The following is a 57,671-nucleotide window of genomic DNA, read 5'->3' on the forward strand; positions in this document are numbered from 1 at the left end:
TCTGCGCTGTTAACAGACGCGGGATATTGCTTTGAATGCTGATTACTGCTTTAAATACTTATTGATGCGCCCTTCTGCTTCTTTATCAACCCACCAGTAGTCGATACCAACGGCATTGGTTGGCAAGGTTGCTGTATGGCGATATTGATCCCAATACGCCACATTGGTCCCAGACTTGCCATAGAGTGGCACGACATAATGACCCGCTCGCAGCAACCGATCTAGCACTTGCGTATATAGTACAATCTCATCGCGGTCTTTAGCACTACCAAGTGCAGCAACGACCTTATCGACGGCAGCATTTTTGATACCAGCGCTATTGTGATTGCCTGGCTCATCAGCGGCAGCGCTACCCCAAAACGCAGCCTGCTCAGCACCAGGAGATAGGCTTTGAGCGAACACGTCAACGACCATATCATAGTCAAATCGGCGCATACGCTCATAGTACTGCGGCCCGTCTACTTGACGCAAACTTGCATCAAACCCCAAACGCTTTAGATTACGAATATAGGGCAATAATACACGGCCCATGGTCTCACCCGTCATCAGCATCTCGATCTGGGCGCGCTGACCATCAGGCTGATATAACTTCATATCGTCATAATAAAACCCAGCCGCCAGTAGTAACTGCCGCGCTTCTAACAATCCTGCACGATTAAAACCATTGCCGTCACTGGTAGGCAGCTGCCATTCGGCTACTGTTGCTTTGCGCTGAATAGGTTCAAGCTCAGACAATAGAGGCGTTAGTACCTGCATCTCTGCGTCAGACGGTGTGCCTGTTGCGGCAAGCTCCGAGCCATGAAAAAAGCTCTGCAATCGCTCATACTGACCATGAAACAAAGTTTTATTCATCCATTCAAAGTCATAAGCCGCTGTTAAAGCCTGACGAACCCTAATATCTTGAAAGATCGGTCGACGCATATTCATGACCAGCGCTTGCATCGGCACTGGGTTTTGACTGGTTATCGTTTCTTTTTTGATCAGTCCTGCTTTTACCGCTGGGAAGTTATAGCCGCTTACCCAGTTCGAGGCTTTGTTTTCGGGGCGGAAGCGGTATTGACCAGACTTAAAACCCTCAAAAGCAATCTCATCGCTTTGATAATAAACAAACTTAATCATGTCAAAATTATAGCGACCGCGATTGACCATCAAATCACGGCCCCAGTAATTAGGGTCACGTATATAACTGACTGAACGGCCTGCATCAACGCGCCCTAATTTGTAAGGGCCACTGCCCATTAAGGGCGTCAGGCTAATGGTCTCAAAATTTGCATCGATTGAGGATTTGGCAAAGATAGGAAACTGTCCGACTGTTAGTAATATTTCTTTGTTTTCAGTAGAGGCAAAGACGAACTTTACTTGCTGATTATCGACAATCTCAACGTTCTTAATATCTCCCAAGTAACTCCGGATGTACATGGGACCCTTATTCAATAGCGCATCAAAAGTTGCTTTGACATCGTAACTGGTCACAGGTGATCCATCCCAAAAACGGGCTGCAGGATTAAGATGATAAATAATCCAGCTCGTATCATCTGGGTCGTAGGTCACTTTGCTTGCTAGCTGCGGATACATGGTAAAAGCTTCGTTCAGTGAACCCGTCATCAATGTATCGTACAGATAATCGGTACCGATCATTGCCACACCCGTGGTCATCCATTTGTTAGCACTGTTGAACGTGCCGCGGGCATCGAGAGAGAGCGTACCCCCTGATGGTGCTCTTGGATTGGCATAGGGCATGTATGGTGCATTGATGTACTCGGTAGGGCTATTATGTCCAAGCGCTGTTTTTGTGATGGGCGCAGCGATACTGCTTGGTATCCAGCTGACAGTGGCGGTTAGCAACGCAGCTTTTAGCAGAGTATTTTTTATTATCATGATCTTCTAATCGACCTCTGTGCTAACCAATTTGGGTACAAAAAATGAAGTACTGACGGCAAAATATCATCATCGCAAAATTTTATCATAACAAACTTAGGTTTTTTAACCTAATGGTTTGCTATGTTGCCCAGCATAGATGTCGCATTATCAATCATAATATTTAAACTTATGCTAGCAAATAGACTCACAAAAAAGGCGCAACCGTTATCAGTTGCGCCTACTTACTTATAATTTTATGTACTTGCGTCCTTCGACGTTGAGACATTGAGGTACATATTAAGCTCTATAGCCACCTCTTGATTGGCTCGCTTAAGCGTGTTTTTGTTCAAACGCGATCATAAAGTCAACCAACTGCTGTACCCACTCAAGCGGTACGGCATTGTAGATACTGGCTCGCATACCACCTACATCACGATGGCCTTTTAGATTGAGTAGGCCGGCTTTTTCTGACTCTTCTAAAAACACCTTATCCAAACTACTATCCGCTAACGTAAATGGTACGTTCATGATAGAACGGTATTGAGGGTCTACTGGGTTGTTATAAAAACTGCTGTCATCGATTGTTTTGTAGAGTAGATCTGCTTTTTGCTGATTGATCTTACCGATAGCAGCGACGCCGCCCTGCTCTTCTAACCAATCAAATACCAATCCAGCCAAGTACCAAGAATACGTTGCTGGCGTGTTAGACATTGATTCTTTATCTGCTTGGTGCTCATAATTCAGTAGCATAGGACACCACTCGCTAGCTTGCCCAAGTAAATCATCACGAATGATAACGATAACCAAACCTGCAGGACCAATGTTCTTTTGAGCGCCCGCGTAGATCATACCGAATTTGGACACATCGATAGGCTGTGACAAGATAGAGGATGACATATCAGCAATGATTGGCGCCTCTACTTGTGGCGGCTCAAATATCTGCAAACCATGAATGGTCTCATTGGCACAGTAGTGAAAATAAGCAGCATTTTCACTTACGCTCCAGTCACTTTGAGGCGGCACGCTAGTAAAGTTGCCTTCTTTGCCAGTTGCAACCAAGTTGATCTCACCCAAACCGAGCGCTTCATAACGCTTAGCTTCTTTGATAGCCTTACCTGACCACGCGCCTGTCGTCAAATAATCACCACGCCCGCCGTTCAATAGGTTTAATGGAATAGCAGAGAACTGCAAGCTGGCACCGCCTTGCAAAAACAGCACTTTATAGTTGTCTGGTATCTCCATAAGCGCGCGTAGCTTGGCTTCTGCTTTATCAGTGATTGCCATGTATTCTTTACTACGATGACTCACTTCCATGACCGATAGGCCACGTCCTTGCCAGTCAAGCAGTTCACTCTGGGCGCGCTCTAATACCGCTGTTGGCATCGTCGCAGGTCCAGCACAGAAATTTGGTAAACGATGTGGTGAGGTACTGCCAGTTGGGCTAATAGAAGCAGTTGGATTGGTGGGCTCTGGGTTGGTAGGCGTTGAGTTGATGGACATAATTACGATCCTAGGTGTAGGGAAATAAATAAGCTTATTTTATTTCGGTTTGTTGATAAAAAAAGGTATAGCAGTATTAGTGTAGACGTATCTTACGAAGATATCTGTTCCCACAACTTTCGCTTAGCATCGCTGTCTGCAAGCATATCGTCTAATGTCGGTACGATAGTAAGATTGGGATGATAAAGACCGTCAGGTAGCGCCGTCAACGCAGCAACTTGTATCTCTTCGCGCAGGCCTATTCGAAAGATATAACCAGCAAGACTAGCATTAGCAAGCTCAGCTGTGTCCATACCAGCGCAAATGGGAAATGATGTCTCCTCATGAGTGAGTGATAGCGCTTGGGTAATATTTTGCCACAGCTTTTGGCTGTCACTACTGAGTGCTTGAATATCTACCAATATCACCCAGTCACCGTAACGACCACCTTGCAAGTTGAATGGCGCTACCTTTTTTGAGCCAGCATCATTATTACTGCCTTGAGCAAATGAGTGCCGCGCTACAGGTTCGGTCGTCGACTGCTCTATTTCGTTGATGGCTAATCGGTCTGTCTCTATACTTGAGGTATCATCGTAACTCGAGGTATTATCATATTCCGACAGCGTATCAAAGCTATACGTGACAGGGTTTTGAACGCTGGCTTGTGGTACACCGTCATCTCGTCCATTAAAATCACTACTAATGTCGTTATCACTGCTGATATCGTCATAGCTTGTAATATCAGAACTTACGATATCAGAGCTATCAGTACCATAGTCCATCAGTGATGGATCTACTACGTCTATAGAACCAGCACTCGCTAACTCAGTATTTTTTGACTCAGTATTTCTCGACTGGTCACTTGTTAACTCAATAGTAGGATGGTCAGTATTTGATTGATACTTTGGCGATGCCGCAATATCCTCTATAGTGATGGTCTTTGACTCAGGCTGCACCCACTGATCGATACCCATCATCGCTAATATTTGGCGTTGCTGCATACGGCGCTGCAATACACTCAGCGGGTCTTGGATATCACTCATACGACTCTACTGTCCTGATTATGTTATCTATATCATCTATAGATGGGTTTGTAATTTCGATGGCACTGATCGCACAAGCATAATGCTATCTATTAAGCGCGGATTATCAGGTAAGAAGTAATCCGGCATGGGTCAAAAAAGCTCTCGAACACCCAGCCAGTATTCTGCCATCGCAAGCAAACAATCATACTCATCTTGGCTGATTATCGTATCGTGTAGCATCACAGTATGCAATGTACTTAGCCACTGTCGATAGTCATTATGAGTAGGCCTGAGTGCATCAGTATCATTATAATCTATTTGACTGTCATACTGTTGTCTCTCTTGATCACTATCAGCATTCTGAGCACTTTTGGAGCTATTAATAGACTGTTTGGTGATAACAGGAACGACAGCAATAACTGCCAATAACTGTATACTATTTAAGTGTTGAACAGTCAATAATAGCCATTGTAAATTTGCATCGGTAACTGTCGACAAATCAATATCAATCAAGCGCGCATGACGTCTCAAGTCAACAATATAATGCACCACACTCTCATCACCTTCACTCAATCGCGACCTAGCGTGCGTTGAGATCATCTGACCTTTGGCGTCTTTTGATAATCGATAAGCCAGTAACACTATAATCGATACCTCAGCCGTATTGAGACCCTCAAATACCTGTCCTGACGGATCTAGCTGGGCATATATGTCTTTTATACCAGAACTCAGTGTCTCTAGCTCCAAAGATGGCGCGTCTGTATCGTGTAAAACCTCAGACAGCATCGGTAGTAATTGCAGCAAATGTAGCGCTTGCCATAATGACAATGTTGGTGACTGCTGCTGCGCCAAAGCTGCCAAATCATTCGAAGAAGTCGAGCCTGAAGAAATACTATCCTTAGCTGACTTTTTGTCAGATGAATGATGAATGAAGTATTGGGTAACATCATACGCTTGTTGTTGGTTCAATAAACCTAACATCCCTTGCTGATAACGCAACAACATCGTACGGCAGTTTTCTTGTTGTTTATAGTACTGATGGCTGTTATGACTATGATTATCATGACTCTTGTGCTTTAATTTTTTGATAGATCTCTCAGATAAATCGTGCTGTCTTAGTTGCTTTAACGCAAGCTCAATCAAAGCGCTATCTAGACGTCGATCTACACTGGCCACTAGCGTCAGTAGCTTAGTATCTACCCTATGTGGTAAAAGCTGCTCATCGCTAGAGTTGTTAGTTTCCACCGCGCCAGCCGCGCCCCAAATATCTATCAAACTATAAAACGCATTCGTTGATAGTGGTCGCCTTTGGTGGCAAAGCATAACCGCTTCAATCAATGCCAGCGCGCCTAGAGGATGATGGCTGTGATCGATGATGTATTGCGGTAGTAATACCTTTTGCTTATCACTGATTTCTATCAATGTATTTTTTGGCAAATCAACATTAGGTCTTGCCTGCCATGGCTTTAGCGTACTATCGTCATCTACAGATACAGCGTCTACTTGTAATCTACCATCGATAATCTTGTCTGTCTCTTGAGTGAATTCAAGACCTTCGTCTGCTTGATAACTGTTTTTATTTTTATGACTATCAGAAATAGAGCGCTGTTCGCAAAAACTATCATTACAGTACCCCTTTATGGGCTCATCTACGCTCTTATGTTTAGCCTTACTTTTTTGATTAAAATTTGAAGATGAGTAACGTAGTGATTTATCCATTACTTTTGAATTACTGCTTAGGCTATTTTGAGTAGTTGCTGTATCTACCTCGCCCCAGTTACCTAGCTGGCGCTGCCGATATATCTCTTTGATTTTTTGTTGATTGAGACGCTTTTCTGTCGCCACTTGTATGGCAAAGTCATGGTAGGCATCCGCATTAATAGCGCTCATACGCTCAGTTAAGCTTGGATGAGTAGCAAACCATGATACGTCTCCCAAATCAGCACCACTACTGGCAAAGAAAAAATGACTGAGTCCATTGATATCGGCAATACCAGTCAAACGTGACCCAAGCGAGTCTTGGTGAATGGCTTTTAATGTCTCTAAAATGGCAGGTGTGCGCGTCAATTGTACGCTGGTTGCATCAGCGAGTAGCTCACGCTGACGGTTAAAGCTATGCTTAATCAGCTGAGCACTTGCCATGCTCGAGAAGCTCAAACCATGCAGCAGCAATGTCCACATACTGCGCGGTGCATGTCGATCAATCACTGGTCTATTTTGCACCCACCTAGACTGGCGCTTGGCAGACGACTGCTGTTGCTGCGACTGTGTCTGCCAGTATGTCACCCACTCACTATGTGTGGTAAAACTGGCCGTTTGCGCTTCTGTACTGCGCGCAAGTACATCAACCTGCCTTTGTGATAGTGACTTCTGGGAGCTGGTATCGCTATCAAAGTAACGATAATTAGAGATATGATTGGAGATCGGATCACTCCAGTCGTACAGTATCTGCAGACCCGCCAGCACTACCATTAGCTGTAGGTTAAAATTGGCATCACCATGCAAAATATGACCATACTCATGACCAATGAGCCCATATAGCGCTTCATCAGATAGTTTATCTAGCGCTCCTTGGGTAACGACAAGTACCATATCTTGACTGTGGCGACCAGCGACAAAACCATTAATACCTTGCTCATCAGGCAATACATATAGTATTGGTGTGCTCAGTCCCGACGCGATCGCTAGCTGCTGTGCTATTTCATAATAACGCCGATAAACTGGTGGAAAGTCACGCTCGTCACTTACTGCGATATGGCGCGCGCTATAACGAACCTTGTCTTCACTTTTATGTTGATGCGTCACCCCTTGACTATGCTGCCAGGGTACCTGACTGTTATCAATGAACAATCTAACGCCTCCTACCCGCTGAGCAATAGCACGTCCACCCGCTCTCAAGCGCTGATACTCTAAAAAACTACCAACAAAAAAACTGCCTAGCGTCAGGATAATAACCAGTATCAATACCCAGCGGTATACACCACCTGTAAATATCGTCAGTAGTAAGCCCATGACAGCGAGCGCTACTGCTATATGAGCAAGCACAATTAAAAAAAACAGCCCATATAGCAATAGACTGCGCCGCGTACGTATGCGCTGCTCACCAAAAAAATCCATGATCGTAGACTACCTAGTATTTGCTAAATTTGTCGAAGCCTTAGGCCATATTGACGTTCGGTGCTTGAGCAATGGCTTCTCTGTCCTCGAACACTAAAGGACTGAGCGGACGAAAGCCAAAGGTCGTACTGACAAGATTATTAGGAAATACTTCTCGGTCATTGTTATAGAACATGACGCTGTCATTGTAATGCTGGCGAGCAAAACCGATTCGGTTTTCAGTATTGGTCAGCTCATCCATGAGCTCCTTGATCATCCTATCGGCTTTGAGCTCAGGATAGGCTTCCACAACTGCTGAAAACTGACTTAGCGCTTTAGACAGCATTCCTTCTGCTTTGGCAAATAGCGCCATATGCTCTAGTGAGTCTGGCTGATGTTTATTTGAATTTTGTAGGTCTTGAGCATGATTACGCGCGCTAATCACTCGTGTTAGCGTCTCTTCTTCGTGGCTCAAATAACGCTTGGCGGTTTCGACTAGGTTTGGAATCAGATCATGACGACGCTTTAATTGTACATCTATTTGAGCAAAGCCGTTCTTTGCTTGGTTGCGTGCGCGTACCAATCTATTAAATACTGACACGCCAAATACGACCACGAGAACCACAAACGCAATGAATAGCCAAACAAACATTTTCATAACCAAACCTTAAAGTGTCTAGAATGTTAATAAAAGTTAATACATTGTATTTTAACTCATATTAACCAATGAAGCTTTTGAATTGAACAAGAAATTAAATAGCACATCAAACCAAAGCTTGGATGAAATTTTAGACAAAAAAAAGCCCTTTGCAATGAAGGGCTGGACGCATCGTAAAAGCATTTTAAATAAAAAGTATCTTTAATATAAAACGTTTTATCGATGTCAGTATCAAATTTTAGGCAAAAAAAAGCGACTCCAAAAGCACATCCTCGGCACACATTATAACTATTACCGTTGCTACCTTCCGGTCCTGGCGGGATTCATAGAACAATGTTGCGAGGCTACCAATGGAGCCACCGGATGTAGATTATACAAGGATTTTTTTATTTTGCAACCCCTGCGGCCAAACTGCTTTTAATAAGTCGGTTATAGCTCCCACTCAAACGATGTTTTTTCTTCTGACACTGACCAAAGCTTGGTGTCTAACCCATTATCCGTAGCTCGTAAAAAACGCTCAAGCGTACAAAACACATAACATTATTAGCGCTATGAAGAATAACAAAAACTAAAACCGCCACGATTATATTAATGGTTTAATTTAATAACTGAGTAACGTAGCTCACAAAATTCTCACAGCAAATCAGACAGATTTTGCTATTTTAGGGAATGAAGTTGCACACATGTCAACATTTAGAGCACAAAAGAGACAGCTTCTCATATAAAAATGGATGGTAAGACATTCATATAAAAATTAACAAAATCAATTAAGGAGATAATGATGAAAAACACGTTACTTAATAAAGCAGCGCTAGCGTCTGGTACGGTTTGTCTAATGACGGCAATGATGGGAAGCGCCCATGCAGAACCAACAGGCTACGATCAACTGACCTTTCAGACAGAAATAAAAGAAGAAATCCAGAACGACGAAGTACGAGCCAGCTTGTACAAAAAGGCGCAGGCAACGGACGCCAAAATGCTAGCCACGACGCTTAATACCTCAATTAATAATGCCATGAAAATTGCCAAACGCTATCCTAGCGTTACTGTGACCACAGGACAACAACGTACCTATCCACGCTACGATAAAAACGACAAAATCATCGGTTGGACAGGTCAAGCAAATATAGATTTGAAAAGTACCGATTTTGCCGCTACTAGCCAACTTATTGCTGATCTACAAGCAACCTTGGTCATGGACAATTTGAACTTTGGTGTCTCAGATACCAAAAAAGATGCGCTAGAGCAAAAGCTAATGACTGAAGCCTCCCGCTCGTTTCAACAGCAAGCCAAGAGCCTTACCCGTGCTTGGGACGCCCGTGGCTATCGTGTCATAAATGTTAATTTGAACACCGGTAGTAACTACCCACGTCCTATGTACAGCGCCATGAGCATGAAATCAGGCATGGCAGACGAGTCAGTACCAAGCCAAAGCTTTGAATCTGGTAACAGTACCATCTCAGTCACTGCTAACGGTACCATCGAGCTAACCAAGTAAGTTAACTTACCTCTCAAATAATCAACTGACATTAAAAAAGGCAAGCATCATCGGTGGTGCTTGCCTTTTTATTTGGCGAATGATATCTATCTCAATTAGTCGTTACTGAGACTGAGCCACTTCCTGTTGACGCAGTTTCAACAGTACCTTTTGATACCAAGGCAAGTTCTGATAAGCCAAGAGCTGCTGCGCAATTTTCTTATTGTTTTGTAGTGTCGTATTGTTTTGGATGACGTATACCGTGCGTGTGACTTGCTTGATTGCCTGACCGGTTTCGCTTTGTATGACAACTTTGATCGTATGAGCACCTGGCAGCACATCTATAGTACCAATCGACGCATTCAACCCTTGTGCTACTTCCTTATCATCTAGATAAATACGCACGCTGTCATCTGCTTGTAGCGCAGGATTAACCTGTACAGTGACATCGATACTTTGCGCTGGGCGACGGTAGGCTCTTTCTTTGCTAGGTTCAGCAATCGCCAATTGATAGTTTACTGGTGCCTTGGTCTTAGTAATGGCAGCAGAGGCCGTAGGAGTGACTCCCATTTGTGATACATTCGATGGCAGGCTATTGGCATCAGAGCTACCTGCCATGCTAGAGCTGGCTGACCTGCTTGTTTCATTGCCTGTCGTAATAGACATTTGACTGACTTGTTTGCCAGCTTGCTGCTCATAATCCTGCGGTCGATCGGTAAAGGTGACTTGACCGGTTTGCTCATCAACCACTTTATAGATGGGTGCCGCATTGCTTAGCGGTGCATAAAGACTTGCTATCGCAGCAATCGTCAATAGCCCTACTTTTATGTTGCCTCGTATAGAGTGTTGCGTTGATAACAAAGTCATAGTCAATTAGCCTAATTAGTGTCTGCTATTAATATAATGATATACCAACCATTATGCGATATTTTCGATGCAAAATCAGCAATGTTTGAAGCGTCTTTACTATTCATCTCAAATAGCAATATCTGATGCTAGTACTTTCTTGTCTTAACGGCACAAAAAAACCAGCCAAGATTAACTTGACTGGTTCTTTTTTGTTGAATTAACTCAACAGACTAATCCATGATTAGCAGCTGTAGTACATATCAAACTCAACAGGATGCACAGTAACATTCAGGCGTTGTACTTCTTCTTCTTTCAATGCAATAAAGGCTTCTAGCATATCTTTGGTGAACACGTCACCTTTTAATAAGAAGTCGTGATCATCTTTCAGTGCTTGTAGTGCAACATCTAAACTCTCTGCAACCGTTGGGATTTGTGCTTCTTCTTCTGGTGGCAAGTCATACAAGTTCTTGTCAGCAGCTTCGCCTGGATGCATCTTGTTCTGAATACCGTCAAGACCTGCCATCAATAACGCAGCAAATGCTAGGTATGGGTTAGCTGTTGGATCTGGGAAGCGAGCTTCGATACGTACCGCTTTTGGGCTACTTACATGTGGCACACGAATAGACGCTGAACGGTTAGACGCTGAGTAAGCAAGCTTAATAGGTGCTTCGTAATGCGGTACCAGACGCTTGTAGCTGTTCGTTGATGGGTTGGTAATTGCATTCAATGCACGAGCGTGCTTGATGATACCGCCAACAAAGTACAATGCTGTCTCAGACAGACCGGCATATTCATCACCAGAGAACGTGTTTACGCCATCTTTTGAGATTGACATATGAACGTGCATACCTGAGCCATTATCACCAACGATTGGTTTTGGCATAAAGGTCGCTGTTTTACCAAACTGGTGAGCAACGTTATGAACAACATATTTCAATTGCTGAACTTCATCCGCTTTACGTACCATCGTGTTGAATGCAACACCGATTTCAGACTGGCAAGAAGCAACTTCGTGGTGATGAACTTCGACGCGGCCTTCACCAACGATTTCTTCGATACGTTCACACATAACAGAGCGCATGTCATGCGAGCTGTCGATTGGTGGTACTGGGAAGTAACCGCCTTTGACACGTGGACGATGCGCCATGTTGCCCCATTCATACGACTCATTAGTCGACCATGCTGCTTCTTCAGCAGTGATCTTATGACTAACGCCAGACATGTCAACTGACCACTTAACGTCATCAAATACGAAGAATTCAGGCTCAGGACCGAAATACGCCGTGTCACCGATACCAGTAGACTTCAAATACTCTTCTGCGCGGCGAGCAATAGAACGTGGGTCACGATCATAGCCTTGTAGCGTTGATGGCTCGATGATATCGCAAGTTACGACGACAGTAACTGCATCAAAGAACGGATCGATAAATGCTGTTTCTGGATCAGGACGCAAGATCATATCAGACGCTTCGATACCTTTCCAACCAGCGATAGATGAACCGTCAAACATTTTGCCATCTTCCATGACATCTTCATCAACAGTAGATGCTGGAAAGCTGATGTGCTGCTCTTTGCCGCGTGTATCAGTAAAGCGAAAGTCAACCCATTTAGCATTAGAGGATTGAATAAGATCTAATAATTTGTTCGACATACATAATCTCCGTTGTGTTGGTCACGTTATTGCAATTTAAAATTATTGGTACCATTTTCTTGTTCAAGTATTCCAAGTGTACTCTTTTCAATACCAAACAGCGCATTCGATATTATGCTTATTATCAGCACTATTTATCGTATTAGTCAAGACGCTGATCTAAGACGTTTACTTAATTAGACCCGCTCCATCTTAATGGTCTAAAATACGCTAAGTCAATTCTAACGTCATTCTCGCAATATATAACTGATAATACTGAACGCTGCAGGCATTTATTGACGATCACTGATTAACGATCATTTGAGACCACTTTTTGTAATCATAGATAATCATAGCAGCGTCAATGCAAAGGGTGTGCCAATATATTAAATTGATTATCGAAAATCGGCTCATACAAATGCTTATTTTCAATAATTACAGCGTCTTATAATAAAACCCAGTAGTTGTCAGCAGTAATATTTATTCAATCGCCTTTTATTTTGCTTTTACTTAACGCACCAACAGTAAACATAAAGCACCAAGTTAGTGCTAATGACAGTCGTAATGATGCCATTGTTCTGTTGTGGTGCGCTATCAAAATATTAAGTTACGATTTTATTTGTAATAATTAACCCAGGTCGATCAGTATGATAAAAAATCTATTTCGAGCCTCGGTTGCCTAGCTTGTATGTGTCCTACATTTGATAGCGGAGAAAATAGTGGTAAGATAACGGCGGCGTCCAGAAGCCGAGAACATCATGGCTTGTTGATGTTTGCTATTTGATGCTCTCTATCAATATCTACCCCATATGTATGCCCCATTCTGAGAAGTATAAAAAACCAATAATTTGGAACGCTCATGATTCTGATGATCGATAATTACGATAGTTTTACGTACAATATCGTACAGTACTTCGGTGAATTGCAACAAGACATCATGGTTTGGCGTAATGATCAGGTCACTATTGAGCAGATTCAGACCCTTGCCCCTACTGTGATTGTTATTGGCCCAGGTCCTTGCGACCCTGATCGCGCTGGTATTTCGCTAGAGGTGATTGAAGTGTTCAAAGGGATGATTCCTATACTTGGTATTTGCTTGGGACATCAGGCTATTGGGCAAGCATTTGGTGGACAAGTTGTTAAAGCTGGTGAAGTCATGCATGGGCGGTTATCTGCTGTGTATCATAATGACCAAGGTATATTTTCTGGACTACCCAACCCATCAAAAGTGACACGTTATCATTCACTCGTCATTGACAAGAGTAGCCTACCCAACTGTCTTGAGCTCACTGCATGGACACAGAGCAGTGACGGTAGTATCGGAGAAGTCATGGGTATTCGTCACAAAGAGTTGGCTGTAGAGGGCGTCCAGTTCCATCCTGAGTCAATATTGAGCGAAGCAGGTTACCAGTTGCTCAATAACTTTTTGCAGACTCATGGTTTGGCTACCCTGACATCCGATGAGCTACCACAAGTTGGTTAGATCTAACTAAAAGCATGTCGATAAAAAATACTGTTTGCATAAACTCATTCCAAATTTCACACAGATTTACATAAAGAATAATCATAAGCGAGATCATAATGAATACAACAAAAACAGAAGAAACGCACACCCCAGAGAGTATCGAAAAACTGTCTGACGACCAAACGCATCAACTGCTAACGTCAGCGCTCGGTAGAATTTTTCAGCATATTGACCTAACCTTTGATGAGATGTATCAAGTGATGCTTATCATCATGCAAGGCAGATGTAGTGATGCCATGATGGGCGCTATCTTGACAGGTCTACGCATGAAGGGTGAATCGATCGATGAGATTACCGCATCAGCCAGTGCCATGCGTGCACTAGCCGCCAATATTGAACCAAAGAACTGCGATTATTTAGTTGATATCGTTGGTACTGGCGGTGATGGTGCTAATTTATTTAATGTTTCGACTGCATCAGCATTAGTGGTCGCGGCGGCTGGCGCTCAGGTTGCCAAACACGGTAATCGCGGCGTCTCGACCAAGTCTGGTAGCTCAGACTTGCTTGAGCAGGCAAGTATCAGTCTAGCGCTTAGTCCAGCACAAGCAAAAGACTGTATTGAGAACGAAGGTATTGGCTTTTTGTTCGCTCCCAATCATCACAGCGCCATGCGCTATGCCAATCCTGTGCGCCGTGAACTAAAAGCGCGCACGATCTTTAATATTTTGGGACCATTGACCAATCCAGCAGGTACGCCTAACCTAGTCATCGGTGTGTTTACCGCGCAGTTGTGTGAGCCGATCGCAAAAGTAATGAAAAACCTAGGTGCACGTCATGTCATGGTTGTCGGTGCAAAAGATGGTCTAGATGAGATCAGTCTGGCAACGTCGACCACAGTCGCTGAACTGAAAGATGGAGAAATCTCTGTTTATGAGATGATGCCAGAAGACGCAGGTATCGAATCCCAAACCCTGATCGGTCTCGATGTTGATTCTCCAGCGCAAAGCCTTGAGCTTATTCGCGCCGCTCTGTCTGGTAATGATACTCATGATCGCGCCGTCCTCAAAGCACGTGACATGATTGCGTTGAATGCAGGTGCGGCGATATATACTGCAGGCCTTGCCAGTAACTACCCTAATGGTGTCAGCCGAGCACAAAAAGTCATACAAAATGGTGATGCTTTACTTAAACTTGAATCTTTGGCTGCTTATACACAACAGCTCGTGGCTCAGGATTAGTTTACTGCCATTCATAAAACATAAACTTGTTCATTAGTTTCTACTCAATTTAACGATATTCGGACACTCGTATGACCACAACTCACTCAGACATACCTTCGGTACTACAACGCATCGTCGCCACCAAAGTAGAAGAAGTAAAAGCAGCTCGTGCAGCACTACCCCTTGAGGATTTGCAAGCACAGGTCGCAGCGGATCATAAATCCCGTCGTGGATTTGCAGCTGCCTTACGTGCCGTCAGCTCTACGAGCAATGGCGTTGGTATCATCGCTGAGATCAAAAAAGCTTCACCATCTAAAGGGGTCATCAATCATAACTTTACCCCTACTCTGTTTGCTCAGCAGTACGAGCAAGCAGGCGCCACCTGTCTGTCCGTGCTGACAGATCGTGACTACTTTCAGGGCGATGACATCTACCTGATTCAAGCAGCCAACACCTCAAGCCTGCCAATACTGCGCAAAGACTTTATGATTGATGCGTATCAAATATATCAATCTTACTTGATGGGTGCTGACTGTATTCTGCTCATCATGGCCTGCTTAGACGATGCACAAGTACAAGAGCTGCACGCGCTAAGTATCGAGCTTGGTATGGATGTATTGATAGAAGTACATACCCAGTCCGAACTTGAGCGAGCCCTACAATTGCCACGTTCAGAGCATAATATCTATGGTATCAATAACCGTGATTTGAATACGTTCGATGTGGATCTACAAACCACGCTTGATCTAAAAAGCAGGTTGATCGAAGCACTCGCTACTGATAGTGATGCAGATAACGCTGATAAAAAACCGCTGATCGTGACCGAAAGTGGTATTCATAGTAGCGATGATATTCGTCTGATGCTCAACAATGAAATTCAGCACTTTTTGATCGGTGAACAGTTTATGAAAACCGACCATCCTGGACAAGCGTTACAATCCTTACTTGCGGGCGTTACAGTAGACGAGTAAAGTAACTCACATATTCAAGCGGCGATAGCACCAAATAGTTTCTACAAAGCAGGCGTGCTATCAGCTAACCCAACATTCATTAATCAACGATACGTTAACTTTTATGTCAAACTCTCTGTTTTCAAAAGAAATGCAAGACCAGCTCAAAGAACTAAAAGGCCAATTGAGTAAAGGTCGTGATACCAATTCACCTGAAGGTGAGAACCAAAAACCAACTGAGCCTGTATCACTATTGACTCAAAAACAAGTCAAAAAAACCGTCAAACAGCTCGATAGCGAACATATCGATGATGATAAGGTGCTGTTCATGCAAGCCATGCACGGGGTGAATCAGTTAGAAGACAAGAACGTCCGCTCACCTGCTAGCACAACTAAAGCAGGCAAACCTGATGCAGCGACACTTTCAAAACGTGCAGCAGCTCAGGGTAGCGAAGCCAGTGATTTAGGTGCAGGATTGTCAGATATGCAAGCCCTACTGAATCCTGTTGCAGCTGAAGCTTATTTGTCCTATAAGCAGCCAACGCTCCAAAACAAAATTTTCGATCAGCTTAAAAAAGGTAAGTTGCGCTGGTACGATGCAGTAGATATTCATGGCTGTACGATAGAAGAAGCGCGCGATGCCATGACTAAGCTGCTGAGCCAAGCAAAACAAAGTAACGAGACCATGGTAAAAATCGTACATGGCAAAGGTAGTGAAGCAATTCTAAAAACCTGTATCAACGGGTGGTTGCGTCAATTACCAGAAGTACTGGCCTTTTGCTCTGCACCGCCAAAAGACGGCGGTAATGGCGCTGTACTCGTATTGCTCAAGAAGCCAAAGGCAGACGGCGAATAGATTACTCGCTAACAATTGAGCGGTATTAAAAAAAGGACTACAACCAAGTAGTCCTTTTTTTGTCTGTAGCTTATACATTTTTCTAATTGTTTAACGTTTAGCCCTCTGCCTACTAACGTTTAGCCACTTGCCTACTGATATAAACCCACCACTCTTTGCTATGATATCCATCAAAATATCTACTCATTAGAAAAGCGATCTTATTATGAGCATACAAACTATTGAAAACAGTCAAGAGCTACAGGAGAACATCACTGCGTTGATTGCTATTGAGCCAAAATTTGCCTCCGTCTATGAACAGGTAGGCACACCTAGTCTAAGACACAATGCAGGTGGGTTTGAGCAGTTGATGAGAGCGATGGTCGGTCAGCAATTATCTGTAGCGGCGGCGGCTAGTATATGGCAACGTTTGGTTAATGCAGAGTTAATAACGCCGCAGGCAATACATCAAGCGACGGACGAAGACCTGAAAGCTCAAGGACTATCTAAACAAAAAACCCGCTACGTCCGCTCATTAGTCGATCATGATATCGACTTTGCAGCATTGGAAACCTTACCAAATGAAGAGGTTATAACAACCTTGACAGCTGTGATAGGCATTGGCCGCTGGACTGCTGAGATGTACTTATTATTTTCTTTAAAGCGTGCAGATGTGTTTGCTGTTGATGATCTAGCCATCAAAGTTGGCGCCATGCATTTACTAGGATTAGCAGAACGACCAACACCTAAGCAACTCAAAAACCTTACTCAGCATTGGTCACCCTATCGCAGCGCTGCCAGCCTACTGCTTTGGTCATACTACGGCTCACTACGTAATAAAACCGCTGTGCCGTTGTAACAACTACTGTCATGAAACATGATGCTATTGAACACAACTCTGTTGAACTTCACACCTGTCGGCATAGCGCTTATGGTTGATTCCATATAGAGAGATTGAATTTGTTTTTTGTGTGCTTAAATTTACTTTTTCTAAGCATATGGCTTTTATGTTTTAATGCTTTAAGCGCCCCTTTTCTGGTAACGGTTGCCATAGATGAATTGGGTTTACTGGTATCGTTTTTGATATTGTCGTTAAGGCCAGTACTAGCATGATTGTCACTGCTGTCTGTGCTTACCGTTGTCTCATCACCATTACCGCTGCTATCATTTGACGTATCTTCTTCTATTGTTTCATCTGCCGTACTGTCTATATGATGTTCAAGCTCAGCCTGATTGACGATCAGCTGCTGGGTGGGCAATGCATGTTCGACCTTGTATTTTGCCACTTGGTTCAATACCTCAACGAACAATACATTTTGCTTGTCATAGAAATCAACGACGTTATTGGCGTTAAGATACGCCTGTAGCTGAATCACGTAACAGTCTTGACGCAGCTCTGAAATATTGACTTGGTTCCACTCTTGGTTGGTCATGTCATGTTCTTTTAGGAAATTATCCAAATCTGTGACCATTTTGAATACCACATCGATATCAGCGGTACGTTTGAGATATAGCTTATGGTAAAACTGAAACATATCACGAGAGGTAAAGTTTTCAATTTGCATCGACGAAAAATCACCATTCGGTACGGTGACAATCGTTCGTGATAAGGTGCGTACGCGCGAGGAGCGAATACCAATATCGATAACGGTGCCTTCGTAAGTACCAAACTTACAATAATCACCGATACGTACGGGCGAATCTGCCACCACCACGACACTACCAACGAGGTTTTCAATAGTCTTTTGCGCACCAAGTGCTAAGGCTAAACCACCCACACCCAATGCAGCAATACCAGTCGTCAAGTCAAAACCCAAATTGCCAAAAATCACGATGACCGCAAATATCAATAGCAACGCTTTGACCACTTTTCGCATCAGTCCCAGTATCGAGACACGCTCAGTGTAGTTTTTCTTATAGCTTAGATTGACCGCGCGCGTAAATATAGCATCGATAACCCGCAGCAACAGCCAAGTGGTTGCTACCCATGAAGCAATATCAGTAAAGCGATTGACAGGCTCACGCAGCGTGACTGACACGCCAGCATAGACCATAACCTCTGACAATATCAGCGCCATAATAACGACAGCAAGTGGTAATATTACTTTGTTCGGTAATGGTAATGGCGTACCACGCACACGAGGATAAGTGATTCTTAGTAAATGATACAGTAGCCACACAGCAATATACGTGAGCACAAAACTACTCACAATCATCGTTAGCGCAGCGACCAAGTCAGCCAACTGATAGCCAAAGAGTTTTTTGCCGTCAAGTGAGTCAAAGGTATAACGCGATACCAACGTCGGCTCAGTATTTTCTATGACTTCTGGTACGGAAGCGAGCGTTTCACTTGAGAACTGCCAGTACTGCTCGTTATCTTCGGATACTACTCTTTCTAGTAACAATGACACGTTTTTTTCACCAATACTGATCACACCCACATTTTCTTGGTTAGGTGGTAACTGGTCGGTGAGATTACCACCAGGCAGATTACTAATCTGCAAATCAGGTTGGAACCGCCCTCCTGCATCCAATGCTTGTTTGAACTGACGCACAACGGTCGTTGGATTATCAGACTTAGATAGGTTTAGGTAGTTACTCGCCAGCAAATAATCGTTTTCGCCCAGCGCACTGATAAATCCTTGCACGGTATCACGCGGCGTATCGCGCCCAAATGAATCAGGTAATGGTCCACTTACCATCTCTTCACTACTGTCGCCACCTACCCCAAGCGCGCCTGCCTCAAGAGCAAAAGCCTTATTGGGCACCGCAATACCCACTATCGTGACCAACAAAAGCAAAATAACTGCTAACGGTATTTTAGTAATGGCGTTTAGTGAAAAAAACGCAGTAGTAGACGGCAGATTATGCTTAGTAGACAAGGCAAACCTCTTAACTTTATAGGTGGCACGATGAAGAACATATAATATCTGTACTATGATAACAATTATTTATAACAGCAGTGCTTTTGATTATGCGTTTTTGTTGTCATCTATGTGAATGAGCGATCCTAATTATTCATCTCTCTCCATAATCAAGAGGAAGTTACCTTTGATCAAAGGATCAACATCTCATCATGAATTCCACTCACGCTACCCTGAATAAATATTAAGTTAAAGTGGTTTATAAAGTGCTAACTTTTATAGATAATGAGCGCAGCCTTACTTATATGCTTTTTTTTGTAACTTTTAATGCCCATCACATCACAATAGTTACCTTTTATTTTTGCCATCCTTTATGGGATTACTCTGGAATTGATTATGTTTTTTTCACGTTCGTCATCGAATACCTATCTTCGTCTAAGTATCTTAAGTGCGCTTGGCTTACTTGCAGTAAATACCGCAATGGCAGCCATTTCTGAAAACGCTTCCATCAATGATAGTAACCTACCACAAGTTGAGCTTGATGAAATTGTCGTGACAGCCACTCGCACACCTACTAAGACAAGTAATGTAATTGCGCAGACACGGGTGATCGATAAGGAAGAGCTACAACGTTATCAAGGTCAGACTGTTTTGGACGTACTCAAACGTCAACCAGGCGTCGCTTTTAAACAAAACGGTGGTCTTGGTACTACTTCAAATTTTTACATGCGCGGCTACGACAGCAAACAAATTCTCGTGTTAATTGATGGTATACGTTATAGCTCAGTCAGCGCTGGAGGCGCCGCGTTAAACTTGCTACCTGCTGATCAAATTGATCGAATTGAAGTTCTCTATGGAGCATCAGGTTCTAGCATCTACGGTGCGGATGCGATGGGCGGTGTCATTCAAGTATTCACTAAAGGCGGCAATATAGATCGAAGCAGTATGTCAGTTACCGCAGGTATCGGCTCAAACGATCATTATGTATACGGTGCAAGCGCACAACTTGCCAATACTAATGGTACTACATTAAGCCTTTCAGCCAGTCACAACGAAACAGATGGTATCAATGCGACCCGTCCAGATCCCAGTAATCAAAATGACCCTTATAATAAAGACGATGATGGTTTTGAGAGCGACAGTGTAAGCTTAGCAGTCAATCAGCGTTTTAGCGACACGTTACTGACAGGTGCTAGCATCTTGTACAGTAAATCCACTACTGAATATGACGATGGTACTTTTGAAGACGCTCATGCTGATCAAGAAAACGGCGCAGCACAAGCTTATGTCGACTGGCAATATATGCCTGATGCCTCTGTTAAGCTCCAATATGGTCACTCTATTGATAAAAGCGAGTCTTATGCTAAGTATCCAAATGTATTCGATGGTACTCAAGACCAGATTAGCTTAGTTGGTAAAAACAAGCTGCTAGCTGGTGAAGGTGTTTATGGTCTCGAATACCTCACTCAAGACTTAGACAGCACGGCTTACAGTATTGATGACCGTAATGTCAAAAGTGCCTTTGCTGGCTATGTCATCGCCAATGACCGCTTTGATGCACAAGCCAACCTACGCTACGATGATGACTCACGCTATGGTGATGAAACCACCTATAATTTGGGCGGTGCAATGCATCTTAGTCCTGATTTCCGCGTTGGTGCGAGCTATGCTAAAGGCTTCCGCGCACCTGTTTTTAATGATTTAAGCCCTGTATATAGTGGTAACCCCGATCTAAAGCCTGAAACTAGCGACAACTACGAAGCTTTTGCTGAATACAACACTCTGCTACAGTCTACACGTCTCACTGGCTATTATAATGATGTTGAAAATTTAATCAGTTACGTCGCAAGCCCTACGCCTAGCAATCCTTATGCAGGAGCTAGTCAAAATATCAATGAAGCTAAAATCAAAGGTATCTCATTAACTTCTGACTGGGAAATGAACGACTATCTGTTTGGCGGCAGCTATGATTACCAGAAGGCAAAAGACAATAGTGGTGGAAGTGATGATGGCAACTATCTTCCCTATCGCCCTAAGCATCAGGGATTGGTATATGTCGGATACCGTCTACCAAGTTTAGATATACGCGCTGAATATCAGTATGTGGGAAACTATTACAGCAGAATTACCAATACTGACGCTCAATTTGTGGACAATTATGGACTGTTGAATATCAGTGGTAACTACAAACTTACTGATAACTTGTCTATGACTGCACGTCTAAATAATATTACTAACGAAGATTATATAACAGATATTGGCTATAATACTGACGGTATTAACTACTTTACCTCTCTAACCTACAACTGGTACTAATTTTGGCTGAGTAGTATCAAAAAACATCTAAATATAAAAGGTCATCTACAGGTGGCCTTTTTTTATACCTATGAAAAGTATACGGAGGCTTATGCCATGACTGCCTATCATTTATCTCAGTCAATAGGTGACAATTAACCACTCATCTATTACAATAACGACCTCCGAGAGGTGTTGCGCCATAATAGTGATTTACTGCATTAATATTCTAAAGTTATGCAATCACAGGTTATGTTAGGCTCGGTTAACTGTCGAGAGACCATATTTTTAGTCGCTCACAGCGCAAACAACGGCACCTGCGTTTTTATTCTTTTTATCATTCGTTAACCACTGATAGGAGCATATTATGGACGCAGTGTCTACTACACCATCTGCCCATACGATCGATCCCTCTTTCACTGACTATAAAGTCGCTGACATTAGCCTTGCTGATTACGGCCGCCGTGAAATCACGCTAGCCGAAGCCGAAATGCCTGCCCTAATGGGTTTGCGTCGTCGCTACGAAGCAGACCAGCCGCTTAAAGGCGCGAAAATCGCTGGCTGTATCCACATGACCATCCAAACGGCTGTCCTTATCGAGACACTAGTCGCGCTAGGTGCTGAAGTACGCTGGACATCATGTAACATCTTCTCAACTCAAGACCATGCTGCTGCGGCTATCGCTGCTGCTGGTATCTCTGTCTATGCTTGGAAAGGCGAAACAGAAGAAGAGTATGAATGGTGCCTACGTCAGCAAGTACATGTTGGCGGCGAAGCGTCAGGTCAGCTTTGGGACGCCAACTTAATCTTGGATGATGGTGGTGATTTGACCGCTCTTATCCATGATGATTATGCTGAGCTTCTTGATAACATCCATGGTATCTCAGAAGAGACCACCACTGGTGTACATCGTCTGGTTGAAATGCTTGGCAACGGCACACTCAAAGTACCTGCCATCAACGTCAACGATGCAGTTACCAAGTCTAAAAATGATAACAAATACGGCTGCCGCCATAGCTTAAACGATGCTATTAAACGCGCTACCGACATGTTCCTTGCTGGTCGCCGCGCTTTGGTTATCGGTTACGGCGATGTAGGTAAAGGCTCTACGCAGAGCTTACGCCAAGAAGGCATGATCGTACGTGTCTCAGAAGTTGATCCTATCTGTGCCATGCAGGCATGTATGGACGGCTTTGAAGTATTATCACCATACATCGACGGTGACAACACTGGCGGCGCAGACAACATCAACAAACGCTTGCTTGAAGACACTGACATGATCGTCACAACCACTGGTAACTACCATGTTTGTGATCGTCATATGCTAGCAGCCCTAAAACCTGGTGCTGTTGTATGTAACATCGGTCATTTCGATACCGAAATCGACACTCAGTTTATGCGTGACAACTGGCGCTGGGTTGAGATCAAACCACAAGTGCATCAAATCTTCCGCTCAGATGACGAAAACGATTATTTGATCTTGCTTGCTGAAGGTCGCCTAGTAAACTTAGGTAATGCTACTGGTCACCCATCACGCGTAATGGACGGCTCATTTGCCAACCAAGTATTGGCTCAAATGTACTTGTTCGAAGAAAAGTTCGCTGATCTGCCCACTGATGAGCGTTTTGACAATTTATATGTCAAAGTATTGCCTAAGAAGCTGGACGAAGAAGTAGCCGCTGCTATGGTTGCAGGTTTTAACGGTACCCTAACTAAGCTGACCGAAAAGCAAGCTGAGTATTTGGGTGTGCCCGTTGAAGGCCCGTTCAAGCCTGATGCTTATAAATACTAAAAGGAGCCTGACTGTGAGTAAGCCTGCTTTCTCCTTTGAGTTCTTTCCTGCAAAAACCGAGCTGGGTCACGAAAAGCTTCTCAGAACTTATGATGAGTTGAATACGCTGTCACCAGCGTATTTTTCAGTGACCTACGGTGCTGGTGGTTCGACCCGCAACCGTACCTTAGATATCGTAAAAGCACTAAGCGCACGCGGAGATACCGAAATTGCGCCGCACATGTCTTGTATCGGTGACGACAAGTCTGAGATCGCTGAATTGCTTGAGTTTTACAAAAGCTTAGGGATCAGACGTCTTGTCGCATTGCGTGGCGACTTGCCATCAGGTCAGGTGGGCATGGGTGAGCTACCATTTGCGGTAGATTTGGTAAAGTACATTCGTGAGCATTCAGGGGATCACTTCCATATCGAAGTGGCTTCCTACCCTGAGATGCACCCACAAGCGCGTAGCTTTGAGTTTGATATCGATAATCTGGTAAATAAATACCAAGCTGGTGCCAATGCGTCGATTACGCAGTTCTTTTATAATGCAGACAGCTATTTATATCTGCGTGACACACTAGAGAAACGTGGTATCAATACCAACGCACAGCCATTGGTGGCTGGTATTATGCCAATCACCAACTCTAGCAATCTGATACGCTTTGCTGATAGCTGTGGTGCTGATATTCCACGCTATGTACGTAAACGCTTGGCTGACTTCGGCGACGACAACAAAGCCATCCGTGAGTTTGGGTTTGATGTGGTATATCGCTTATGTGAGCGCTTGATTAGCGAGGGTGTGCCAGCCATGCATTTTTATAGCATGAACAAAGTTGAGCCAAACAAACGCTTGGTTGAAGCACTAGGCCTAACTGCTGAGTAAAATCAACTGCTTAGTTGTTGATATTTAAGTACAAATCTAATTGATTGATCGTTAACTGGCGCTCTTAGGAGTGCCAGTTTTTTATTGGAAAAATTTTGGACTATTACCTTTTATATTTTATAGGATACACTTTATCTTAATTATTTTTTTATTTTTCCTTCACTGTGCGATAGTATTGTCTATATACCGAGTGGCTGCATTAAACAATAATTATCATAAAAGCCATGCCTTTAGGTGTCTCAAGTGATATTCTATGGACCCGATAATAAACGCTCCCAATCAAACAATAGGAATAAGACCTCGTGCGACGTTTTTTTTATACCATTGATAGTGACAACGCCGATGCCCCGCTACTGCCTAAACTGAGTGAACTGTCTCAGGGTAGCGATATTGAATTACCAGACAGTATCATTCATCACTGGTGCCGAGTTCTGCGTGCCAATGTCGGTGATCAGGGCATCTTGTTTGACGGATTTGGTGGTGAGTATCAGGTACAGCTACAGACAATCAGTAAGAAGAAAGCAACTGCTACCTTACTCTCTCACTTTAACGAAGATCGCACGGCACCTATCATCAGCAAGATTGGGTTGGTGATGAGTCGCGGCGAACGTATGGATTACGCCATTCAAAAAGCAACAGAGCTTGGTGTAACTGCCATACAACTGCTCAGCAGCCATCATGGTGAAGTTAATTTAAAGCCTGCACAAGTTGAAAAAAAGCTGGCACATTGGCAACAAGTGGCCATAGCAGCCTGTGAGCAGTGCGGTCTCAACCGCCCGCCACTTATCCTGGCTCCATTGTCTATTCGTGACTGGCTAGCCCCTACTGAATCCTCAAACAACAAGACAGCAGTCAGCCCTATTGTCTCTACACTCAGTAAAGACAAGTACTATCAAGTACTTGAGAGCACAGCAGATTTACGGTTGCAAATGAGTGTACCGGCAGCAGGTCAACCTGCCAAACCAGAGATACTGGAAACTGTACTTAAACAAGAGACACCCTATATTGAACTATTGATTGGTCCTGAAGGTGGGCTTAGCGATGATGAGTGCCAAAAAGCGGAGTCAGTAGGTTTTGCCCCTTGGCAAATCGGTACTCGAGTGTTGCGTACCGAGACCGTACCTGTCGTCGCTTTGACGACCTTACTCGCCTTGTATAGTTATAATAAATAATCAATAATGATAGTCATTATCTTTTAATTCATGATTAAAGTACAACTTTTGTTTTATATTGTGTAGAATTAAAAGTGATCTTAGCTCAATTTTAGTCAGTTGAATCACAGTCTTTATTTGTTTCTATGAGTCATTATCTTTTGTGAGACATTATTATGAGCAATTTTGACCCTATCCCAGTATCGATTAAACAGCAATTAATGACCGAACTGTGTGAGCAGATAGACGATGCCATATTTATATTGGATGGCAATTTGCGTTATCTCACGGTTAATGCTAGTTATGAGCTCCTGATTGGTTACAAAGAATCATTTTTGGTTGGTCGTCCACTTGGTATTTACGCTGCTGAATTTTTGTCAGAAGAAGAGCAGCTTATTTTAAAAGACATCAAAAGCAATCTAAGCGAGACAGGATTTCATGAGCTTGATTTTTCAATGGCTAATCGCTATGGACAGATGATTGACTGTCATGTGACCTATCGAAAAATCTCTGTCGAGGGTGTGGTATATCATGTTGGCATGCTACGCGACATGTCTTCGGTTGTTAAAGATCAAAAACAAGTTGCGCACTTGCTCAACTACGATCAACTTACCGGATTACCTAACCGTAAGGTGTTTTTGAGTCAGACCAGCGATATTTTATTAGATACTTATCAAGAAGTGGTCATCGTACGTCTCAATATCGACCGTTATCGCAATCTGGCAAACTTATTAGGACCTGATGGTATCAACTCCTTAACAACCAGCTTTGTAGAACGCATTAAGCAACTCGAATTGGCACATTTACGGTGTTTATCTCACTTTGGTGGTGATGATTTTGCATTATTGTTCGAATGCAAAGACGGCAATATGGTACGCCATCAGCTAGATACACTGATGCAAATGTGCGAACTCCCTTTCCCTATGAATGACAGCGCCACAACGGACGCAAATATTTATTGCCATGTTTCAGTGGGCGTCAGTTATTTTCCTAAAAACGATGGTCAAGTAACAGGATTACTGACGAAGGCAGAAAAAGCCTTACAATACGTCAAACAGCATGGCGGTGACGATATTCGCTGGTATGACAAGAGCATTGAAGAGGCAACGGCAGGCAGTCTGCAGTTAGAGGCCGAGCTTAGAGTGGCGACTACTGACGGTCAGTTCGTTCCCTACTATCAGCCAAAATTCTCGTTAGATACGGGTGCCATTACGGGTTTTGAAGCCTTGGTACGCTGGCAACATCCTACACGTGGTCTGCTAAAGCCCATACATTTTATTGACGCTATTCTCACGCACAAGCTATCATTTGAGCTGTTTTCACAGATGGCAAATCAAATCGCCAAACAGTTATCTGAGTGGCAGCAGCAAGGTTTTTGCCAACATATCTGTATCAATGCCGACGCGGCTGAATTTAGCCATCCTGACTTTTTTGATATGGTCAGTGGTCTACTGGTACAGCACAACATTGATGCCTGTCAGCTGCATATTGAAGTGACCGAATCCTCCCTAATTCAGCGCCATGATAACGTCAGGCAGCAGCTCAACTCACTTAAAGAGCTGGGAGTGTGTCTTGCTCTAGATGACTTTGGCACGGGCTATGCGTCTTTGAGTTATTTACAAGAGTATCCATTTGATTTTATCAAAGTCGATAAGAGCTTTATATCCAATATCGAAACGGATCGTACCCAGCATGCGATTGTAAAAGCTATTCTAGATCTAGCCGTTGCTTTAGATATGCAAGTAGTGGCGGAAGGTATCGAAACTGAGCAGCAACGCGATGTGCTCCTAGACATGGGCTGCAAACAGGGGCAAGGTTATTGGTTCAGCAAACCCATCCCTGCTGATGTTGCCACTGAGATGCTGCTCAAACAATATACTACCGAATAATCATATAAATGTTCGTGTCTTAAGACCCTTTTAATTAGCAGTGTTTATTAAACACTGCTTTTTTATTTTATGCCCTATTATCATGGTGTTAATCCTGTCAGTAACATTAGACTCCTATACGGTTGTTATTGATGAGCATTGGTACCTAACGTCGATTGCATAACTGATGCAAGGCGGGTTCATGACTTATCAGTGCTGTGACCAAACTTGTATAATCATCTATGAAAGCCTATCTTTTATAGTGAATTTGTTGGAGCGCATTTAATCTCTTATTGCCCCTAACAATCACTACTCTTTTCAACACTATTTTATGTGATCGACAGCCTGATTGACCTGCTTTGCTGTCTGTCACTTATTTAGATTTTCAGATTGGCTAGGTAAGAACAACGTGCTAGAAAATAGCACAACCGTATGCTTGCTATGAATGATCATCGACTACATTACAAAAAGGACAGGATACCATGCAATATAAAGCCCCTATTCGTGATATGAAATTTGTCATGCATGAGCTTCTAGATAGTACAACTCATTATCAAAATATTGATGATTATGCTCATATTGAAGCAGACATTGTAGATAGCTATCTAGAAACAGCTGCAAGCTTTGCTGAAAACGAGCTATCGCCATTGAACCAAAGCGGCGATGCTGAAGGCTGTCATTTCGAAAATGGCGTCGTGACCACACCAAAAGGCTTCAAAGAAGCTTATAAGCAGTATTGTGAGCTTGGCTTTACCTCATTGACAGCTGAAGAAGAGTTTGGTGGGCAAAATATGCCAATGTCACTAAACTCAGCAATCTCTGAGTTTATGGGTACTGCTAACTGGTCTTTTGGCATGTATCCTGGTCTGTCTGAAGGCTGTATGGCGACTCTAGAGCATCATGGTACTGATGAGCAAAAGCAAAAATACTTACCAAAGTTAATCTCAGGCGAATGGACTGGCGTCATGTGCTTGACTGAGCCTCAGTGTGGTTCAGATTTGAACCAAGTACGTACAAAAGCTGAGCCTAACGATGATGGTGCTTATAACATCAAAGGTAGCAAGATCTGGATCTCAGCTGGTGAGCACGACATGTCTGAGAATATCATTCATATCGTTCTAGCTCGTCTGCCAAATGCACCAGAAGGCACTAAAGGCTTGTCTTTGTTTGTGGTCTCAAAATTCCACGTTAATGATGATGAGAGCTTAGGTGAGCGTAACGAAGTATCATGTGGTTCTATCGAGCACAAGATGGGTATCAAAGCCTCTGCGACTTGTGTCATGAACTATGATGGTGCAACTGGTTACTTAATTGGTGAAGAAAACCGTGGTTTGAACGCGATGTTCACGTTTATGAATGTGGCGCGTATCGGTACTGCCATTCAGGGGGTTACCGCAGCTCAGTTCGCTTTCCAAGGTGGCCTTGCGTTTGCCAATGATCGTTTGGCGTTTCGCTCTTTGAAGGGTGCTAAGGCTCCTGAAAAGCCAGCAGATCCTATTATTGTTCATCCTGCAGTTCGCGATATGTTATTGACTACCAAAGCATTTGCTGAAGGTGGCCGTGCACTTATCGGTTATATGTCTCAGTTTGCTGATATCGTTGCCAAAGGTAATGGCGATGAGCAAAAGTATGCCAATCAGATGCTATCTTTCCTAACGCCTATCGGTAAAGCGTTCTTGACTGAAACAGGTCTAGAAGCAGCAGGTCATGGTGTACAGGTCATGGGTGGTAGTGGCTTCTGTACCGAATATGGTCTAGAGCAAAACGTACGTGATACGACGATTGCTTGTATTTATGAAGGGACAACTCAGATCCAGTCACTTGATTTGATTGGCCGTAAAGTTCTAGGCTCACAAGGCAAGCTACTTGCAAACTTTGTAAAAGTCATTCAAACATTCTGTGAAGACAACAAAGAAAATGACGAGATGGGTCAGTTCATCCGCCCTCTTGCCAAGCACATTAAAGAATGGGGTGATTTGACAGCACGTGTTGGTATGCAAGCTACTGAAAACCCAGATGCTGTCGGCGGCGCGGCTGTTGATTATATGTACTTTAGTGGTTATGTGACCCTAGCTTACCTATGGGCGCGTATGGCACTGGTTGCTCAAACCGCTATTGCAAATGGCACTGGCGAAAAAGCGTTCTATGACGCGAAGATCAAAACAGCTCAGTTCTACTTCGCTAAATTATTACCGCGTACTACGACCCATGTACAACGTATCGGTACTGGTGTTGAGCCGTTCATGAGCATGGATGTTGAACAGTTTGCTTTTTAATTAGACATTAAGCACTACTGACACTGTATTTTATCGGCAACATACCACGGTATGTTGCCGATTTATTTTGTGCATATGCTTATAACTATATAAAAGATAGCCATCAAAAAAATGGTAGTCAGCGTAATTATAATTATGACTATAATCTATACTTGTTAATTAGATACTCTTGATACGTACTGATGGTTTTTAAGGCTTATTTAAACACTACAATAGCTGCCACTAACTTTTGGTGCACGCACTATTCACGAAGAAATACACTAGCATACAAGCTTATTTGTTAAACTTTGAGTATGAATCGCTAAGGTTATATCAAGAGAACAGTTGATAATCTTAACACCTCCAATTTTATTCATTTGAACCAAAGGAATGTTTATGGCTGTTTATAATGCCCCTCTTAATGACATGCGTTTTATTTTAAATGATGTATTTAAAGCGCCACAATTTTGGCAAAATAACGAAAACCTAGCTCATGTCGATATGGAAACTGTCGATATGATTTTAGAAGAAATGGGAAAACTGTCAAAGAATATTCTACTGCCTATCAACCGTAGCGGTGATGAAGAAGGCGCAACCTTTGAGGGTGACGGCGTTGTTACGACCCCAACAGGTTTCAAAGATGCCTATAAACAGTATGCTGAGTCAGGTTGGGTTGGGTTAAGTGGTAACGCTGAATACGGCGGTCAAGGCTTCCCAAAAATGGTAACCATGCTTACTGAAGAAATGGTTTTCACGGCAAACCAATCGTTTGCACTGTATCCAAATCTGACCGTTGGTGCGACGCTTTGCTTGAACGCTGCTGGTTCTGAAGAACAAAAACAGACTTATCTAGAAAAAATGTACAACGGTGAGTGGTCAGGTACTATGTGCTTGACTGAGCCACATGCCGGTACAGATTTGGGTATTATCAAGACCAAAGCCGTTCCTAACGATGATGGTAGCTTTGGCATCTCTGGTACCAAAATCTTCATCACTGGTGGTGAGCATGATCTTACTGATAACATTATTCACCTAGTATTAGCAAAGACACCAAATGCGCCAGAAGGCTCAAAAGGTATCTCACTATTTGTCGTACCAAAGTTTTTGGTTAATACCGATGGTAGCTTGGGCGAGCGCAACACGCTAGCTGTAGGTTCTATCGAGCACAAAATGGGTATCAAGGCTTCTGCGACTTGTGTTATGAACTTTGATAATGCTAAAGGCTGGATGGTTGGTGCAGAAAACACTGGTCTGTCTTCTATGTTTATCATGATGAACTACGAGCGCGTCACGATGGGCCTACAAGGCCTTGGTGGTTCTGAGCTTGCTTATCAGAATGCTGCTTTATATGCTAACGATCGCGGTCAAGGCCGTAGTGATACGCAGCTACAAAGCCCAGAAAAACCAGCCGATGCTATTATCCATCATGCAGACGTGCGCCGCATGCTCTTGAATGCCAAAGTAAACAATGAAGCTTCACGTTGTTTTGCTATGTACGTTGCCAAAAATCTTGATGAAGAGAAATTTAGTACTGACCCTGAATCAGCAAAAGCGGCTTCTGCTCGTGTCGCTCTATTAACCCCTGTTGCCAAAGCGTTCTTAACTGATAAGGCGTTAGAAGCAACCGTTGATTGTCAGCAAGTCTTTGGTGGTCATGGCTATATTCGCGAATGGGGTATGGAGCAGATCGTTCGTGATACGCGTATTGCTCAGATTTATGAAGGGACTAACGGTATTCAGGCACTTGACCTATTGGGTCGTAAAGTTGCTCGTAACAATGGTAAGTACGTCACAAACTTCTTAGAAGAAATTCGTGACTTTGTGAATAACATGCAAGCAGATCACGCTATCAAGCAAGCCACTCTAGATGCAGCAGATACTATTGAAGAGCTAACCAAAACGGTTCTTAGCAATATTGGCGAACGCAAAAATGAAATCAACGGCTGTGCTGTTGACTACATGCATGCTTTTGGCTACCTAGCCTACTCTTACATGTTTGCACTGATGGTCGAAGCTGCCAATGGTCAAGAAGGCGAGTTCTATACCAACAAAGCTAAGCTTGCTGACTATTTCGTTGGTCGTGTCCTACCACGTATCAGTGCTCACGCACAGATGGTCAAAGCTGGCAGTGATCCAATGATGAACTTTGATCTTGGCTATTTTGATGTTCCTGCGAGCTAAATAGTCACCTTGAATACTTTATAATTCTTTGATAAAAAGGACAGTCTCGTTACTGTCCTTTTTTTATACCTAAGATATTGTTTTTAAAGGCAATTACATAACCAAATATATATTTGGTAGCCGTTTTGGTAGCCATTAATTTTATTTTTTGGCTATTGGTAGCCATAGGGCGGTGTAATTGTTCACGGCTTCACCAGTAGTGACCGCTGCCTAAGTCATTTTTATGCGTCCGCGTAATTAAAAGTTTAGGGGTTGCTTTTTGGCTTCATGGGGTTGTTTCTCTAATGACTGCACGCACTCAACAATGGCACTTAAATGCGTGCGTATTTCGTGCGTTTCTGTGCGTTTGCTAATTACCACCAATGGCGGTTATTTATTGGTGCATCTGCTCAGTAGGTTTTTACGCATTACAAAAAAGGCGTTCACTTGTCGCAAAACTACCTTTAACCTGCTTTAACCTCTTTTTGAAACGGTTTTTATTTTGCGCGTGTGAATGGTGGCGGTGTCCTTTGTCGATACGCTCAACACTCAAGACAATACCCCCCCCTCGATACCTGTGCAGAAAGTCCTTTTTTATGGACTCAAGAAAGTCCCCCAGTCTTTTATAGTAGTCCGAAAAACCATTCTTTTTATGGACTCCAAGTATTATTTTGACGACTCTCTAAGATGTCCGAAAACTAGCCAGCATTAGCACAAACTGCACCTATACGCGTACTGTGCCCATAACTCTAACGTGTGTAATAACCTGCCTTGTACTTGTTAAGAAATTACCCCTTTTTATGGACTCCAAAAACTCCTTTTTATATCGCGCAAAAACCCTGTAATTGGTGCTTGCTTCGTGCGTGTGCGTACTGTGCCATAAAGTCATTTTTAACCCTGCTTATGATGTCCGTAAATTGCCCCTTTTATGGACTCCGAAAACTAACCAACGGCAAAGCACAGTCCAACATTGAGCGGTGTGTGATTTGGTTTTCAATGTAAGGTTTTATCATATTTTGGGTTCAGGTTTTATCATTGATTAATTCGTGTTTGAATAACAGGTTTTAACAAGTCGGCTTGTTCAATGTGAGGTTTTATGAGGTTTTAATCTTGGGGTGGTACTGTCTGCCAATGTTAACAAATGTTAACAGGCAAGACGGTGCAAATTGATTTTGAATGTACGGTTTTGACAGGTTCGCTACTTCGTGTTTTTATTTTGAATATTGGGTTTTGTTGGGTTTTACGATGTCCAAAAACCTAGGGGAAACCTTAGTTTCTTTACACTATAAAAAGGGCTTGGTAGTGATTGCCTAACGTGTCCGAAAACCTCAACAGGTTGCCAGTGTTCAAACTGATATTACGATAAACATTTATAAACCTCGATATACTTTTTTATACTTTACTAGCTGCCCTCAAACGGTTTAAACCTTAACAATCCTTAACATGCTAAATCATAAAATTATTGCTACTACCTCTAACTTTGCACTGCCAAAACTGACATAACCCCTCAAAAGACACAAAAAAGGGCGCTATTTATTAATAACGCCCACATATTGCACTGCCAAAACTGACGAAACTATAAGAATGATTTTAAGTTTGGATTGATAAAGTAGCGTTCTGTTGGTCTGCCACCCTGCCCCGTGCTTTCCACTTGCTTATAGTTGAGCCAGTCATATTCTATCAGCACATCAAGCGCGGTCTGCACTGCCTCATCATCGGTTAAACCTTTCCAGTTCTTACGTTTAAGACTTCGAGCTGTAAAGCCATAACTTAGCCAGTTGGTTTTGTCGGTTTTGTCACTTGGTTTTTTGACTATTTCTAATATTTTCTTGGATAGTAAAGACGCTTTGAGGTGTGAATTATCAGTAATGCAGCTATACACTCTAAGCATGTGCGTTTCCAGCATATCGCCCCATGCAATCGCCGCTTGTAGTGCGTCAAGGCTAACCCCTCCTAACCGTCTGCCTATCTCTACACAGTCCACCAGATGAAAGATGAGCGCTAACGCTGGTATCAGTCTGCCATACTTGAGCAAGTGCTGGGTTATTACGTCATGTTCTGCCACATCAGCTTTGTTCTGTAAGTTGTCGTCCCAGTCCATAAAAACAGGATAGGCGTTACTGTCAAAACGGAAATAAGGGCGCTTGTAATACTCGTTCGGCTCATGTGCCCCATAACTGACTAGGCTGTCGGTATAAAGGTTGTCCATTGCCTCAAACAAGGCATAAACGGCGTTACGGCTGTCCTTATCGACTGCTATATCGTTTCGCTTAACCCGTGCTATTGGGTCTGGGTAAACCATCATTTGAAAGCGTTGCATAAGTCCGTCATTGCCTAACCCTTTCATGGTCTTTTCTAAATACATCTCTAACTTATCAGGCTGCAAGCCACCCATGACAGACAAACAATGATTTTCAATGAATAGCGAGCCGCGCCCTATTCTGTCCACCATTTCGCTGCCTGTACCATTAAAGCCTGACAGGTAGAACGCCCTTTGTTCTTGTTCGCTGTCCTTATCAAGACTGGCTAAAAATCCTGATAGTTCATCACGAAACTGTAGTACGCCGTTATTGTTTTGGTTTTCAATTTCGCCCAGCTTTTCCATAGTGATATTACCTACCATATGACGGCGCGGAATGGGCACGTTATTATCTTGTGCCTTGCTTTCTGCTATGGCTGCTGCCTTTTTGTGCAAGTCCTCACTGGTGATAGGTTCGTCCGTGTCATCGGTCTGGGTAGCGAGCTGCTTAGCCATTTTCTTTAGTGCGTCATCGTCTGCCTTTGCTTTGCTGTCGTTGATGAGCTTTTGCGTTTCATGTTCTTGTTTAGCGAGTTCATGCGCTGCCCGTGCTTGGCTGGCAAGATTATCAATCGGCTTCATTGCGGCGGCTATTGATGGGCTTTTCTTACTTGAGGGCTGCCCTATAACTGCACCCCACAGGTTTGGCACTATATCCCAGTCATCAAGGCGTTTAGGCATGATAGCCACCTTTGTACCTATGACGCTGCCTAATGCCACAAGTAAAGGCACGGCTACAAATTCAAGCGGTACGTTGAGCCGTTCGGCGCTGTTCATTGCATAGTTGTAAAGCGGTTCTGGTAGCATGTCTTTGGTTATACTGGTCACGGGCGGCAAGGTGTGATTGACTGCTTTAGGCTTTGCCCAGTCCGCTAACTGCAAATCTATTATCTGGGTATCATCATAAGATAAGATTTCAGTATAACTTTTGCCACACTCCAGATGAGTCATTACACCTAATGGGGCAATAATTACTTTGACGTTGCACCCTGCAAACTGCTTTTTAACTTTGTCCTTATGCTCAATGCTAGGAAATATCGTTACTTGGGTATCGTGTGCAAAGTGCTTAACGGTATCAAGGAATAAGTAGGGCGTTGGACTCACTGCTACTATGATTTGCTCATGTGCAAAATGTTTAGCGAGCTTTACCCCATCTTGATAATTATCAACTATGACAAGCTCACAATCATTTTGAGGTGTACCAAGCAATAACGCGCATGATTGACTGGTATCGGTGACGAAAGGCAAGCCGCTATCATTGGGCGTTATACACAAAAGACTTATTGCCTCATAAATCCTGTTATGTAATATTATCCCTACTGTTCCCGTAGTTTGCTGCTTTACCCCTGCATGTTCGCCTGTGGTCGGTGCGATTTCATGTTGAATGTCTAACAAACTATTGGGTTCTAACAGGTTATAAATATCTGTTAGCAGTTTGTCGTCTTTTAATGTTTGCTCCGTTGCTGGGCTGTGGTCGCCCAAAACAGTAGTTAAGCCTGTGCTATCAGCATGGGCTTTTTGCTGTGTAGTGGTCATCTTTTACCCCTTGCTTGTGATTGGTTCGGCTTGCGCGTGGCTCTGTACTTTTTGTAGTAGCTTTTGCGCTTGGCGTGCTTACGGCTTTGCTTTGGTGGGTAGGTTTTCACTGTCTGCCCTCCTTGCCATAACTTGTCATTGCTAGGGTTTTATTGATTGAACCTAACTGGCTTTGCAGTAGCTCATGCCACGTTTCCGTGGTGTCATGCGTCAAGCGTGCCATTGATATAGCGGTGTGAGTCTCTATTTTCTCATAGTGAATGAGTGCTAATAGCTTGCCAATGTCACTTATAACAACGGCTGCGCTTTCAAGGTCACAAGCAATATCTGATAACTCAAAAGATGACATAACAATAACTTCGTTGTCGTCTGCTTCGGTTATATCTATTACTGTGCGTTGGTTGGTTTGGTTACCAATGTATAGCGTGGCTATCGCTTGGCGGTTTGCTGGCGTGTCATGGAATAGTGACGGCTGATAATCGCCTGTTTGTTTATCACATGCTGGGACAAAATAGCCCTGTTTGTCATAGTACAAGTGGCTGTCATCATGAGTGAGTGCCAATAGTTTGCGCTTGCCGTATGGGTCATCGTGAAGTACAAACGGGCTAAGGCTCAATGACGGGCACAGAACCCTATCACCTGCTTTGAATGTGGCTGGTGTGCTGTTTGAGTTACTCATGATTAGTTACCTTTAATTTTGTGAGTGTCTGGACGTTTATGGGCTGGCATGAGGCGATTAGTAGCAGCATTAATAAGCAAGCCATGATTGATAGAAACCCGATAAAGCTATGCTGGCTTTGTTTGGGTTGCTGGTTATCTCTGTGCTGCCCGTGGTCGGCTTTTAGATTGGTTTTGTTATCTTTGCTCATTTCTTACGTTCTCCACGTTGAAAGCGATTTCTGCTATGCGTTTGGATAGCTCTTTGAGTGAGTCCACTTGTCGGCTGCCTGTTGGTATTGCACAGCGTAAAGCTAGTAGTTGGTTTTCTACTTCTACTATCTCTATCAGGCTATTAATAGCGGTTACATTGGCATGTAAGGTAATGATTAGCTGGTCGATAAAGTCATCAGTTATCATCAGCATGCCTTTGTCTTTTAGCGCGTCCATTACTTCGTTTATAAAATTGTCATCACTCATAGTCATTCACCTTGATTTCAGGCAGTAAAATAAGCCCACTCAACATCTCACTAACGATACTTGCCAGCTCACCATTAGCAAGTAAGGCAGACCGTATAGCGACTATTACGCCCTCGCTTACGTCATCATCGGTATTGATAGCATGAAGTGCCGTTGCTAGGCTCTCAGCATCGTTTGATAGGTCTTGTATGCGGTCATCAATGACAGACAGGTAATAACTATCTACTGCCACTAGGCGCGGCTCTAATACGTCGTTAGACTTGTTCATGTGCTGCTCCTTTGCCGTCTGCTTTGTTTACCCAGTAACGGCTAAAATGCTTGCCGTTCTCTTTGATGGTTTTACTTTGAATATTCATACCTGAACGTCTAAGCTCATGAATACATTTAGCAAGGCGCGTTATGCGGTATTCAGTGATTGCTTGCCATGATGTTATTGGCTGCCCTGCTAGCAAGTGGTCTTTGATAATTTGGTTTTGAGTTTGCTTAGTCATTGGTTACACCTCACTGTTAGCATGTTGGCTATCAATAAATGCCAGAATGTCGCTGTTCTTAAATAGCAAGATGCCATTAACGTTTGACGGCTTGATAAACTTAGGCGGTTCAGCTTGCCACCATCTACGCAAGGTCAAAGGACTTACACCAATTAAAGCGGCTGCTTGCTTAATACGCATTTGCCCGTCTGGGTGGATTGCTGGGGGTGTCTGGGCGTTGTCTGTTGCTTGGTTCATACTCTTAACTCCGTATATCTGCCATTGTTTGGCGTGGTCTGGAGTTATCAGTATGCTAGGCAGTGTATGGGGTGTAGCAATGGTGCGCCCTTAAGAAAAGGGCATGATGTGAGGGTACGCCCCTCATTTTTTAGGCAATAAAAAAGCCCTGCATTTGCTGCAAGGCTCTTATGTTCTGCTCATGTTGTTATTGGTTCTGCTTGTAGGTTTTGTTCAATATCAAGCCTGTTATAAATCCCTCCGCGTTCGCTAAGTGCTGGGCTGCTTGATATGAGCTAACTTGCTTGGCGCTGCCTTTGCCGTATTTAAGCGGCGTTAAATAATACTTGGCTATACTACTGGCGCTCATGCGTTCAACATATTTCAATATTAAGATTTTGCCCTCTAATGGTTTATGCTCACATAAAATAGTGATAAGCCCCTCAACTTTTAGCGCCTCATCATCAGTTATAAACATGGTAGTACGTGGTTTTCTTTTCTCTACAACATGCCCACGCATTAACATAGCCATTGGGCTGGAATATCCTAACCCTGTACCGTCTGCCAGTACCCACTGCCCCCACGCTGCCAAAAGGTTCTGCACCTCTAAATCTAAGCTGATTGCCATAACTTAATACCTCATAATGTATCTTGTTATAGTAACGGCTGCCTATAGGGGTCATGCAATGGAGCAGCCCCAAAAAAAGGGGCATTGTGCTATGGGGTGGTCTTTTCTTTTAGGGGTGGCATGTGCAACTCTTTAACGGCATGTAATGGCACGGCTAACAATGTCTGCCCATTCTTTGTGTATGCAATATTCGTTATCTTTTCTATACGTTTGCCAAGTTCTCTTGTAGGGTCAAGGTTCATTCTTTTTGCTATCAGCTCAAATTTACCAGCATGTGAAGTGATATGAGGGTGGCTTTCTTTCAGCTCCCCATCTGCATAAATCCGCTGCCATATCATCAATGCTAAATGCAGTTCAGGCGGATAAACATGCTCACTCATGTTCTGCCAGTCAAGTGTCTGGTCTGGGGTCGTAGTCTTGGCGGCTGCCAGTTCGGTACTTGCTTTGTCCAACTGCTCTTTGAGCTTATCAATTTCAGCTTGTGCATTAGCTGGCGTGTTTGTCTGTTGCTCTAACTCAAATATTTTATTATCTTTTTTCTTAATGACGTTAAGTAGCCCTTGAATACGCTTTATCATTTCATCAGGTGTGTTTACGGGGTGCTTGTCCTCATAAAAGCTAAAATCATTACTATAGATTTGATACGACTTTTTAACACGTTCATCTTGTGGCAAGTCTTTATTGATTGAGTCTAAGCGCGTCCTAAAAGGAATATTCACAACATCAGGCGCGGCGGCTTGAAACTTTGAAAGCTGTTGTTCTAATTCGGCTATTTTTTTCTGCGCGTCTATTAATAGTTGATTTGGCTGCTCACTGACATTCAAAGCAGTTTCGTTCAAAAACTTTGAAATCTCATCTCTATGGGTAGATGTTGAATTATAGGCGTTCATTTGAGCGTCCATATATTCATGGATTTTTGCCATAGCTATCTTCTGCATATCAGATGCGTTTGGCAGGTCTGCACTACTATCAACTTTCACCTCTACAATACTTTGAGAAGTTAGAAGTTCGTCCATACGCTTTTTTGGTAAACCTGTCACAAGGTCGTTAGGTTTAAATAAGTTACCTATTGAAATTTTACTTATGTAGCAATAACCTCTACCTATAGCTTGATGAGCTGCATACTTTTCTATAAAACTAATATTATATAAAGCATTGGATTGGAATAATTCTGCTAATGAAAAATAATAGCTAGCGTACCTTTCGCGTATTTCATGAGAAAATCCCATAATCACGGAAAAGTTCGCTGTTTTTTCAATCTCATCAAAAAAATCACAAGTACTCTGACAGTTGTTTTTATCAACTGCTCTAGGACTAATATAGTCTCCTTTTTTTGCATAAAGATTAGTATTAGGAGGAAATGATTTTAAATTCAAATAAGTCAATACTTCTTCTAAACTTGACTGCTCAAAGTCGACAAGTAATTCGAGAAAGGTACAAGCGTTTATATATTCAATAGCCGTATCTTTCTTATAATTATCTAGAAAATCCTTAGCTGTTTTCAAACTCATAATTTACACCCTACACCCTTAAATAAAATAGGAGTGAGGCAGTGACAGCATAAGGGTGTAAGTCGCTGTCGTTCGGTTCATGACTACCTAGCCTCACAAGTGGTATGACAGCTCACAAGCTATCAAAACTGGTTAAAAACTATCTAATACGGGGGTTTTGTCAGTTATGGCAGTGCTGTTTTAGGCTTGTTTCTCTTTTTTTCCCTTAAAATCAGCATGAATAACATTGTCAAACTTGCCAGCCTTGATATTGTCTAAGTAGTTCGCCCAGTCGTTCATCATATGCGTTCTACCATCTGAAAAATCAAAACGGCTATATGCTTTGCCATATTTATTAAGCATGGCATGACCTAATTGTATTTCGGTTATCAGCTCATCATAGCCTAGTCGTTCCATCAGCATAGTTTTTGCGCTGGCTCTAAAACCGTGGGGGCTATGAATGTCTTTGTAGCCTTTACCATTATTCATATCTGAGTTGTTCAGTAGCTTGTTAATTTCTTGGGCATGATGATACTGGGCTTTTTTGCGTCTAGAGTTATAGAATACATAGTCATAGCCGCTTGTTAATGGCTGTATTTTCTCTAGTACAGCTATTGCTTGCGGCGCTAGTGGTATTAATACACTGTCCACCATATCGTCCCGTCCCTGCCCTTTCTGTGGCTCTAATATCCATTGCTTAGCGTTTAGGTCAATATCTGCCCATCTCATAGCGCAAACATCACCAATACGAGCAAACGTGAGGGCTAGTAGCTGCAATATGCTTTTGTTATATAGCTGGCTTGTATCGTCTAGTTGGTCAATATCTTTTAACAGTTCGGCAAACTCTTTGGGCTGTGTTAATGATGGGCGGTGCTTTACTTTGTGCTTAATTAGCGTTCCGCCTAAGTCGCTGGCTGGATTATATTCGATGACCATATGAGCTTTAGCAATTTGTAGAATGCTCTTTAATATGGTTTTTACCGTTAAACCTTTGTATGAGTGTTTTTTTTGTATGTCCTTAATAAACTTGATAACAATGCTGGGGCTAATGTCCGTTACTTTCATATGCCCTAATTTTTGCTGGATGACCTTGATAATGATTTTATTACTCTTAATGGTTGATTGGGATAAATTCTTACTGCTTTGAATTTCCAGCCATTCATTAATAAAGTAATTTAAAGTGTTTTGACGGTCTGCCATGTCTTTTTGTTTTAGGTTATCCCTATGCTCTATTGGGTCTATATCTTTTGCTAATAGTTGCATATTGTCATTATGATATTGACGGGCATCGGCAAGGCTTAACGCTGGATATTGTCCTAGCGTCATGTAAGGGCGTTTGCCAGTAATTGGGTGGGTGTAACGGTGTCTAAAATCTGCGGTAGCGTCTTGGCTGTCTTTTTGTGGTCTAACACGTAACTCTAAGCCTTTATAGCCAGCGATAGGATAACTAACCGTTTTTTCAGTCTTGGCAGTATCTTTGATTGCTTTTTTGACTTGGGTATCGGTTGATAGGTCTGTTTTAGTCATCGTCTCATCACCTGTGTTTTGGTAGCCACTTTGGTAGCCATTTGGTAGCCGTTTTCACATTATTTCTAACGTTATCACAGATGACATATTAGCACCAAAGTCAATGTAAATAAAGGGTTTGAGGTTATCAGGCTTTATCAGGCATTATCAAAAAACGCCGTCTCGTTACTGTCCTTTTTTTTGTCAAAATAAATCCTAACAAAATAATTCACTATCGATGCGCCGTTACGATTAAAATAACGCAAGACAAGGTGTCGCTACGCAAAATTAAAATCTCCTAAATCTAATAAAGTCATTGCTACTCATTATGTGATGCATAGTGTCAAAGTATTAAATAATAAAAGTGATAGAAACAACTACAATAAAGGGTGCGACGTGTCAGAATTAAAACGCATTTTACAACAGATTACTGCCCTAAGTGATGTACCTGATGCTACGGTGCTCAAACGCTTAATCGATGAACTGCGAGTCAGTGATAAAGAACCGGCTTTAGCGAACGAAAATATCCAAGCCCTTATTGATATCTTGCATCAGCATCCAGAATACGGCGATGGTCTCTCTAGCTTTGTGCTAAAACTGATTATCCAATACCGTCAAATCGCACTGTATACCGATACTGGCATCATGTCAGATCAAGGATTCTTTAATAGCTTAAGACGATTGGTTGGTCATCGTTTTTTGCCAATACTACCTCAAGATGACTCTGTCGTCGAATTGATTGGTTATCTATTCGACAAGCGTACTGATGAGCGCTGGCTTGCCAATATTGAGGCAGATAAATGGGATGAACTGGTAGAGCTTATCAGAGTAGAAGAAAAGCACTTAGATTTGGTCGCCACGGCAAAAAACAGTATTTTAAACGCGATCATTATTTTGTCTTATCGTATTAGTGGACTTGGCTTGCATCCTGATTTGATGGACTCCTACCCGCAAATGCTCAACTACTCTGCTTCTTTTGTGGCTCAAAACCAAGAAGCCGTACTCTTTGTCAATCAATACAGACAAGCACATGAGCTCGACACTTTAACCGACATAACCCCTGAACATGCAGTTGATCCGGCGCCATTGTTAGTCATGATTGAGCAATGTGAAGATATTGTTGCCACTATCCGCAAACGTATCTACAAGACAGGTATCTCCATTCGCCTGACCAATATGATGCTGCGTTTGGACCAAAGCTTACAGCGCATGCGTATTTTGACAGAGCTCGTCACAGACGATCACCAAAGACGAGATCGCGCCGTCATCGAGTTGATACAGACGCTAATTACTACTGCCAGACAGCGCTATAGTATTGGCTATTTGATTGATAATAATACCAAGCTACTCTCACGCAAGGTCACCGAGAACGCCAGCCGCGTGGGTGAGCATTACATCAGTACCGATAAATCTGGTTATCAAAAAATGTTCAAAAAAGCCTCTATTGGTGGCTTTTTCATTGCATTTATGGCCACCATCAAGATATTGGCTTACCATTTGGCACTCGCCCCTATGGGACGGGCGTTTATCAACAGTATGATTTATGGTTTGGGTTTTGTATTTATTCATATCATTCGTGGCACAGTAGCGACAAAACAGCCCGCTATGACGGCTGCTGCTATCGCCTCTACGATATCTGAAGGCTCTGGAAAAAAATCTCATCAGCTAACCAAGCTATCAGAATTGGTTGTTGATATTTTGCGGACTCAGTTTGTTGCTATCATGGGTAACGTGATGTTGGCTGTGCCTGTGGCACTTATTATTTCCTTCGCCTGGTTACAGTACACAGGCGCGCCAATGATTGATTCAGAAAAAGCTGGTCACTTACTACACGATCTAGACCCGTTTCGCTCGCTAGCGCTCCCCCACGCTGCCATCGCTGGTGTATATCTGTTCTTATCTGGTCTCATTGCAGGCTACTATGACAATCTAGCAGTGTATAACCATGTAGGTGCACGTATACAGCGTCATAGGTTCTTAAAATATATATTGCCTCAATCATGGCTTAAACGTTTGGGCGGCTTTATAGAAGCCAATCTGGGCGCTATTATGGGCAACTTTTTATTCGGGGTGTTCTTGGGTAGTACGGCAACTATTGGCTATATCTTCGGCTTACCTATTGATATTCGCCATATTGCTTTTGCCTCGGCCAACTTGGCACATGGACTTTTCAATATATCTGCTGATGAAATAAACTGGAGCCTCATTCTAATTTCTATACTTGGCGTAGCACTTATCGGTATGGTCAACCTCATAGTCAGCTTTTCACTGGCTCTGTTTGTTGCCCTACGCTCTAAAGAAGTGCGGTTTTTTGAGTGGAGTCGCCTCACAAAACTGGTGTTCGGTCACATCATTAGCCACCCTTCTGACTTCTTTTGGCCTCGTGATAAGCCGATGGACTATGCACGTATCGATAGCCAAGGGCACATGATATTTGACGATACCTCAGCACAAAAGAACGGAAAGGCAATACCAAGCAATTATGTGGTTCGCCGATTATCTGATGTCAGAATACTACCTGAGTCTAAGCAAAATGAAGCTCAAAACTCAAAGACAAGTACAGACATATATTATGAAAGCCAACCAGAAGGTGATCATACTCAGCCTCACAACTCTCCAAAAAAAGTCGTGGATCTAGATGATGGTTTGACTGATGAAGAGCTGAACAATGCTCCTTATACCGATGATATTCAGTATGATAAGACGACTAAAACAATAAGCGCCATCGATAGCGATAACCTCGATGAAGAATATCATGCTGATCCTGATGATAAGCCGACTGGCGATGCCAAAACCCCTTTGCCAAAACCGAAAAAACCACCGAAACTACCCAATTAGAGTGGCAGTTTCGATGGCTAGATACTTGGTAAATAACTGGTTTTAAAGCCATAGTGTTCATAACGTTCGTTATGAGCACTATGGCAGTATTGAGTCAAGCACTAGTAGACACAAACAAGCCAAAAAATAGCAGTGCATAGGATGTAGGATATTGACCTGGCAACCCTTGTACGGTTGATACTTCGAGCATAGCGCTCGCTTTGCAACGCTAAGTCCATAACTAATCAATTTTTGATGCGTTTCAGGTTTAATAAAGCCCGTCTGCATAGTGCTATAGTCATATCTTACCTTTTGAGATTGAAAAACGGTACTATGATAATTCAACTCTGTGAGGCATTGCTGCATAACTTAAGTACGCCAATCTCTGATATACAAAACAGTTCATCTCAAAATATTTTGGTTTCAATAGACCTGCGCAGCTTAGGCCTCGCCTCGTATCTATTAGAAATCCCACACTGTCCTTAGTCCACCAAACCAACATCCTTAGTGAGTTCAAACATGATCCTGAAACTTGACGTCAAACTTCATTATCGTCTATCCGAGCCGATGGACCTTTTACTTCAGATCGAAGCTGCCGATCTTGTCGATCAACAGGTTCGTTCGACTGAGATTTGGACATCAGACGTTGCTCATTTTTCACGGGTCTCCGCCGATGATGGCATAGGAGAGCGGATCTGGATTCGCGCAGAAGGAGATTTTAGCTGTACTTACCTCGCAGAAATTGCAGTTGACCGTCCTGCCTTGGACATATCGGTACTGCCCCAAGTGCCTCTCCATCTTTTGCCCGGAGAGACGATCAGACATTTGATGCCATCTCGATATTGCCCATCAGATCAGTTCCAAGCCTTTGTGGATGCTGAGTTTGGCAATCTCGCTGGCGGTGCACGGATTGCGGCGATGCGCGATTGGATCGAGTCGGCGTTTAGCTATGTGCCAGGATCAAGCCACGCTCAGACCACCGCACTTGACAGCTTTGTTCAGCGTCAGGGCGTGTGCCGTGACTTTGCGCATGTTCTTGTGACACTAGCGCGCGCGTCGTCGATACCAGCTAGGTTCGCGAGCGTTTATGCGCCCGATGTGACGCCACAGGACTTTCATGCCGTGGCGGAGGTCTATCTCGGAGGGAGCTGGCATCTTATTGATTCGACTGGTATGGCAGAAGCCGACACGATGGCCCGCATCGGTGTTGGTTCCGACGCGTCTAGCGTCGCGTTCCTAACGGCGTTCGGATCCATGGATTTTGTCAACCAATCAGTATCTGTGACCAGACAAGCTTAGGGGCCTGACCCTAGGCATGCCATGTGGCGTGTTCAAGAATAAGTAAAATCTGCTATAAGCGAGTAATGGCATCGGTGTATTGTTTGTTTCAAGACCAATGCCATTACTCATGTACGATAGAGACTTCACTAAAGTATCTTAGGCTGCTGTCTTTTTGGGACTCATCCCTATTCTTTCTCTAAACCCATTTTCAAAGTCGTATATTTATTCAAAGAGCTATCGGTATCTAATCAGTGTGGATATAGGTGTTGAGTTGCTGACCGTATAACCAAAGATGAATGGATAAAAAACTAATGACTAGTATAGAAAAAAGACTGACCCAAGCAGATATTTTTTACCAAAACGATGAACCAGAGCTGGCTCTTGAGATCTTAAATGAAGTAATTACTGATAGTAATTCAACAGATAGCGAAATAGCTGAGGCTTTAAACCTCAAAGGAATAACCATAGAGCTTGCTCCATATCTTTCTGAAGATAAAGAAAACTACTCTGGACTTATTTATTTCCAAAAAGCTTTGGAATATGCCCCTCACAACACTAGTATTCTATTTAATGTACTCAATTCATTTTCTTGTATAGACATGATGCAAGACTATACTCAAAAAAACAGAAGTGCTTTTATGTGCGCATACGATGTCTTGAATAATGACTTGTATGATTTTTTAAACGAAGAATCCAAAAGTGAGTTGCATAAATTTTCTTCTAAATATCACGAATTTCAAAATGAATGCCTTTAGGGCACACACCAAAAGAGCCAGTTATTTAGCCCTTTAAACGTATTAATGGACCGCTTAAAACAAATCACTTGCCTAGCCCTATATATCAAGATGTTTATAGCCCTCGGTATGATCTTTAGCACCCTGCACCTGAAGTAAGAACCTGTCCATCACCCAGTCTATAAGCTAATAGATAATTACCCCAAACGCAGCCGCCATCAAGCGCGCGTGCATGTGGCAAATCAATCTCACCTTTTAGCGCCGCCCAATGACCAAACAGTATTTTACGCGTGCGCGGCACTTGCCACTCAAACCACGGCAAAAAGTCTTTTGGCATCGGCTCATCTAGTCCAGCGTTAAACTCAAACTCAAGCATCCCACCTTGCTTACACAGTCTCATACGAGTAAGGTAATTGGCGATTGCACGCATCTTGGTAAAACCATTAATACCTGCATGCCACTCATCTGCTTGTTTGCTATAAAGATTGGGTAGTAGTCGATCAAGTTGCTTTAGGCTACCTTGTAGTTGTGCTTCTAGCTGTTTGGCATATCCTGCCGCTGCCTCGATAGTCCAATGCGGCGGAATACCGGCATGTACGAGCACAGTATGCTTATCTGGATAAGCCAACAGCGGCTGCCGACGTAACCATTCAAGCAATTCATCACAGTCATCAGCGGCAAAGATCGGTGCTGTTTTGTCCTTGCTTTTGAGCTTCGCCGCACCGCGCCAAACAGCAATCAAATTGAGATCGTGATTGCCTAACACAGTGGCTGCGGCGCCTTGCTCACATAACGCTTTGACATCGCGTAATGTATTTAATGAGTCCTCGCCTCGCGCCACCAGATCACCCGCAAACCAAAGCTTATCTTGGTCAGGATCAAAATCTAGCGTCTCAAGCAACTGTAGATAAGCCGCATAGCAACCTTGCAAATCACCGATGACATACTGATGGCGAAAACTCATAATACCTCTATGATCTTTATGTGATGATAATTAGCAGTCTATTAACTCAAATCTTTAAGACTCAACCCTCTACCACTTAAACCTCTAAGTTGCGTGCCTGATTGCTTAGGTTCACAAAATCTGTAACGCTCAAGGTCTCAGGACGCGCCTGCGGATCAATACCACAAGCGTCAAAATCGCCTTCACTCAGTGTTGGCAGCAAGGTTGATTTTTTAAATATAGCCCGTAGGGTTTTGCGGCGATGGTTAAAGGTCTCACGTACCACAATAGCAAAATGCTCTTCGTCCTCTGCTACTACGGGTTTGTTAATATGCGGCGTTAGTCGAAATACTGCACTGGTGACTTTTGGCGGTGGGTTAAAGGCACCACGCGGTACTGTTAACAAATAATCGGTATCACAATGATACTGCATGATGACAGACAAACGACCATAGGTTTTGCTACCCACGTCTGCTGTGATACGCTCGACCACTTCTTTTTGTAGCATAAAATGCATGTCTTGAATCACATCGGCGTAGCTGAGTAAGTGAAATAAGATAGGTGTCGAGATGTTATAGGGCAAGTTACCTACTACGCGCAGCTTGCCGCGCACCTCGCTGTACAGCTCACGGTAATCCACATGCATGGCATTGTCTTTGATGATCTCAAAGTTTGGGTGACTGTTAGCCCCAATCCGAATACGCAAGCTGTCTGCCAAGTCGCGATCCAGCTCTACCACTGTCATCGCATCCACTTCTGCTAGCAAAGGCTCAGTCAGTGCGCCCATACCTGGTCCAATTTCGATCAAATTGTCATCACGCTCTAGACGAATGCTTTCAACGATTTCGCGAATCACGCTGGTATCATGCAAGAAGTTTTGACCAAAGCGCTTACGCGGTTGGTGTTTGGCAGCCTTTAAGCTGTTAGAGATAGATTGCGCATCAAATGTAGAGTTGGACATAAAAGAGTCTTAGTGTATAAAAGAGAAATGGGCTATGGCAGCAATGTGCTGGTATTATAATGGCGAATTATACCACAGCTCATAATTAGGGCGTGTTTTTGAGATATTTTATCTATAAGCCATCTAAAATGTAGCACAACTAACATGGCATCTTTTTGTTCTCGAACTATCTAACATAAGACCTGTTATGAGGACAATGGGGTATTACCGTCAAGCTGTCAAGCTGTCAAGCTGTCAAGCTGTCAAGCTGTCAAGCTGCATGATTAAACTAACCCCATTCTGTTAGTACGGATTTGACAGCATAGGTCAAATTTTAGGTGGTTAATTTCTTTCGTCAAGATAGCCCAAGCGAAAACATCTAAAAAAGGTAGGGGATGTGGTTAGTGAAGCCTCCAGGATCACACAAGCATCTAACCAGACGATAAATGATTACTATTTAAATGAGAATGGTGCAACTATCCATAGCACTGGTCAGAAAATTAAACCAGGCTCTCAAACAATATATTGGTCTGTTTGGAAATTTACGAACAGAACCGACAAGTCTGGTACTAGAATTGGGAGTCCTACCCCTATATTATCTCCAAAACTAAAAACAAAATTGATAGTTAACTATTTACCTTAGGATAAGCTCATGAGCAAAATTATGGAACTTGACGATTTTGAAATACACTCAGATATTTCTGGTATTGAAGTAGAATATTATGCAATTTACTTTTTTTACTTAATTGAGTGGGCTTATTCAAGAAAGCTGCTCTCAGATGAGTTAGAAACTTATGAGCTTTTTATTGATAATATAAAGCAAGTAAGAAATAAGGAAATAGATTGCTTTGATTTTTTATCAAAACAATTGGACTTTAAGCTTTGTACGAGCTTTTTTAAAGATGATATTGTCATTGAGTTTATTAAACTCTACATAGGTATCGATTATGATCCTCACATTAGGGAACATATGTGGCAAGGGGGTGAATTATGGATTCAAACCGAGTTAATCACGAATACCTATAAACCTATGGAAAGCAAAGCCTTGATGGAAGATATTGATAATACATTTAAGTTATTTTTGGAAATAAATTACCCTGATAAAGTTGGCGATTATTTTCCATTGAAATATAATAGATAATCTATAGCAAGTAGGTTAGATCGAGTTTAGGACTCTTAAAGAATAAGTTGGCTGCAACTATATGTTTAAAAGCGCAAACATATCTCCAATAACTCTGGTCATATGCCAGAGTTATTTATATAGATTCGATCAATCACTAATGATAATCGGATAAGAAATAGTCCGTGGCACAGCAAGTGGTTGTGATCTCACTACATCCGATAAAGGCTGGTGCGTTGCTTTATCCATTACCCAAAAGTCTATATAGCTATTTTGCTAGAAAATGCTGTACCAACGTCAGTGACGAAATTTAATTGATAGTTTTTATCAGGTTTAGCATCGAAGGTTATCTTAGCAGAGAAAGCATAATGTCCACCTATTCGATAGCTAACCGTGACGATATGCTCTCTTGCTGATATCGGGTATATCCCAAAGGAAACCAGCTATTTATCCTTGTAAACCTATTAATAGATCACTCAAAATAAACCGCCATAATGGAACCACTTATATTAGGTTGTATCTGATTATTCATAAATAGGCATTGTTCGCACCAAAATCATCAAGTACGACGTGAACAATACCTATAAGGCAATGCATCATAAAGAAGGTATCAGCTAGTAAGCGACTTATCCGCCATCTCATTAGCCATATTTAATGCTTGGTATAAACTTGTCGCACTCGCCCCGCCCCGTCCTGCCAAATCTAGCGCCGTACCATGATCGACAGAGGTGCGGATATAAGGCAAGCCCAAGGTTAGATTGACCGTATCGCCAAAACCGTGCGATTTGAGTACAGGTAGTCCTTGGTCATGATACATAGCGATGACCGCATCGCAATTGGCGAGATGCCTAGACGTGAATAGCGTATCCGCGGGCATTGCCTCTGAAATATTCACCCCCGCATCAATGAACGCTTGCAAGACTGGATTGATAATATCAATCTCTTCACTTCCCAAATGTCCACCCTCGCCTGCATGTGGATTAAGACCGCATACCAATATACGAGGCTGCGCAAGACCGAATTTCTCTCTCATATCATCGATGACGATTTGTACCGTTTGGCGCACATTATCTGCCGTGATGGCAGCGGGTATATCTTTTAGTGCCAGATGGGTCGTGACAAGCGCCACTTTCATGGCTTGATTGGCAAGCATCATGACCACTTTGTCACAACCACTTTGCTGCATAAAAAACTCGGTATGACCGCTAAACATAGTGCCATCCAATAGCTTGATATCTGCATCTATGAGCGCTGATTTTTGCAAGGGACCTGTGATGATAGCGGCGACTGTTTCATTTACTGCTAGCTGATGAGCAATATCTAACTGCCTAGCCACCATTGCTGAATTGGCAATATTGATTTGTCCGCCCACAACTGATGCGGCACAAGGAATGTTAAGAACGATAAAAGCCCCATCTCCATCCAGCTGTGGTATTTGCTTGAGCGCGGTGATATCAACATCATTTACATTGACATCAATGGTTTGCCAAATAGGAGCCTTATTAATCGCGCCAGCAGCAATAAGCTCATCTGCTCGTACTTGCATCGCGCTTGCATCGGCGGTCACCCAAATAGGGCGATTAAAATCTTGTAGCTTGCCTTCTGCCGCCAAACTCAATACGACATCCATTCCAATACCTGCAGGCTCACCTGTCGTGATTAATAATGGACGTTTCTCTTTTGTCATAGCAATCGCCTTATTTTATCTAAATTTTTGATTTTATTATATTTATCGTCAATATTTTGAGTTTTTACGTTTAGACACTGGATGCGATCTCTTATTTTATGCATAACAACCACGGTAGATTTAGTTGCTTATCCAGCCTAAAAAATCACATTATGTGTTAAACTTTCGCTTCTGATTGTAGCATTTGCAGGCAAATCTCAAACTATGTTTTGGTACGTCTATCGTAGAGGTGTGCCATATCTGTTTTGCACTATCACCGACACTTTTCTTATACCCATTTTGACTCATTAGGTACTCATGGCAGAAAACGATAAAACCGACGACTTACTGAATCAGACACCGCCGCACAATATCGATATTGAAAAGGCATTGCTCGCGTCTTTGATGAGTATTGAAGAGGCATATGACAAGATTGCCGATATCGTCACCAAAGATGACTTTTATGCGGGACGCCATCAATATATCTTTGATGCGGTTGCTCATTTGGCAGCCGTGAATGAGCCTTACGATACCGTCATGGTACACGACTGGCTTGAGGCGCAAAAGCTGCTTAAAGGCGCAGGTGGGGATAGCTATCTGGCAGATATCTTGAGCCAAAGTCCGGCGACCTTATTTAACCTGACTGCCTACGCTCAGCGTGTGCGTGAACTATCAACCCTGCGTCAGCTGATTACTACGGGCAATGACATGCTGACCCTTGCCTATAATCCAAAAGACCAGAGCGTCAGTGATATTTTGGACAATGTCGAAGGTAAAATATTTAGTATCAATGAGCAGCATAATAAGCGCGCTGAACAACGTGGCCCTGTCGGCATTACGTCTGTACTTACTAATGTCATTGACAAGATTCAGGAATTAAAATCCAACCCTGACGGCATGATTGGTTTGCAGACGCCATTTGCCGAGCTGAATAACAAAACGCAAGGTTTGCAAGCGGGCGATTTGATTATTGTCGCTGCGCGTCCTTCGATGGGTAAAACTACTTTTGCGATGAACTTAGCCGAAGGGATTTTGTTTAATGAAGACTTGCCCGTTGTGGTGTTTTCGATGGAAATGCCAGCAGAATCTATCGTCATGCGTCTGCTGTCTTCATGGGGCGCGATCAACCAGACGCACTTGCGTTCTGGGCAAATGAATGAAGATGAATGGGCAAAAATGATGAACGCCATTCAGCATTTGCAATCAAAGCACTTATACATCGATGACAGTACCGCCCTACCACCATCTGAGATGCGCTCACGTTGCCGACGTATCGCCAAAAATCATGATGGTCGTTTGGGTGCTATCGTGGTCGATTATCTCCAGCTCATGAAAGTTCCTAGTCTAGATGGCAACCGTGTGGGCGAGATTTCTGAGATTTCTCGTAGTCTAAAAGCATTGGCACGTGAGCTTGAGTGCCCAGTGATTGCGCTATCGCAGCTCAACCGTAGTCTAGAGAATCGTCCGAATAAACGCCCTATTATGTCGGATCTACGTGAATCTGGGGCGATTGAGCAGGATGCCGATTTGATTATGTTCATCTACCGTGATGAGGTTTATAATGAAAATTCAGACCACAAAGGTGTGGCTGAAATCATCATTGGTAAACAGCGTAACGGCCCTATTGGTACTATTCGCTTGGGCTTTGAAGGGCAATTTACGCGCTTTATTAATCTAACGCCAGAGTACTATCAAGGCGTTAGCTTTGAGAATGACGAGTAACCAGTCTTACAAATATCGGATTGATAATACTAAGCCTTGTGAAGATTAAAGCTCAGTTGCAGTCTAACAAATAGTGTTTAATATTTAGTGTTCAACAACATGGCCAGTGCCGCATCAGCCCAATTGATGCAGCACTGGCTTTATCACTTCATAATTCTACTCATAAAGAAGGCGATTATGCGCACCATCACGATAAAACCAAAAGCCATCACTCATAACCTTAACGAAGTAAAAAAGCGAGCACCGCAGTCCAAAGTATTGGCCATGGTCAAATCCAACGCGTATGGTCATGGTGTGGCGGCTGTTTTACCAGCACTACAGCAAGCGGATGGCGTTGGGGTTGCAACTTTGACTGAAGCACTAGAAGTCAGACAGCTAGGCTGGAACAAAACAATCGGTCTCGTAGAAGGTGCCTTTAGCGCTGATGAATGGCAGCAAGCGATTGAGCATGATATTAGCTGCGTGATTCATCATGGACCACAGTTAGAATGGGCACTACGAAATGTCCCGCCAGCCAATAGTGCAACCAACGTGGTTTGGCTCAAATACAATACGGGTATGAATCGCCTAGGTTTTAATGCCGAGGGCGTACTGTCTGCAGCAAAGCGTCTACATGAGGCGGGATGTCAGCTGATACTGGCCACGCATTTTGCCAATGCTGATGACCATGACCATCCATTAAATGCCATGCAAATCGAGCGTTTCTCAAGTATGCTGGCGACTCTAAAAGACACCATTAGTCCAGAAATCCAAGGCTCATTGTGCAATTCTGCTGGCATCGTTAACTTCTCAGAGCACCACTATGACTGGGTCCGTCCCGGTATTATCCTATATGGTAGCTCGCCTGTGACAGATAAGAGTGCGCAGACTTTAGATTTACAGCCAGCAATGGATTTCAGTGCGCAAATCATGGCACTACAGACGGTCTATGCCAATGACGCTATCGGCTATGGCAGCCGCTGGCAAGCACAGCAAGATACCCGAACGGCACTCGTTAGCGTCGGTTACGGGGACGGCTATCCACGTGTGGTCAATGACGGCGCTTATGTCACAGTCATCGATGCTAATAGCAATCAGAGCTACCGCTGTCCTGTAGTTGGGCGTGTAGCAATGGATATGATTGTCGTAGACGTCAGCAAAGCACCAGAAAGTCTGGCTCTGGACAGTATCGTTACCCTCTGGGGCGATACGCCACGTGTCGATGAGGTCGCGGGACATGCTGGTACGATTAGCTATGAGCTGCTATGCCGCCTGAGCATACGCCCGAATCGTATACAGGCATAATGATCAGAACATGTTTGAGTTTGATAATTTTTTGGCTTACCGAATCATTTTTAGTCTAGCTTGCAGGCTATTTAATCTTGGTAAAATTGCACGTTTACATTGAAAGTAAATACGCTATACTAAAAGTTTGTTGTCAACCCAGTATACGCCCTGATGCGATACTATTGAACCCTGATGACGTTTCACTGACTGCGATCGACTGCTAGGATTACTATGAGTTTGCGCCATTTTTTAACTTTATCTGATTTAACCAAACAAGAACTAGAAAACCTGATCAAACGTGCAAGCGAATTGCGTAAGATGCAACATGCAGGCGAGATATATCAGCCTTTTGTTGGTCGTACGCTTGGTATGATCTTTGAAAAATCTTCTACCCGCACCCGTATTTCTTTTGAAACGGGTATGGGGCAATTTGGCGGTAACGCTATATTTTTGTCACCCAATGATACTCAGCTCGGTCGCGGCGAGCCACTAGAAGACTCCGCTCGCGTGATTTCTAGCATGGTTGATATCATTATGATTCGTACCTTTGGTCACGAAAAAGTAGAAACCTTTGCTGAATATTCAAGCGTACCTATTATCAATGCATTGACCGATGACTACCATCCTTGTCAATTGCTCGCTGATATGCAGACGTATTATGAACATCGCGGCAGTATCGAAAACAAAATCGTCACTTGGGTCGGTGATGGCAACAATATGTGCTCATCATTCATGCAAGCGGCTAATCAGTTTGGTTTTGAGCTGCGCGTGGCAGCGCCTTATGGATTTGAGCCTGATCCAAAGCTTATGGAGCGTTTCTCACACTGTGTGAGCTTGGTAGAAAACGTCCAAGATGCGGCAAAAGACTCTAACCTCATTGTCACCGATGTATGGGCAAGTATGGGGCAAGAGTCAGAACAAAACACCCGTGCACGTCGTTTCGCCCCTTATCAAGTGACGCCGTCTCTACTGGACAAAGCCGACCCTGAAGTGGTGTTTATGCATTGCTTGCCCGCCCATCGCGGCGAAGAGATTTCACATGACATGCTAAACGATCCGCGCTCTGTCGTCTGGGATGAGGCCGAAAACCGTCTACACGCGCAAAAAGCATTGATGGAATTCTTGTTAAAAGACAAAATCAAACTAACTGCCTAGCCTAGGCCAGCCTGTAAAAAGCTAGTAAGGTAAATAATAAGATAAGTTATTAATACGTTCAAAAATAAAAAAGCCGTCCAGATTTGGACGGCTTTTCTATTTGAATAAAAGCTTGAGATTATATTCTTAAGACTGTATTAGCGTGTAAGTGTCGTCACGCCATTTGCCCCAGCTTTTAATAGCACATCCGCTTGATTGGCCGCAAAGATACCATTACAAACCACACCTACGATATTATTCAGCTCTTTTTCTAGCGCGATTGGATTACTGACATCCAAGTCATACGTGTCTAAGATAACGTTACCATAATCGGTGACAAAGTCTTCACGGTATACAGGCTCACCGCCCAATTTGGCTAATTGACGTGCGACATAAGAGCGAGCTTGTGGCAGTACTTCAATCGGTACTGGAAACGCGCGACCCAAGATCTCAACGCTTTTGCTCTCATCGACCATACACACAAACTTGTTAGAAGCTGCCGCGACGATCTTTTCGCGAGTCAGCGCACCGCCGCCGCCTTTGATAAGTTGCAAATGTTCATTAACCTCATCAGCGCCATCGATATAAATGTCTAACGTACCAGAAAAATTTAAATCGACGATTTCGATACCAAGCGCACGCAGCTTATCTTCTGTTACCTGTGAGCTGGCAACCGCGCCAGCAAGCTTTAGTTGCGGCAATAACTCAATCAAACAGTTGACCGTACTCCCTGTCCCTACCCCAAGTATCATATCGTCTTCGATATAGCTTAGGGCAGCGCGGGCCGCGGCTTGCTTTTGTGCTTGCTGATCACTCATCATAAATCCTTGGAAAATAAACGTATGGTCTTAAAAGAAGTAAAATGCGCGGCTATTATAACCGATGCTATTAACGGATGTTAGCGCAATCCTAATTCTAATGTATTGTCGTGCATTTTAGTCATGTGGTTTGATCATAGCTTACAGGTGTTGATCACACAGCTCTACGTCATACCTATTCGGGCATGAAACCCTAAGAAAACTGCAATTGAGTCTTGCAAGATACTCAAAATCAGCATAGGCTAATCTATTTCATTTTTATATTCATTCTGTTTAGGGATTACTATGCTGTCACACTGGGTACGAGCCATACTACAAGCCACCGTCTATGACGTTGCTATTCAAACACCACTTGAAACGGCGCCCAAGCTGACCCAACGTTTTACCAACGACATTCGTTTCAAACGTGAAGATTTGCAGCCCGTTAAATCATTCAAATTACGCGGTGCTTACAACCGTATTAGTCAATTAAGCGACGAGCAAAAAGCGCGCGGCGTCATCTGTGCTTCAGCAGGCAACCATGCACAAGGCGTGGCTTACTCTGCACGTAAACTGTCGCTAAACAATATCATTGTTATGCCAACCACTACCCCTGATATCAAAGTAGATGCCGTCAGAGCACTGGGCGGCAATGTGGACCTGCATGGTGATAGCTTCGATCAGGCAAACCGTTATGCGATTGATCGCGCTGAGCGTGAAGGACTCACCTTTATACCGCCTTATGATGATGAGTTGGTAATCGCAGGACAAGGCACTATCGGTCTTGAGCTGACCCAGCAGTGGCGCAATATGGATTATGTATTTGTTGCCGTCGGTGGCGGCGGTCTGATCTCAGGTGTTGCCGCATTTTTGGGAGAAGTGGCGCCACACGTCAAAGTCATCGCAGTAGAGGCTGAACAGTCAGCGTGCCTAAAAGCAGCACTGGAAACAGGTGAGCGCGTCAAACTTGAGCAAGTCGGACTGTTCGTTGATGGTGTGGCAGTCGCACAGATTGGTGAGTTGCCTTTTGACGTTGTGCGTACGCAAAAGAGCGATAACTCAGGTCCCATCGTTGAACCTGAAGTCATCACTTGTACCAATGATGAAGTCTGCGCCGCTGTCAAAGACATCTTTGAAGAAAATCGCAGCATCGTTGAACCTGCTGGCGCACTGTCAGTCGCTGGTATGAAAAAATATATCGAAGCCAATAACATCCAAGACAAAAACTGCGTCGGTATCATCTGCGGCGCCAATATGAATTTTGACCGTCTACGTTATATCGCTGAACGTACTGAGATTGGTGAGAAAAAGGAAGCTATCTTTGGGGTCACTATTCCTGAAACAACGGGTGCTTTCTTAAACTTCTGCCGCAGCCTACATGGTCGCAATATCACTGAGTTTAACTACCGTGCTGACAGCAAAAAATCACCAGACTCTATGGAACCTGCCTCTATATTTGTTGGTATTGCGCTAAAAGAGGGCGAAAAAGAGCGTCAAACCATCAGTGGCCAGCTGGCAGACGATGGTTATATCGCTCATGATCTGACCGATGATGATATTGCCAAGTCACATATTCGTCACTTGATTGGTGGTCATGCCAAGGTCGAAAACGAACAATTACTACAAGTAATATTTCCAGAACGACCGGGTGCACTGCTTACTTTCTTAGAAAAACTGGGTGATGACTTCAATATCACGCTTTTCCATTATCGCAATCATGGTGCTGCTGAAGGTCGTGTATTGGTCGGACTGCAAGCATCCGAGGGTAACTCACGCCAGCTACAAGATGCTCTCTTGGATATTGGTTACGACTGTACGACGGTCAATGACAACATTGGCTATCAACTATTCTTGAGATAATGCGTTCATGAAGTGACCCTCTAAGATTACTTTCCTCAAATGATTTACAAAAAGCGACCTTTCATATGATTGGTCGCTTTTTGCATTGTGATATTTAATCCTGAGTATCGTAATCATAGTTATAACCATAACCATAAAAATCAATTTTATAAAACCAAAGTCATAAATGCCCATTTGCAAATATCAAAGTTGCCCTAATATTATTTAATATAAAAACAAATGCAAAAGGATGATTATGAAGAAAAACACCGATACTAATAGTCAAGCTCTGGTCAAAATTCGTCTAGATAAATG

At 43.2% G+C, this 57,671-nt stretch carries 43 protein-coding genes and 1 other RNA gene (1 of these 44 cut by a window edge); 22 read left to right on the plus strand and 22 right to left on the minus strand.

Annotated elements, in window-relative coordinates:
* Positions 1-42: 42 nt before the first annotated feature.
* The 6 genes from AC5JPY_RS01800 to ffs form a co-directional block, all read right to left on the minus strand.
* Positions 43-1,875: an extracellular solute-binding protein gene (locus AC5JPY_RS01800; RefSeq protein ID WP_493852717.1), complete on the minus strand. Its 1,833-nt coding sequence runs from the start codon at positions 1,873-1,875 to the stop codon at positions 43-45.
* A 315-nt stretch (positions 1,876-2,190) separates the two neighbouring features.
* Entirely contained in the window at positions 2,191-3,360 is a 1,170-nt protein-coding gene (gene serC / locus AC5JPY_RS01805; protein WP_493851903.1) for a 3-phosphoserine/phosphohydroxythreonine transaminase, read from the minus strand.
* A gap of 92 nt (positions 3,361-3,452) precedes the next feature.
* Complete coding sequence (locus AC5JPY_RS01810; protein ID WP_493851904.1) at positions 3,453-4,382, minus strand: DNA polymerase III subunit psi; 930 nt, start codon at positions 4,380-4,382, stop codon at positions 3,453-3,455.
* A gap of 132 nt (positions 4,383-4,514) precedes the next feature.
* Positions 4,515-7,481 carry a M48 family metalloprotease gene (locus AC5JPY_RS01815; RefSeq protein WP_493851905.1) on the minus strand — a complete coding sequence of 989 codons (2,967 nt, stop codon included), beginning with the start codon at positions 7,479-7,481 and terminating at the stop codon, positions 4,515-4,517.
* Positions 7,482-7,521: 40 nt separating this feature from the next.
* Complete coding sequence (locus tag AC5JPY_RS01820; protein WP_493851906.1) at positions 7,522-8,118, minus strand: LemA family protein; 597 nt, start codon at positions 8,116-8,118, stop codon at positions 7,522-7,524.
* A gap of 256 nt (positions 8,119-8,374) precedes the next feature.
* Positions 8,375-8,471, minus strand: an RNA gene (ffs, locus tag AC5JPY_RS01825) — signal recognition particle sRNA small type.
* Between the two features lie 428 nt (positions 8,472-8,899).
* Here ffs and AC5JPY_RS01830 point away from each other — a divergent pair.
* Positions 8,900-9,616 (plus strand): SIMPL domain-containing protein, encoded by a 717-nt coding sequence (locus AC5JPY_RS01830; RefSeq protein ID WP_319051965.1) that lies wholly within the window; start codon positions 8,900-8,902, stop codon positions 9,614-9,616.
* 102 nt (positions 9,617-9,718) lie between these two features.
* On the opposite strand, the gene AC5JPY_RS01835 is transcribed toward AC5JPY_RS01830, so the two are convergent.
* Together AC5JPY_RS01835 and glnA are read right to left on the minus strand one after the other, a co-directional pair.
* Entirely contained in the window at positions 9,719-10,462 is a 744-nt protein-coding gene (locus AC5JPY_RS01835; protein WP_493851907.1) for a DUF4124 domain-containing protein, read from the minus strand.
* Between the two features lie 223 nt (positions 10,463-10,685).
* Complete coding sequence (gene glnA / locus AC5JPY_RS01840; protein WP_319051963.1) at positions 10,686-12,095, minus strand: type I glutamate--ammonia ligase; 1,410 nt, start codon at positions 12,093-12,095, stop codon at positions 10,686-10,688.
* Between the two features lie 838 nt (positions 12,096-12,933).
* On the opposite strand from glnA, the gene AC5JPY_RS01845 reads away from it, so the two are divergent.
* The 5 genes from AC5JPY_RS01845 (at position 12,934) to AC5JPY_RS01865 (ending at position 17,403) form a co-directional block, all read left to right on the plus strand.
* Positions 12,934-13,557, plus strand: coding sequence for an anthranilate synthase component II (locus AC5JPY_RS01845; RefSeq protein ID WP_319051962.1), 624 nt, complete (start codon positions 12,934-12,936; stop codon positions 13,555-13,557).
* 98 nt (positions 13,558-13,655) lie between these two features.
* On the plus strand, positions 13,656-14,777 hold the full coding sequence (gene trpD, locus AC5JPY_RS01850; protein WP_493851908.1) for an anthranilate phosphoribosyltransferase: 1,122 nt from the start codon (positions 13,656-13,658) through the stop codon (positions 14,775-14,777).
* A 71-nt stretch (positions 14,778-14,848) separates the two neighbouring features.
* Positions 14,849-15,730: an indole-3-glycerol phosphate synthase TrpC gene (trpC, locus tag AC5JPY_RS01855; RefSeq protein WP_493843080.1), complete on the plus strand. Its 882-nt coding sequence runs from the start codon at positions 14,849-14,851 to the stop codon at positions 15,728-15,730.
* A 103-nt stretch (positions 15,731-15,833) separates the two neighbouring features.
* Positions 15,834-16,565 (plus strand): Smr/MutS family protein, encoded by a 732-nt coding sequence (locus tag AC5JPY_RS01860; protein WP_319051959.1) that lies wholly within the window; start codon positions 15,834-15,836, stop codon positions 16,563-16,565.
* 205 nt (positions 16,566-16,770) lie between these two features.
* Positions 16,771-17,403: a DNA-3-methyladenine glycosylase family protein gene (locus tag AC5JPY_RS01865; RefSeq protein ID WP_493843079.1), complete on the plus strand. Its 633-nt coding sequence runs from the start codon at positions 16,771-16,773 to the stop codon at positions 17,401-17,403.
* Between the two features lie 70 nt (positions 17,404-17,473).
* Here AC5JPY_RS01865 and AC5JPY_RS01870 read toward each other — a convergent pair whose 3' ends face one another.
* On the minus strand, positions 17,474-19,426 hold the full coding sequence (locus tag AC5JPY_RS01870) for a mechanosensitive ion channel family protein (RefSeq protein ID WP_493843078.1): 1,953 nt from the start codon (positions 19,424-19,426) through the stop codon (positions 17,474-17,476).
* A 378-nt stretch (positions 19,427-19,804) separates the two neighbouring features.
* Here AC5JPY_RS01870 and AC5JPY_RS01875 point away from each other — a divergent pair, with 378 nt between their 5' ends.
* The 7 genes from AC5JPY_RS01875 to AC5JPY_RS01905 all read left to right on the plus strand — a co-directional run bounded on the left by AC5JPY_RS01875 (position 19,805) and on the right by AC5JPY_RS01905 (position 31,815).
* Positions 19,805-21,724 carry a TonB-dependent receptor plug domain-containing protein gene (locus AC5JPY_RS01875; protein ID WP_493851909.1) on the plus strand — a complete coding sequence of 640 codons (1,920 nt, stop codon included), beginning with the start codon at positions 19,805-19,807 and terminating at the stop codon, positions 21,722-21,724.
* Positions 21,725-22,070: 346 nt separating this feature from the next.
* Positions 22,071-23,495, plus strand: a complete 1,425-nt coding sequence (gene ahcY, locus AC5JPY_RS01880; RefSeq protein ID WP_493843076.1) for an adenosylhomocysteinase — start codon at positions 22,071-22,073, stop codon at positions 23,493-23,495.
* The gene (locus AC5JPY_RS01885) at positions 23,479-24,360 is read left to right on the plus strand and encodes a methylenetetrahydrofolate reductase (protein WP_493843075.1); all 882 of its coding nucleotides are present in this window, start codon (positions 23,479-23,481) and stop codon (positions 24,358-24,360) included. The genes ahcY and AC5JPY_RS01885 overlap by 17 nt, the downstream gene beginning before the upstream one ends.
* A gap of 302 nt (positions 24,361-24,662) precedes the next feature.
* On the plus strand, positions 24,663-25,532 hold the full coding sequence (locus tag AC5JPY_RS01890) for a 16S rRNA (uracil(1498)-N(3))-methyltransferase (RefSeq protein WP_493843074.1): 870 nt from the start codon (positions 24,663-24,665) through the stop codon (positions 25,530-25,532).
* Between the two features lie 155 nt (positions 25,533-25,687).
* Positions 25,688-27,400: a putative bifunctional diguanylate cyclase/phosphodiesterase gene (locus tag AC5JPY_RS01895; protein ID WP_493843073.1), complete on the plus strand. Its 1,713-nt coding sequence runs from the start codon at positions 25,688-25,690 to the stop codon at positions 27,398-27,400.
* A gap of 461 nt (positions 27,401-27,861) precedes the next feature.
* On the plus strand, positions 27,862-29,655 hold the full coding sequence (locus tag AC5JPY_RS01900; protein ID WP_493851910.1) for an acyl-CoA dehydrogenase C-terminal domain-containing protein: 1,794 nt from the start codon (positions 27,862-27,864) through the stop codon (positions 29,653-29,655).
* Positions 29,656-30,030: 375 nt separating this feature from the next.
* Entirely contained in the window at positions 30,031-31,815 is a 1,785-nt protein-coding gene (locus AC5JPY_RS01905; protein WP_493843071.1) for an acyl-CoA dehydrogenase C-terminal domain-containing protein, read from the plus strand.
* A gap of 1,555 nt (positions 31,816-33,370) precedes the next feature.
* On the opposite strand, the gene AC5JPY_RS01910 is transcribed toward AC5JPY_RS01905, so the two are convergent.
* The 9 genes from AC5JPY_RS01910 to AC5JPY_RS01950 form a co-directional block, all read right to left on the minus strand.
* Positions 33,371-35,629: a YfjI family protein gene (locus AC5JPY_RS01910; protein ID WP_493851911.1), complete on the minus strand. Its 2,259-nt coding sequence runs from the start codon at positions 35,627-35,629 to the stop codon at positions 33,371-33,373.
* A 106-nt stretch (positions 35,630-35,735) separates the two neighbouring features.
* Positions 35,736-36,308, minus strand: a complete 573-nt coding sequence (locus tag AC5JPY_RS01915) for a hypothetical protein (RefSeq protein WP_493851912.1) — start codon at positions 36,306-36,308, stop codon at positions 35,736-35,738.
* Positions 36,309-36,484: 176 nt separating this feature from the next.
* A complete protein-coding gene (locus AC5JPY_RS01920) occupies positions 36,485-36,766 on the minus strand; it encodes a hypothetical protein (RefSeq protein WP_493851913.1) in 282 nt (93 codons plus the stop codon).
* A complete protein-coding gene (locus AC5JPY_RS01925) occupies positions 36,759-37,034 on the minus strand; it encodes a hypothetical protein (protein WP_493851914.1) in 276 nt (91 codons plus the stop codon). Before AC5JPY_RS01925 ends, AC5JPY_RS01920 begins: the two co-directional genes overlap by 8 nt.
* Entirely contained in the window at positions 37,021-37,257 is a 237-nt protein-coding gene (locus AC5JPY_RS01930) for a helix-turn-helix domain-containing protein (protein ID WP_493851915.1), read from the minus strand. The genes AC5JPY_RS01925 and AC5JPY_RS01930 overlap by 14 nt, the downstream gene beginning before the upstream one ends.
* A 3-nt stretch (positions 37,258-37,260) precedes the next feature.
* Positions 37,261-37,494: a helix-turn-helix transcriptional regulator gene (locus AC5JPY_RS01935; protein WP_493851916.1), complete on the minus strand. Its 234-nt coding sequence runs from the start codon at positions 37,492-37,494 to the stop codon at positions 37,261-37,263.
* 187 nt (positions 37,495-37,681) lie between these two features.
* On the minus strand, positions 37,682-38,101 hold the full coding sequence (locus tag AC5JPY_RS01940; RefSeq protein WP_493851917.1) for an antiterminator Q family protein: 420 nt from the start codon (positions 38,099-38,101) through the stop codon (positions 37,682-37,684).
* A gap of 89 nt (positions 38,102-38,190) precedes the next feature.
* Positions 38,191-39,612: a coiled-coil domain-containing protein gene (locus AC5JPY_RS01945; protein WP_493851918.1), complete on the minus strand. Its 1,422-nt coding sequence runs from the start codon at positions 39,610-39,612 to the stop codon at positions 38,191-38,193.
* Between the two features lie 180 nt (positions 39,613-39,792).
* Positions 39,793-41,118: a tyrosine-type recombinase/integrase gene (locus AC5JPY_RS01950; RefSeq protein ID WP_493851919.1), complete on the minus strand. Its 1,326-nt coding sequence runs from the start codon at positions 41,116-41,118 to the stop codon at positions 39,793-39,795.
* 375 nt (positions 41,119-41,493) lie between these two features.
* Here AC5JPY_RS01950 and AC5JPY_RS01955 point away from each other — a divergent pair, with 375 nt between their 5' ends.
* The 3 genes from AC5JPY_RS01955 to AC5JPY_RS01965 all read left to right on the plus strand — a co-directional run bounded on the left by AC5JPY_RS01955 (position 41,494) and on the right by AC5JPY_RS01965 (position 45,950).
* Complete coding sequence (locus AC5JPY_RS01955; RefSeq protein WP_493843070.1) at positions 41,494-43,935, plus strand: site-specific recombinase; 2,442 nt, start codon at positions 41,494-41,496, stop codon at positions 43,933-43,935.
* 498 nt (positions 43,936-44,433) lie between these two features.
* Positions 44,434-45,213: a transglutaminase-like domain-containing protein gene (locus tag AC5JPY_RS01960; protein ID WP_493843069.1), complete on the plus strand. Its 780-nt coding sequence runs from the start codon at positions 44,434-44,436 to the stop codon at positions 45,211-45,213.
* Positions 45,214-45,506: 293 nt separating this feature from the next.
* Positions 45,507-45,950, plus strand: coding sequence for a hypothetical protein (locus AC5JPY_RS01965; protein WP_493851920.1), 444 nt, complete (start codon positions 45,507-45,509; stop codon positions 45,948-45,950).
* Positions 45,951-46,065: 115 nt separating this feature from the next.
* Here the strand turns inward: AC5JPY_RS01965 and AC5JPY_RS01970 are convergent, their stop codons facing one another.
* Together AC5JPY_RS01970 and rsmA are read right to left on the minus strand one after the other, a co-directional pair.
* Positions 46,066-46,893 carry a symmetrical bis(5'-nucleosyl)-tetraphosphatase gene (locus tag AC5JPY_RS01970; protein ID WP_493843067.1) on the minus strand — a complete coding sequence of 276 codons (828 nt, stop codon included), beginning with the start codon at positions 46,891-46,893 and terminating at the stop codon, positions 46,066-46,068.
* 76 nt (positions 46,894-46,969) lie between these two features.
* Positions 46,970-47,833: a 16S rRNA (adenine(1518)-N(6)/adenine(1519)-N(6))-dimethyltransferase RsmA gene (gene rsmA / locus AC5JPY_RS01975; RefSeq protein WP_319051945.1), complete on the minus strand. Its 864-nt coding sequence runs from the start codon at positions 47,831-47,833 to the stop codon at positions 46,970-46,972.
* Positions 47,834-48,464: 631 nt separating this feature from the next.
* Between rsmA and AC5JPY_RS01980 the strand changes: the two genes are divergently transcribed.
* Positions 48,465-48,953, plus strand: coding sequence for a hypothetical protein (locus AC5JPY_RS01980; protein WP_493843066.1), 489 nt, complete (start codon positions 48,465-48,467; stop codon positions 48,951-48,953).
* Positions 48,954-49,542: 589 nt separating this feature from the next.
* On the opposite strand, the gene pdxA is transcribed toward AC5JPY_RS01980, so the two are convergent.
* Entirely contained in the window at positions 49,543-50,619 is a 1,077-nt protein-coding gene (gene pdxA, locus AC5JPY_RS01985) for a 4-hydroxythreonine-4-phosphate dehydrogenase PdxA (RefSeq protein WP_493851921.1), read from the minus strand.
* 297 nt (positions 50,620-50,916) lie between these two features.
* On the opposite strand from pdxA, the gene dnaB reads away from it, so the two are divergent.
* From dnaB to argF, 3 genes are all read left to right on the plus strand, one after another.
* Positions 50,917-52,320, plus strand: a complete 1,404-nt coding sequence (gene dnaB, locus AC5JPY_RS01990) for a replicative DNA helicase (RefSeq protein WP_319051943.1) — start codon at positions 50,917-50,919, stop codon at positions 52,318-52,320.
* 177 nt (positions 52,321-52,497) lie between these two features.
* Entirely contained in the window at positions 52,498-53,604 is a 1,107-nt protein-coding gene (alr, locus tag AC5JPY_RS01995) for an alanine racemase (RefSeq protein ID WP_493851922.1), read from the plus strand.
* A gap of 213 nt (positions 53,605-53,817) precedes the next feature.
* Positions 53,818-54,741 carry an ornithine carbamoyltransferase gene (argF, locus tag AC5JPY_RS02000; RefSeq protein WP_493843063.1) on the plus strand — a complete coding sequence of 308 codons (924 nt, stop codon included), beginning with the start codon at positions 53,818-53,820 and terminating at the stop codon, positions 54,739-54,741.
* 137 nt (positions 54,742-54,878) lie between these two features.
* Here argF and rpiA read toward each other — a convergent pair whose 3' ends face one another.
* Positions 54,879-55,538: a ribose-5-phosphate isomerase RpiA gene (rpiA, locus tag AC5JPY_RS02005; protein ID WP_493843062.1), complete on the minus strand. Its 660-nt coding sequence runs from the start codon at positions 55,536-55,538 to the stop codon at positions 54,879-54,881.
* A 285-nt stretch (positions 55,539-55,823) separates the two neighbouring features.
* Here rpiA and ilvA point away from each other — a divergent pair, with 285 nt between their 5' ends.
* The gene (gene ilvA / locus AC5JPY_RS02010; RefSeq protein WP_493843061.1) at positions 55,824-57,377 is read left to right on the plus strand and encodes a threonine ammonia-lyase, biosynthetic; all 1,554 of its coding nucleotides are present in this window, start codon (positions 55,824-55,826) and stop codon (positions 57,375-57,377) included.
* Between the two features lie 229 nt (positions 57,378-57,606).
* A protein-coding gene (locus tag AC5JPY_RS02015) for an RNA-binding S4 domain-containing protein (protein WP_493843060.1) crosses the window boundary here: on the plus strand, positions 57,607-57,671 show its 5' portion. 364 nt of this gene lie beyond the right edge of the window; 65 of the gene's 429 nt are visible here — the first part of the coding sequence; it begins with the start codon at positions 57,607-57,609; the stop codon falls past the right edge of the window.

The organism is Psychrobacter sp. H27 (assembly GCF_059072655.1).

Excerpts from the sequence above, each read along its gene's own strand:
- serC (WP_493851903.1), bottom strand. The coding sequence starts at position 3,360 with ATGTCCATCAACTCAACGCCTACCAACCCAGAGCCCACCAATCCAACT.
- AC5JPY_RS01810 (WP_493851904.1), bottom strand. The coding sequence starts at position 4,382 with ATGAGTGATATCCAAGACCCGCTGAGTGTATTGCAGCGCCGTATGCAG.
- AC5JPY_RS01815 (WP_493851905.1), bottom strand. The coding sequence starts at position 7,481 with ATGGATTTTTTTGGTGAGCAGCGCATACGTACGCGGCGCAGTCTATTG.
- AC5JPY_RS01820 (WP_493851906.1), bottom strand. The coding sequence starts at position 8,118 with ATGAAAATGTTTGTTTGGCTATTCATTGCGTTTGTGGTTCTCGTGGTC.
- AC5JPY_RS01830 (WP_319051965.1), top strand. The coding sequence starts at position 8,900 with ATGAAAAACACGTTACTTAATAAAGCAGCGCTAGCGTCTGGTACGGTT.
- AC5JPY_RS01835 (WP_493851907.1), bottom strand. The coding sequence starts at position 10,462 with ATGACTTTGTTATCAACGCAACACTCTATACGAGGCAACATAAAAGTA.
- glnA (WP_319051963.1), bottom strand. The coding sequence starts at position 12,095 with ATGTCGAACAAATTATTAGATCTTATTCAATCCTCTAATGCTAAATGG.
- AC5JPY_RS01845 (WP_319051962.1), top strand. The coding sequence starts at position 12,934 with ATGATTCTGATGATCGATAATTACGATAGTTTTACGTACAATATCGTA.
- trpD (WP_493851908.1), top strand. The coding sequence starts at position 13,656 with ATGAATACAACAAAAACAGAAGAAACGCACACCCCAGAGAGTATCGAA.
- trpC (WP_493843080.1), top strand. The coding sequence starts at position 14,849 with ATGACCACAACTCACTCAGACATACCTTCGGTACTACAACGCATCGTC.
- AC5JPY_RS01860 (WP_319051959.1), top strand. The coding sequence starts at position 15,834 with ATGTCAAACTCTCTGTTTTCAAAAGAAATGCAAGACCAGCTCAAAGAA.
- AC5JPY_RS01865 (WP_493843079.1), top strand. The coding sequence starts at position 16,771 with ATGAGCATACAAACTATTGAAAACAGTCAAGAGCTACAGGAGAACATC.
- AC5JPY_RS01875 (WP_493851909.1), top strand. The coding sequence starts at position 19,805 with ATGTTTTTTTCACGTTCGTCATCGAATACCTATCTTCGTCTAAGTATC.
- ahcY (WP_493843076.1), top strand. The coding sequence starts at position 22,071 with ATGGACGCAGTGTCTACTACACCATCTGCCCATACGATCGATCCCTCT.
- AC5JPY_RS01885 (WP_493843075.1), top strand. The coding sequence starts at position 23,479 with ATGCTTATAAATACTAAAAGGAGCCTGACTGTGAGTAAGCCTGCTTTC.
- AC5JPY_RS01895 (WP_493843073.1), top strand. The coding sequence starts at position 25,688 with ATGAGCAATTTTGACCCTATCCCAGTATCGATTAAACAGCAATTAATG.
- AC5JPY_RS01900 (WP_493851910.1), top strand. The coding sequence starts at position 27,862 with ATGCAATATAAAGCCCCTATTCGTGATATGAAATTTGTCATGCATGAG.
- AC5JPY_RS01905 (WP_493843071.1), top strand. The coding sequence starts at position 30,031 with ATGGCTGTTTATAATGCCCCTCTTAATGACATGCGTTTTATTTTAAAT.
- AC5JPY_RS01910 (WP_493851911.1), bottom strand. The coding sequence starts at position 35,629 with ATGACCACTACACAGCAAAAAGCCCATGCTGATAGCACAGGCTTAACT.
- AC5JPY_RS01915 (WP_493851912.1), bottom strand. The coding sequence starts at position 36,308 with ATGAGTAACTCAAACAGCACACCAGCCACATTCAAAGCAGGTGATAGG.
- AC5JPY_RS01920 (WP_493851913.1), bottom strand. The coding sequence starts at position 36,766 with ATGAGTGATGACAATTTTATAAACGAAGTAATGGACGCGCTAAAAGAC.
- AC5JPY_RS01925 (WP_493851914.1), bottom strand. The coding sequence starts at position 37,034 with ATGAACAAGTCTAACGACGTATTAGAGCCGCGCCTAGTGGCAGTAGAT.
- AC5JPY_RS01930 (WP_493851915.1), bottom strand. The coding sequence starts at position 37,257 with ATGACTAAGCAAACTCAAAACCAAATTATCAAAGACCACTTGCTAGCA.
- AC5JPY_RS01935 (WP_493851916.1), bottom strand. The coding sequence starts at position 37,494 with ATGAACCAAGCAACAGACAACGCCCAGACACCCCCAGCAATCCACCCA.
- AC5JPY_RS01940 (WP_493851917.1), bottom strand. The coding sequence starts at position 38,101 with ATGGCAATCAGCTTAGATTTAGAGGTGCAGAACCTTTTGGCAGCGTGG.
- AC5JPY_RS01945 (WP_493851918.1), bottom strand. The coding sequence starts at position 39,612 with ATGAGTTTGAAAACAGCTAAGGATTTTCTAGATAATTATAAGAAAGAT.
- AC5JPY_RS01950 (WP_493851919.1), bottom strand. The coding sequence starts at position 41,118 with ATGACTAAAACAGACCTATCAACCGATACCCAAGTCAAAAAAGCAATC.
- AC5JPY_RS01960 (WP_493843069.1), top strand. The coding sequence starts at position 44,434 with ATGATCCTGAAACTTGACGTCAAACTTCATTATCGTCTATCCGAGCCG.
- AC5JPY_RS01965 (WP_493851920.1), top strand. The coding sequence starts at position 45,507 with ATGACTAGTATAGAAAAAAGACTGACCCAAGCAGATATTTTTTACCAA.
- AC5JPY_RS01970 (WP_493843067.1), bottom strand. The coding sequence starts at position 46,893 with ATGAGTTTTCGCCATCAGTATGTCATCGGTGATTTGCAAGGTTGCTAT.
- rsmA (WP_319051945.1), bottom strand. The coding sequence starts at position 47,833 with ATGTCCAACTCTACATTTGATGCGCAATCTATCTCTAACAGCTTAAAG.
- AC5JPY_RS01980 (WP_493843066.1), top strand. The coding sequence starts at position 48,465 with ATGAGCAAAATTATGGAACTTGACGATTTTGAAATACACTCAGATATT.
- pdxA (WP_493851921.1), bottom strand. The coding sequence starts at position 50,619 with ATGACAAAAGAGAAACGTCCATTATTAATCACGACAGGTGAGCCTGCA.
- dnaB (WP_319051943.1), top strand. The coding sequence starts at position 50,917 with ATGGCAGAAAACGATAAAACCGACGACTTACTGAATCAGACACCGCCG.
- alr (WP_493851922.1), top strand. The coding sequence starts at position 52,498 with ATGCGCACCATCACGATAAAACCAAAAGCCATCACTCATAACCTTAAC.
- argF (WP_493843063.1), top strand. The coding sequence starts at position 53,818 with ATGAGTTTGCGCCATTTTTTAACTTTATCTGATTTAACCAAACAAGAA.
- rpiA (WP_493843062.1), bottom strand. The coding sequence starts at position 55,538 with ATGAGTGATCAGCAAGCACAAAAGCAAGCCGCGGCCCGCGCTGCCCTA.
- ilvA (WP_493843061.1), top strand. The coding sequence starts at position 55,824 with ATGCTGTCACACTGGGTACGAGCCATACTACAAGCCACCGTCTATGAC.